Annotated in this window: 33 protein-coding genes and 2 pseudogenes; 15 read left to right on the forward strand and 20 right to left on the reverse strand. The window is 67.8% G+C overall.

Going from position 1 to position 41,326, the window contains the following annotated elements; all coding sequences use genetic code 11:
* Positions 1–810: pseudogene (locus tag QMX79_RS06910) on the forward strand (transmembrane BlaR protein); the annotation flags it as partial.
* 40 nt (positions 811–850) lie between these two features.
* Here the strand turns inward: QMX79_RS06910 and QMX79_RS06915 are convergent.
* The 3 genes from QMX79_RS06915 to QMX79_RS06925 form a co-directional block, all read right to left on the reverse strand.
* The gene (locus tag QMX79_RS06915; RefSeq protein ID WP_282245688.1) at positions 851–1,171 is read right to left on the reverse strand and encodes an I78 family peptidase inhibitor; all 321 of its coding nucleotides are present in this window, start codon (positions 1,169–1,171) and stop codon (positions 851–853) included.
* 77 nt (positions 1,172–1,248) lie between these two features.
* Positions 1,249–2,292, reverse strand: a complete 1,044-nt coding sequence (locus QMX79_RS06920) for a ribonuclease H-like domain-containing protein (RefSeq protein WP_282245690.1) — start codon at positions 2,290–2,292, stop codon at positions 1,249–1,251.
* The gene (locus tag QMX79_RS06925; protein WP_336618854.1) at positions 2,289–4,769 is read right to left on the reverse strand and encodes a DEAD/DEAH box helicase; all 2,481 of its coding nucleotides are present in this window, start codon (positions 4,767–4,769) and stop codon (positions 2,289–2,291) included. The genes QMX79_RS06920 and QMX79_RS06925 overlap by 4 nt, the downstream gene beginning before the upstream one ends.
* A 207-nt stretch (positions 4,770–4,976) precedes the next feature.
* On the opposite strand from QMX79_RS06925, the gene QMX79_RS06930 reads away from it, so the two are divergent.
* A complete protein-coding gene (locus QMX79_RS06930) occupies positions 4,977–5,402 on the forward strand; it encodes a hypothetical protein (protein WP_282245693.1) in 426 nt (141 codons plus the stop codon).
* A 40-nt stretch (positions 5,403–5,442) separates the two neighbouring features.
* Positions 5,443–6,105 (forward strand): hypothetical protein, encoded by a 663-nt coding sequence (locus QMX79_RS06935; protein ID WP_282245695.1) that lies wholly within the window; start codon positions 5,443–5,445, stop codon positions 6,103–6,105.
* A 12-nt stretch (positions 6,106–6,117) separates the two neighbouring features.
* Here the strand turns inward: QMX79_RS06935 and QMX79_RS06940 are convergent, their stop codons facing one another.
* The 11 genes from QMX79_RS06940 to QMX79_RS06990 form a co-directional block, all read right to left on the reverse strand.
* On the reverse strand, positions 6,118–7,137 hold the full coding sequence (locus QMX79_RS06940; RefSeq protein ID WP_282245697.1) for a nucleotidyl transferase AbiEii/AbiGii toxin family protein: 1,020 nt from the start codon (positions 7,135–7,137) through the stop codon (positions 6,118–6,120).
* On the reverse strand, positions 7,130–7,729 hold the full coding sequence (locus QMX79_RS06945) for an AbiEi antitoxin N-terminal domain-containing protein (protein WP_282245699.1): 600 nt from the start codon (positions 7,727–7,729) through the stop codon (positions 7,130–7,132). The genes QMX79_RS06940 and QMX79_RS06945 overlap by 8 nt, the downstream gene beginning before the upstream one ends.
* Positions 7,730–7,822: 93 nt before the next feature.
* Positions 7,823–9,664 carry a hypothetical protein gene (locus QMX79_RS06950; RefSeq protein ID WP_282245701.1) on the reverse strand — a complete coding sequence of 614 codons (1,842 nt, stop codon included), beginning with the start codon at positions 9,662–9,664 and terminating at the stop codon, positions 7,823–7,825.
* Positions 9,661–11,817, reverse strand: a complete 2,157-nt coding sequence (locus QMX79_RS06955) for a hypothetical protein (protein WP_282245703.1) — start codon at positions 11,815–11,817, stop codon at positions 9,661–9,663. The genes QMX79_RS06950 and QMX79_RS06955 overlap by 4 nt, the downstream gene beginning before the upstream one ends.
* Complete coding sequence (locus tag QMX79_RS06960) at positions 11,814–12,935, reverse strand: BatA domain-containing protein (RefSeq protein WP_336618855.1); 1,122 nt, start codon at positions 12,933–12,935, stop codon at positions 11,814–11,816. Before QMX79_RS06960 ends, QMX79_RS06955 begins: the two co-directional genes overlap by 4 nt.
* Positions 12,932–13,822, reverse strand: coding sequence for a DUF58 domain-containing protein (locus tag QMX79_RS06965; RefSeq protein WP_282245705.1), 891 nt, complete (start codon positions 13,820–13,822; stop codon positions 12,932–12,934). The genes QMX79_RS06960 and QMX79_RS06965 overlap by 4 nt, the downstream gene beginning before the upstream one ends.
* A 7-nt stretch (positions 13,823–13,829) precedes the next feature.
* Complete coding sequence (locus tag QMX79_RS06970) at positions 13,830–14,816, reverse strand: MoxR family ATPase (RefSeq protein ID WP_282245707.1); 987 nt, start codon at positions 14,814–14,816, stop codon at positions 13,830–13,832.
* A gap of 62 nt (positions 14,817–14,878) precedes the next feature.
* Positions 14,879–15,580 (reverse strand): DUF4159 domain-containing protein, encoded by a 702-nt coding sequence (locus QMX79_RS06975; RefSeq protein WP_282245709.1) that lies wholly within the window; start codon positions 15,578–15,580, stop codon positions 14,879–14,881.
* Between the two features lie 16 nt (positions 15,581–15,596).
* Positions 15,597–16,931: a TldD/PmbA family protein gene (locus QMX79_RS06980; RefSeq protein WP_282245711.1), complete on the reverse strand. Its 1,335-nt coding sequence runs from the start codon at positions 16,929–16,931 to the stop codon at positions 15,597–15,599.
* Positions 16,932–16,952: 21 nt separating this feature from the next.
* Positions 16,953–18,587, reverse strand: a complete 1,635-nt coding sequence (locus tag QMX79_RS06985) for a TldD/PmbA family protein (RefSeq protein ID WP_282245713.1) — start codon at positions 18,585–18,587, stop codon at positions 16,953–16,955.
* A 124-nt stretch (positions 18,588–18,711) separates the two neighbouring features.
* Complete coding sequence (locus tag QMX79_RS06990) at positions 18,712–20,340, reverse strand: TldD/PmbA family protein (protein WP_282245715.1); 1,629 nt, start codon at positions 20,338–20,340, stop codon at positions 18,712–18,714.
* Positions 20,341–20,430: 90 nt separating this feature from the next.
* Here QMX79_RS06990 and QMX79_RS06995 point away from each other — a divergent pair, with 90 nt between their 5' ends.
* Positions 20,431–21,072, forward strand: coding sequence for a DUF938 domain-containing protein (locus QMX79_RS06995; protein ID WP_282245753.1), 642 nt, complete (start codon positions 20,431–20,433; stop codon positions 21,070–21,072).
* A gap of 12 nt (positions 21,073–21,084) precedes the next feature.
* Here QMX79_RS06995 and QMX79_RS07000 read toward each other — a convergent pair whose 3' ends face one another.
* The 5 genes from QMX79_RS07000 to QMX79_RS07020 all read right to left on the reverse strand — a co-directional run bounded on the left by QMX79_RS07000 (position 21,085) and on the right by QMX79_RS07020 (position 29,436).
* A complete protein-coding gene (locus tag QMX79_RS07000) occupies positions 21,085–22,716 on the reverse strand; it encodes a DUF2235 domain-containing protein (protein WP_282245717.1) in 1,632 nt (543 codons plus the stop codon).
* A gap of 17 nt (positions 22,717–22,733) precedes the next feature.
* Positions 22,734–23,651 (reverse strand): hypothetical protein, encoded by a 918-nt coding sequence (locus tag QMX79_RS07005; protein ID WP_282245719.1) that lies wholly within the window; start codon positions 23,649–23,651, stop codon positions 22,734–22,736.
* Between the two features lie 114 nt (positions 23,652–23,765).
* On the reverse strand, positions 23,766–25,043 hold the full coding sequence (locus QMX79_RS07010; protein WP_282245721.1) for a type II toxin-antitoxin system HipA family toxin: 1,278 nt from the start codon (positions 25,041–25,043) through the stop codon (positions 23,766–23,768).
* Complete coding sequence (locus QMX79_RS07015) at positions 25,040–25,483, reverse strand: helix-turn-helix transcriptional regulator (RefSeq protein WP_282245723.1); 444 nt, start codon at positions 25,481–25,483, stop codon at positions 25,040–25,042. The genes QMX79_RS07010 and QMX79_RS07015 overlap by 4 nt, the downstream gene beginning before the upstream one ends.
* Positions 25,484–25,737: 254 nt before the next feature.
* Positions 25,738–29,436, reverse strand: a complete 3,699-nt coding sequence (locus tag QMX79_RS07020) for an indolepyruvate ferredoxin oxidoreductase family protein (protein WP_282245725.1) — start codon at positions 29,434–29,436, stop codon at positions 25,738–25,740.
* Between the two features lie 160 nt (positions 29,437–29,596).
* On the opposite strand from QMX79_RS07020, the gene QMX79_RS07025 reads away from it, so the two are divergent.
* Together QMX79_RS07025 and QMX79_RS07030 are read left to right on the forward strand one after the other, a co-directional pair.
* Positions 29,597–30,235 carry a tetratricopeptide repeat protein gene (locus QMX79_RS07025; RefSeq protein ID WP_282245727.1) on the forward strand — a complete coding sequence of 213 codons (639 nt, stop codon included), beginning with the start codon at positions 29,597–29,599 and terminating at the stop codon, positions 30,233–30,235.
* Positions 30,236–30,306: 71 nt separating this feature from the next.
* The gene (locus QMX79_RS07030) at positions 30,307–31,215 is read left to right on the forward strand and encodes an AEC family transporter (protein WP_282245729.1); all 909 of its coding nucleotides are present in this window, start codon (positions 30,307–30,309) and stop codon (positions 31,213–31,215) included.
* Here QMX79_RS07030 and QMX79_RS07035 read toward each other — a convergent pair whose 3' ends face one another.
* Positions 31,216–32,700, reverse strand: coding sequence for an AAA family ATPase (locus QMX79_RS07035; protein WP_282245731.1), 1,485 nt, complete (start codon positions 32,698–32,700; stop codon positions 31,216–31,218). It lies immediately after the preceding gene.
* 131 nt (positions 32,701–32,831) lie between these two features.
* Here QMX79_RS07035 and QMX79_RS07040 point away from each other — a divergent pair, with 131 nt between their 5' ends.
* The 9 genes and pseudogenes from QMX79_RS07040 to QMX79_RS07080 all read left to right on the forward strand — a co-directional run.
* On the forward strand, positions 32,832–33,461 hold the full coding sequence (locus tag QMX79_RS07040) for a ParA family protein (RefSeq protein ID WP_217538716.1): 630 nt from the start codon (positions 32,832–32,834) through the stop codon (positions 33,459–33,461).
* Between the two features lie 16 nt (positions 33,462–33,477).
* Positions 33,478–33,954: a histidine phosphatase family protein gene (locus QMX79_RS07045; protein ID WP_282245739.1), complete on the forward strand. Its 477-nt coding sequence runs from the start codon at positions 33,478–33,480 to the stop codon at positions 33,952–33,954.
* A 117-nt stretch (positions 33,955–34,071) separates the two neighbouring features.
* Positions 34,072–34,569: a YceI family protein gene (locus QMX79_RS07050; protein WP_282245754.1), complete on the forward strand. Its 498-nt coding sequence runs from the start codon at positions 34,072–34,074 to the stop codon at positions 34,567–34,569.
* Entirely contained in the window at positions 34,566–36,665 is a 2,100-nt protein-coding gene (locus tag QMX79_RS07055) for a phospholipase D family protein (protein ID WP_282245741.1), read from the forward strand. The genes QMX79_RS07050 and QMX79_RS07055 overlap by 4 nt, the downstream gene beginning before the upstream one ends.
* A 27-nt stretch (positions 36,666–36,692) precedes the next feature.
* Positions 36,693–37,130: a hotdog fold thioesterase gene (locus QMX79_RS07060; RefSeq protein WP_068848225.1), complete on the forward strand. Its 438-nt coding sequence runs from the start codon at positions 36,693–36,695 to the stop codon at positions 37,128–37,130.
* Between the two features lie 73 nt (positions 37,131–37,203).
* Positions 37,204–37,995: a lysophospholipid acyltransferase family protein gene (locus tag QMX79_RS07065; RefSeq protein ID WP_282245744.1), complete on the forward strand. Its 792-nt coding sequence runs from the start codon at positions 37,204–37,206 to the stop codon at positions 37,993–37,995.
* A 4-nt stretch (positions 37,996–37,999) separates the two neighbouring features.
* Positions 38,000–38,992: an alpha/beta fold hydrolase gene (locus tag QMX79_RS07070; RefSeq protein ID WP_282245748.1), complete on the forward strand. Its 993-nt coding sequence runs from the start codon at positions 38,000–38,002 to the stop codon at positions 38,990–38,992.
* A gap of 64 nt (positions 38,993–39,056) precedes the next feature.
* A complete protein-coding gene (locus tag QMX79_RS07075) occupies positions 39,057–41,126 on the forward strand; it encodes a tetratricopeptide repeat protein (RefSeq protein ID WP_282245750.1) in 2,070 nt (689 codons plus the stop codon).
* A 13-nt stretch (positions 41,127–41,139) separates the two neighbouring features.
* Positions 41,140–41,326 (forward strand): annotated as a pseudogene (locus tag QMX79_RS07080) (YbhB/YbcL family Raf kinase inhibitor-like protein); the annotation flags it as partial.

Raw genomic sequence — 41,326 nt, forward strand, 5'->3', positions numbered from 1 at the left:
GCCCCCGCCGTTCCGGCCGCACCGGCTGCCCCGCCGGCCGTCGCGGCCCCGGCAGCGCCTGCGGTGCCGAAGCCTGCGCCGGCACCGCGCCCGGTCACCGCACCGCTTCCCCCGGCGGCCCCGGCCGCGCCCACACCGCCGCCGCACCCGGACAGTGTGAGCAGCAGCACCAGCACCAGTACCACCACCATCACCCACGGTCGTCTGGACCTCTCGCACCAGCCGCGCCAGGCGTTCGTGCTGATGGGCGGCGGCGACAACTTCGTCGACGCTTCGATGGCCGACCTCAAGCAGGCTCAGCGTGACGTGCAGGGTCGGGACCCGGCGTTGTGGGTGCGCGTCGGCAACGAGCGGTACCTGGTGCGTGACCCGGCGCTGCTGCAGTCGCTGTCCAAGGCCCAGCAGCAGGTGGCCAAACTGGGCGAGCAGCAGGGCGCGCTGGGCGAACGCATGGGCGCACTGGGCGAGCAGCAGGGTGAGCTGGGCGAGCGCATTGCCGAGGTGGCGATGCGCGCCAGCCGCGATGCGATGGAGTCGATGGACGCAGCGGAAATGGCCAACAATGCCGCGCGCACCACGAAGGGCGATGCAGCGCTGGCCGAACGCGCCGCGCAGCGCGCCAAGGCGGACGCGGCGGCGGCAGTGGACCACCGCCGTATTGCCGAGATTGCCCGCCAGCAGGCCGAGCTGGCCCGCCAGCAGTCAGGCCTGGCGCAGCAGCAGAGCATCGCCTCGGCCCAGATTGCCCGCGACGTGCGCAAGGCGTTCGACAAGGCACTGGCCGATGGCACCGTGCAGCGCCTGAGGTAACGGTAATGCCCGGGCGTATGCCCGGGCACCCCGTCGCGGGTCAGTTACAGCCGATGCGTTCGATCTTGTTGTCTGCATCCACGTTGATCGTCAACCGATCTTCGCGGAAGTCCATGGTGACGGCCATGCCCGGCTTCACCACGCGCGCGTTCTTCGCGCCGCTCTTGGCCACCGCCTGTTTGACCGTCGCTTCGTTCGCGACTTTTCCATTGAACTGTTCGAGAACGTCGGGATTGCACTTCATGGTGCCTCCATCAGCGACATGCGGCACCGGATCGACCACGGCCGGATCGGTGCTGCTCTTGGGCGGGGTGCTGCACGCGGTCAGCGGCAGGGCACAAGCAAGCAACAGCAGGGACATACGCATGGCCAGTCTCCGGGAGCGGGTAAGTGCGGCCAGCTTGCACCGCCCCGGCTGCACGGGGTGTCAACGCCCGCTCAGCCGCGGACGGGGCCGCCTTCCAGTGCCAGTGTTTCGCGTTCGCGGCGTTCTTCGGCCACCAGCCGCAGCATCAGCAGCGACAGGGTGACCACGTCCTGGTGGTTGTGTTCGGCCACCCGGCGCAGGTTCACCGCGCTGCCACCGCGCAGGTAGTTCAGCCACGCCGCCGGCGCTTCGGAGCCGGGCAGGTCGTCTTCGCGCACGATCTGCAGCAGCTGGCGCTCGATCGTGGCCAGCCGGCAGTTCTCCCAGGTGCCGCGGTAGCGACGGCGGGTGGGGAACAGCAGGTCCACATGGTCCAGCGGGGTGATCGGGCAGCGCTGGCGGGCCAGCCGGTAGCGGGTCTTCAACAGCGGCGCGTCGTAGCAGCGGCCGTTGTAGCTGGAAAACACCGTGCTGGGCTGCAGCCAGCGCGCGAACTCGGCCAGCATCGCGGTTTCAGCCGCCATGGTGGTCATCAGCAGCTGGCGGATGCGCAGGCCGTCGCCGCGCGCGGCATCGCGGTGCCAGTCGGCCGCGCCGATCATGAAGGCACGGGTGCCGGTGCCGCCGGCCAGGCCGGTGGTTTCGGTGTCGAAGAACATCAGGTCCTGCGGCTGCACCTGCTCGCCGTCGCGCTTGGCGAAGGCCAGCGACAGCGGCTGGGTCGGAATGGGCTGGGCCAGGAACGATTCGATCAGGAACAACCCGGGTGCGATTTCCTCGCCGGGCACATGGCGGTCCTGCGCATTCGCGCGCGGGCGCGCCGCGGCCGTACCGCGATCACGCAGCCCCAGCAGCCGGTGCAGGCCACCCACGTCCGGCCTGCGCAGCGGTGCCGGTGCCGGCACGGGGACGCTCGCGCCGCTCGGCTTGTGGCGGATCTCCTGTTCCACCCAGGCGAACACCGAATCCGGCGCAGGTCGGCGCGCCTGCGCATCGTTGGCGGCGACCGGCACCACGGGCGGGGGCGCAGCAGCGGGTTCGGCCGCCACCGTGCGCGGCGTCGCATCACCGGCCTGGCGCCGCAGCAGGCGCAGCTTGTCCAGGCTCAGGCTCAAAACGGCACCACATCAACGTCGTGCTGCGCGTGCGCATTGGCATTCGACAGCGCCGGTTCGTCGAACAACGCCAGCACCTTCAAGGCCAGCGCCTTGGGCGTGGTGGCATCGTCTTCCTGGCCGGCCAGCACCGGGCCCACGCAGGCCGGGCAACCGGCCTTGCAGTCGCAGCGCTGCACCAGTTCCTGCGCGCGCTGCAGCAGCTCGGCCTGGCGCAGCCACAACGGCTCGCTCAGCCCCACGCCGCCGGGGAAGTTGTCGTACAGGTACACCGTGGGCACGAACTGCTGCTGCAGCTCGATGGCGCTGGCATCGAACTCGGCGCCACGCAGCTGGCCACGGCCGCTCTGGTCGGCCACCGCGAACCACGCACCATCGCCATTGCCCACCGCCTTCTGCAGGTCGCGCGCATCGGCCATCACCGCCACCGTGGCGACGATGTGCAGCGCGTAGGCGGCGCCGAGGAAGCCGTCCAGCGCCTCCTGTTTGGACTCGAACGCGGTCAGCAGCAGCCCCTGCGGCAGCTGCCACCACACCGCCGTGGTGTGCAGCTCCTGGTCGGGCAGGTTGACCGGCCCATAGCCGATGTTTTCGTGGGTGTAGTAGCGGATCTTCTTGTACCCGGCCACGCGCCGCACCACGTGCACTTCGCCGTGGTGCGAATCGCCCTGGCCGGCCATGCAGCCGTCGAAACGGTCCAGCACCTTGAGCTTGGTGAAGTCGATGCTGTCGGTGTAGTAGTCCACGTGGGTGCGGGTGACGTAGGCCTTGCGGCCTTCCCAGTCCAGCCGCTCCACCTGGTACGGGGTGGACTGCACCATGTGGATGGCGCCTTCGTACAGGGTCAGCGCGGCGGCGGAGTAATCCACCTCGGCGATGATCTGCTGCTTGCCGTCGCTGCGGTCGACCACCACGAAGTTGCCGTCGGCCACCGAACGCAGGCTCACCGCATTGGCCGGGTAGCTGTCGGCGATCCATTCCCAGCGGTCGCCCTCACGGTGCACCACCTCGGTTTCGGCCAGCGCTTCCAGGAACACCAGCGGGTCGATCGGCCCGAACGGGTCGCCGGCCAGGAACGGCAGCTCGAAGGCGGCGCAGCGGATGTGGTCGAACAGGATCAGCGGCTGGTCCGGAGCGGTACGCGCGTGTTCGGGCGAGGCCTCGGCGAAGAAGTCCGGGTGCCGCACCACGTACTGGTCCAGCGGCTGCGAGCTGGCCACCAGCACGCCCAGCGCGGGCTGCTGGCGGCGGCCGGCGCGGCCGAAGCGCTGCCAGGTGGCGGCCACGCTGCCGGGGTAGCCGTTGAGCACCACTACGTCCAGGCTGCCGATATCCACGCCCAGCTCCAGCGCCGAGGTGCTGACGATGCCGTCGATGTTGCCGGCGCGCATGGCGCGTTCGGTCTCGCGGCGCTCGGTGGGCAGGTAGCCGCCGCGATAGGCGCGGATGCGTGGGGGCTTGCGCGGGTCGTGGTCGAAGATGTCCTTGAGGTACTTGGTGAGCACTTCGACCATCAGCCGGCTCTGCGCGAAGATCAGCGTCTTCAGCCCGGATTTGATCGCGATGCGGGCAATGCGGTTGCTCTGCGAGCGCGCCGAGGCGCGCAGGCCCAGGTCGGCGTTGACCACCGGCGGGTTCCACAGCAGCACTTGCTTGGGCCCGGTCGGCGCGCCGGATTCGGTGATGGCGGTGACCGGTGCCTCGATCAGCGCTTCGGCATGCGCCTGCGGGTTGCCGATGGTGGCCGAGCACAGGATGAACTGCGGGGACACGCCGTAGAAGGCGCAGATCCGCTTGAGCCGACGCAGCACGTTGGTGACATGGCTGCCGAACACGCCGCGGTAGCTGTGCACCTCATCGATCACCACATAGCGCAGGTTTTCGAAGAACTGCGCCCACTTGGTGTGATGCGGCAGGATGGCCTGGTGCAGCATGTCCGGGTTGGACACCACGATGTCGCCATGCAGGCGGATCGCCTGGCGCGCATCGCCGGGGGTGTCGCCGTCGAAGGTGAAGGCCTTCACCCCCAGGTCGCCGGCGCGGTTGAGCTCCAGCAGCTCGGCCACCTGGTCCTGGGCCAACGCCTTGGTCGGGAACAGGTACAGCGCCTTGGCCTTGCCCTGCATGGCGGCGCTGACCACCGGCAGGGTGTAGCACAACGACTTGCCGCTGGCGGTGGGGGTGACGATGGCCACGTGTTCACCCCGCTGGGTGGCCTCCCATGCTTCGGCCTGGTGGCTGTACAGCTGCTCGATGCCCCGCGCCTTCAGCGCGGCGGTCAGCGCGGCCGGCACATCGGCCGGGATCGGCGCGTAGCGGCCTTCGCGGCCGGGAATCGTGAAGCTGCCGGTGATGCGGTCGGCATAGCGCTGCTGCAGCCGGGCGGTGAGCAGCGCACCGTTGCGCGAGGGCAGCCCGTCGGTGGTCGCGAGGCGGCGCTCGGCGTCCTCGGTGCGCTTGGCAAGTTCGTAGGCCATGGGAACAACGGTCTGCAAAGGACGCCATGGAAGCACAAACCCGTCTCAGTGGTTGAGACATCGCCGGCCGGGCGGGTGAATGATTCAGCGCCTGCGCGGCTGTCGCGAACGGGCAACGAAATCTGAAGGTCGTCTCCGTATGCTGCGCGCTGAACGCTGCACACAGGACCAGACGTGGCATTACGCACAGGGATGGCAACAACGACAATGATCGCCGCGCTGCTGCTGGCGAACGGGGTACGGGCCCAGCAGGAGCCCGGCGAACCCGCCGACAGCGCGGACGCCCGCGTCACCACGCTGGGCGAAGTGCGTGCGCTGAAGCCGGAGGACGACGTCCCGGTGGACCTGTACCGCTTCAGATCTCCGGTGCAGCCCGAACCCAACGCCTTCAACCGCAGCTGGCGCGAGCCACCTTCGCTGGAGGAGGTGGGCATGCGCGGCGGCTATTTGATGATGGGCATCAACTACGGCATCGCAAAGACCGCGCAGGGCCTGCATACGCTGACCCGCGCCCCGGACCCGATCCAGTCGGCCATCGCGCGCCCGCCGCCGGGGCTGGATGCGGCCCAGCTGCGCCGCGCGCTGCAGTTCTGTGATCCGCAGCAGGGCTGCACGGCGCCGGCGGGGGAGTGAGCCGCTATCCTCCCAGCATTGCCCCTTCAATGCTGACGCCATGCTGCTGCGCTCCCTGTGCCTCGCCCTGCTGCTTCCGCTGCCAGCACTCGCCAGCGACATGGCCGATGGTGGCAGTTGCCGCAACGGGGCGTTTCCGTCGGATCAGAGCAATTTTGCGCAGGCCAGGGTGATTGGCGCACAGCGCCTCTACCTGCTCGATGATATGAACGGATGTCCTCGCAAGGGCGAAGCCGCCTGCCGCCACGGTACCTACGTCGTGAACGGGGACACCGTTATCAGCGGCCGCGACCTGGGCCGCTACCGCTGCGTCTTCTTCCCCAACAAGGTGGGTGGCAGCGCGGGCTGGGTGGACAAGGCACGGCTGCAGAAGCTTCCCACGCGTACCCCCGTGTTGACGGATTGGGCCGGGCACTGGCGCAGCGGCGACGACAGCCTTGTCATCCGCGTGCAGGGCAATGCGCTGTCGGTGGAAGGCGATGCCTACTGGCCCTCGGCCAACCCCAGCCCGGAACAGCGGCCGGGCGGACCCAACATGGGCCAGGTGGCGGCCCGGGCTGTACCCGAGGGGGAGAAGGTCGTCTTCAGCGAGGACATGTGTGAGGTGCGCGCGCAGTGGCTCGGTGACGCGCTGCTGGTGGCGGACAACACCGAATGCGGCGGCATGAACGTGCGCTTCAACGGGGTGTATCGGTTGAAGTAGCCGTAACCTGCCTCAGGTAGCGGTGAGCGCGGCGTTCACTTTCGCCTCGATACGGCTGCAGTGCTCCATAAGAGCATCGAACGCTAACGGAGAGCCATCGAACAGGCCTTCATCGATCATGGCCTGATAATCGGCGGCCAGATGAATTCTGCCCTCTGAACACGGAACGATCCGCAAACCGCCGCGGATGGCATCGGCGTACTGGATGATGCTGCCGTCCAGAGATCGGCACTCAAAGAACATCTGCTTGTGGGCAGCGACCTGTTCAGCCAACTGCGGTTCGGCGAGGGCGGCGTCGACATAACCGTGCTGGTCCAGCCTGGCCATGTCATGCCAATGCCGCGCAAATCTTTCGGGAGTCTTGTCCTGATGGCAGTAGACATGCGCCGCAGTCGCCTTTTCCCAGAACGTGCGTTCAGCGCGCATGACGCGCGGACACGCCTGGGGAAACTCAAGGCCAAGCAGAGCAGACGCATCGCAGGCGACATCGAAGCGTTCGGCGGGCTCACCGCTTGAGCGGGCGCCAAACTCAAGCAGGACCATGGGACGAACGTACTCACGCGCAGCATTGACCGGCTCGTAATGAAGTTCGACCTTGTCCAATGAAGTGGACACCTTCAACGGAACACTGCCTGCTTCAATGGCGCGCTGCAGGGCAGGCACTACATGCGTCTGTATCCAGATGGGCAACTGTTTGCGCACTGCGCTTGTCCACTTCCTTTCCTGGCTTCGGCTGGCGGGAAGCGGTTCAATGGCATTGGGCTCCGGACCCGCGATCAGTTGCCGTATGTCGTAGGTAAGATCGATATCCTCGGAAAACCGCTGGATCAGATCGCCGTGCGCCTTGGACAGCGATGTTCCGCCCTTGAAGACGAGGTGTTCACCGAATGGCTGGGCGAACAGGACATCGAGCGCCCACACGACCCATACATCTTTTTCCAGCAGGTACGCCGGCCGGCCACTCGCTGTTGCGGCAGCTTCCAGCGCATCCCGACGGTCATCCGCCGACAACGCGAGAAAGCGATCAGCCATGGGCCGACAGGTCCCTGATTGCTTTGCTCATCCAGGCTGGCATGTAGCGGGTGGAAACGCTGGTCAGCTCGGCAAGCTGGGCTTCGGACATTCGCTGACTGAGCAGCGAAGCCACGGCCTGAGCGCGTTCCTTCCCTGCCCAGGCCATTGCCCGAAGCGCGGTACCCGCTTCCCGGTTGGCGAGCGCGAGCTTCCAGCGCGGTGCGTGGCGGATCTCAACAACCTGATTGCCAAGCTGCAACCTGCGCGAGACCCCTGAGCTCAGGTAGACCGGACGCATTGGCACCTGGGTGGTCAGGCCCAATGAGTTTGCGGCCGATGCCTCTCCCACCACCATTGTTTCGCCGGCCTGCGAAGCCAGCGAAGTGACGACCTTGTGGGCATCGGGTGCGCGCTCGCCAAAGCGGGTCTGGATGGGCCGGACGTACAGCCCACGATCCACGCGCATCAGGGCGCCGGTCTTTGCCAGCCGGGAAAGCGCTTGGTCGAGCGCATTGCGTGTACCCAGCGAGAACAGGATGTCGGCCGACAGAACGCTGCCCTCGGGCATCTGAGCAGCCATCGCGAGGATTCTGTGGGGGAGTGACTTCATGCTTGTAGTGTGCACCAGGTGTCAGAACATTGCCGTTAATATCTGACATAAAGTTTCTAAGCATTTGACGTTATTGATATATTTCATCAATCGTCAGATGGCGGCCGGAGGCGTCACTGGGTCGGGTCTGCGCCGCTCGAGCCACCACAGCAGGGCGGCGACGGCGATGAAGGCGAGCAGCCAGGGCCAGCGGGGGCCGGAGACCTTGTCCGGCGTTCCGCTTATGGCCGCGTTCGTTTCAGCCAGGCGGTTGGCGGTGGCAGTACGCAGCTGCTGGCGGTACAGCGGTTGCGCGCTGGCCGGGTCGAGTACGTAGAACGCCTGCACGGTGTCGCCGTGCTGCAGCTGGTGCCAACCGGGCTGCTGCGGCCAGTAGCCGGCGCACTGCTGGCTGCCGCTGGCCGGATCGACCTGCAGGGCGACGGTGTGGCCTTCTGCATCGCGGACACGCGTGCCGCGCGGCACCTCGCACACGGTCATGCGCTCGCCCGACCATGGAGTGGCTGACTGCAGGCGAACGGCAGGCGCCCCCGGCAGCGCACGTGCCACCTTGGCCAGCACGCCCGACCACAGCTCTGCGTAGCGGTCGTCGCGGCCGGAGAGGACCAGCCGGTAGCTGTCGGTTACCGGCAGCAGGGCAATGCGGCCGCGACCGACGCTGCGCCAGCCGCCGACAGCATTGCCCTTGGCGTCGAGCAGCAACGCATCCGCACCGGTCACTCCCGCGTCGAACCGCTCCAGCGCGGGCGGCGCGGCGCCGTGCGATGTGGCGTCGGCTTCGTCTGTCCATGCGGTGCTGTCGGTGGACGGCCGTTGCGGGCCGCGCCGTGCCTGCAGCAGCGCCGCTTCCGGATCGGCCGGCAACTGCAGTGGTATCGCACGGGTGCCTCCGCTCACCGGCATGCCCCAGTTGCGCAATGCCTGGCGGGTGGAATCGTTGAGCGGGCCGCCGCTGCGTACCACCACGCCCAGGCCATCGCGCAGTGCCTGCTGCACCAGCGTGCGTTGCGCCGCGCCCAGTGCCGCCAGGCTGCGTTCGTCCAGCACCAGCACGTCGGTGGCGGCCAGTCGGCCCGCGCTCAGGGCCACCGGCGCATCGCCCAGCATGACGCCGCCACCGGCGCTGGACTGGGCCTGCACGGGCAGGCCGGTATCGGTGGCCCAGCGGCGCAGGTACTTCAGTTCCGGGCCGGGTGCGCCGGCAAGGATCAGCACGCGCGGTGGGGTTGCCGCCACGGTCTGCAGCGGCACCGGGAGGCTGTCCACGGCGTGCTGCTGGGCGTCGAGCAGGCGCAGGGTGAATTCGCTGCGGCCGTCGGCGCGCGCGCTGCCGTGCAGGCGCACATTGCCCTGCGCGTCCAGCGGCGCGCGGTCGACCACCACGCCGGCCGGGTCGAGCAGTTCGGCCCGCCCGCCGTCGACACCGCCGGCACGTGCGGCTACCTCGAACAGTGCGCCGGGTGCGGTGACCGCCGGCGGCTGGAGATCCAACCAACCATGGGGCGCGGCAGGGGATTGCAGCGTTGCACGCAGCGGCAGTTCGGTATCGCGATCACGCGCGGACAGTCCATCACCGACCAGCAGCAACGCGGTGCTGCCCGGATGCTGGCGCAGCGCGGTGGCCAGGTCGGGGGCGCGCATGGCGTCTGCACCGGGCGTCGCTTCCGGCAGCGCGATGACGGTTGCGCCGGCGGGCACGGTGCCTGCGGATGCGGCGTTGGCGGTCAGTACGGTCAGTTGGCCCGCTTCCACGCTGCGCTGTGGGGGTACGAGGGTGAAGTAGAGCAACAGGGCGGACAGGGCCTGCAATGCGAGCAGCGCAGTGCGTCTGGGGGAAGGCAGCCACGCAGGGCGTGGCTCTACGCGGAGGACGCGCACGCTGCCTGCGACGGTGATCAGGGCCAAGGCAATCGCGATCCATGCTGCCATGCTCATCGCGTGCCCTCCAGGGCATCCAGGTAGCGCTGCGCCATCGGGTCCGGTGTGCTGCGGCGTTCCAGCTGCGGCAACGGTCGCTGCAACGCGCGCCACAGCTGTGCGCGCAACGTGGTGCGGCAGGAGGCGCAGTCTGGTGCGAGACGCAGTTCCTCGACCGCCGCGGCGAGGCTCAGCGGATCGGACAGCCGCGATTGGTGGCGGCCCAGCCACTGGCTCAGCGCGTCGAGGTCCGGTGTGCTGCGGGTGTCGGCCAACTGTTGCCAGACCGCCACGATGGCCGGATCAGGTGCGTCCACGGGGGTAATGGTGGAGGCGCGGTTGCCGAGATCGGCGCGGTCGCCGGTCATGCGGCGGTTTTCGTCGATCGGCGGCAGCTCGGGCCCGACCCGGGCGAGATAGATGCGCTCGGCCTGCTGCACCTGTTTGATGAAGCCCAGCGCCTTGTACGCGAACGGCAGCGCGCGCTCGGGGCGGCCCTGGCGCAGCTCGCCTTCCGACGACCACATCTGGTCCAGTGCCGCCTTCAGGATCGCGCGGGTCTGCGGATCCAGCAGCGTGGCTGCTTCGGCGTGGTCGTGGGTGTGGCCGTACTCGGAAAGCACGTCGGTGGCGGCGCCGAATACCGGGGCGCTGTCGGCCTTCGTTGCACCGTGCTCGTGATCATCGTGGCCGCCCCGCGCACTGGCGGTGTCGTGTGCGTGATCCTCATCGTGTTCCGCAGCGGGCGTATCGCTGGTGGGCAGGCTGTCGCTGGTCGGCGGCGGCTTGGCACCGCCTTCGCTTTCCTCGCCCAGGAACTGCCCATAACGCAGGCGCAGGATCCGCTGGTCCACGCCGATCGCGTCGGAACGCTTCACGAACTCGTCGGCCGGCAGCTGGCGGCGCAGTTTGATCAGTGCTTCGGCGTCGATGATGATCTGGCGCTGACTGCGGAAGTACGCCGGCAGGGTTTTCTTGACCATGCCTTCCAGGTCCGTGCCCAGCACCTGTTCTTCGCTCGGCAGGCGCAGGATGAGGCTGGTGCTCTGAGCGGTCTGTGCGGTGGGGGTGCGGTTGTCGCGCACCTGCAGCTGCGCGATCACATCGTTGCCCGGGCCGGCGCCGAGTGCGGCCAAGTCCAGCGTGCGCGTGAAGCGGCGCTGGGTGGCCGGGCCCGTGCCGGCCAGCGCGACGCGCTGCTCGCGGAAGGTGATGTTCTCGCCGCTGCCCTGGGCCAGGGTCAGGTGCAGTTCGGCGTTGGCCGCCACGCCGAAGTCGTCGCTGGCCTCGAACTGCAGGGTCCATTGGCGCTGGCCGGGCGTGGCCAGGACCAGGGTGCGGTCCGGCGCGATCACGCGCACGCTGGGCGGCCGGTCGGGCACCACATCCAGGCGATACAGCCGCGGCGTGGTCAGCGCCGGCTCGGTCACGATGCGGTACAGCGTGGGCTTGGCCGCCTTCCACTGCGCCACCCACGCTTCGCCATCGCGGCGCAGCGCGATGCGGGTGCCGTCGTGCAGCTGCAGTGCGGCCTGCGTGGGCTGTGCGCTGAAGCGCAGCGACCAGTCCAGCGCGCTGCCCTGCACGACCTTGGCATCGAGCGCGGTCTGGGTGCGCAGGGCCTGGCCGGTGTAGGCAGGTGCCTGGATCCGCAGCCGGGAGGACTGCAGGCTGGGCGGTTGCGCCGGGCTGGCGGCAGGCGTGGCACGGCCGGGAAGGGCCGGCAGCGGTGCGCCCGGTGCAGGCCAGCCTACGGCCAGCACGGCCGCCAGCATCCCGCCACACCACGCCACGGCCAGCCAGCGCTTCGGCCAGGCCGCGCGCAGGTCCGGCGGCGCGGCCTGCAGCGCGGCGGTGATGCGCGCGTGCTGGCGTTGCTGCAGGGGATTGAGCGCGGCGGTATCGGCGAACAGCAGGTCGGCGCTGTCCTGCGCGATGGCATGGGTGTCCAGCTGGCGTACCAGCCAGTGCCGGTCCAGCCGTCGCGCGCGCCAGGTGGCGGTACCTGCGACGACCAGCAGGGTGGCCAGCAGCACGATGGAGCCGAGGTTGATCCCCGCCACCCGCGCCGCGATGGCGGTGAGGGCCAGCGCCACGGGCACCAGCAGCAATGCGGTGATCCACCACCGCCGGCGACGCGCGCGCTGCCATGCCTGGTGAACGCGGTTCATGCGCCCGCCCCGCGTCGTGGTGCGGTAGCCATCCAGCGCTCCAGGGCGAACAGCAGCACGATCAGCACCAGCAGCCATGCCGCCAGGTCACGCGGCTGCGTCTGCGGCGGGGTGGCACCGGTCAGCGGCGCCTGCGCGGCCGCAGGCGCCAGTTGCGGCGGCGGCAACGGATGTAGCTGCTCCAGCAGGCGGCGCGGGAAGGACGGTTCACGCAGGATCGGCAGTGCATCGGCTGACAGCGCGGCCGTGAAGCGCAGCACCTGTCCGCGACCGAGGGCATGCCGCATGACCGCCGCCTTGCCGCCGGCGTCCTGCAGCACCGTCGTACCCGTACCGGTGGCGGCCTTGGTCGACACAGCCAACACGCTGCCGCCGGCCTGCACCCAGGCCTGCCAGGCGGCCGGCAGGGGCGCATCGGCCAGCCACACGCCGACCTGACCTTGTTCGGGCAAGGCATCCGTGGCGAGCGCGGCCGACAGCGGCTGCCCGCTCCACGCGCGCTGCAGGGCATCGAGCACGCGCAGCGCCGACGGATCCTGATCCGTGCCACTGACGCGCAGCTGCGGCGCGTTGTCCGGCACCGTCGCGCCCACCGGCATGGCAACCGGACGCCAGGTTACCGCACGCGACAACCGTGGTCGCTCGCCGTCCAGCCCGCGCATCGGATCGGGGATGTACACCATTAATTCCGTCCCCTTGGGCAGGGTTTGATCCAGCTCGCGCAGCAGACTGGAAAGCGGCTGCTGGCCGGCCGGTGCCGCGTCCTGCATCGGCGGGAACCCGGGCGCCAGCCAGTGACCCTCGCTGCCTGCAGGCAGCGTCGGCGGGCTCAGTCCCGGCGCCACCACCACCCACGGCGGTGTCTGTACCGGTGCGCCATGCAGCAGCGGCCGGGCCAACAATACGGCGAGCGCGGCAAGCAGCAGCAGGCGCACCAGCAGCAGCGGCCACTCGTCGAAACGGATCCGCTGGCGCGGGCGGGCCTTCGCGCGCAGCCAGCGCAGCGCGGCGAACTCCAGCGGCGCGTAGTGGTGGCGGCGCGCCAGATGGATCAGCAACGGCACCAGCAGCGAGGCCAGCGCCAGCAGCCCCAGCGGAAACAGCAGCGACAGGCTCATCGCGTGCTCCCGGCCAGCAGCCGCAGCGGCGCATCCAGCGGCTGGTCGATGTGGGTCACCACGTGGGCAACGCCACCGCGCAGAAGCCGCGCTTGCAGCACGCGCTGTGCCTCGGCAAAGCGGGCCAAGTACGCGTCGCGGATCGCACGGCCATCACCCAGCAGTTCTTCACCGGTTTCCGGGTCGCGGAAGCGGTGGCCGTCCTGGAACGGAAAATCGCGCTCCTCGGCGGTCAGGATCTGCAGCTGCACCACATCGCGGCGGGCCGCCGCCAACCGTTCCAGCAGCACGGTGCCAGCCTCGTCGAAGCCATCGCCCAGCGCCACCAGCATGTCGTTGGCCTGTACGCGTTCCCACACCGGGCGCAGCGCGTCCGCAGCGGGCCACGCGCCATGGGCACGCAGGCGGTGCAGCAGCAGGTGGATGCGGTCGCGCTGGCGCGCACCACTGCCGGCCGGCACCAGCTGCACGCCGTCGCCATTGATGGCCACCAGGCCGAAGCGGTCGCCCTGCTGCAGCGCCAGTTCGACGATGCAGGCCGCAGTGGCACAGGCATGGTCCAGCCGCGACACCGCGGGGCGTGCACGGTCGGCCTGCCCGGCCGATGCGGTGGCATCCACGAGGATCCAGATCGTGACCGGATTTTCGCGCTCGGACTCGCGCACGAAGAAGCGGTCCGAGCGGGCGTACAGCTTCCAGTCGATCTGGCGGAGTTCGTCGCCGGGCTCGTAGGCGCGGTACTGCGCGAATTCCAATCCAGCACCGCGGCTGCGGCTGGCATGCTGGCCGATGCCCTGTGCGCCGGCCGCACGCCGCGGCAACAGCCGCAGCGCCTTGAGGCGGCTGCGGACATCGGCGGGAATGGCGATCGGGGCGTGCGGGCTCACGGCAGGCTCAGGCGGGGAAGGGCACGGCCTGCAGCAACGCGGCGATCACATCGTCGGCGCCCTTCTGCTCGGCTTCGGCGGCGAACGAGAGCAGCAGGCGGTGGCGCATCACCGGTGCGATCAGCGCCTGCACGTCATCGCGGGTGGCCGCGAAACGCCCCTGCAGCAACGCGCGGGCCTTGGCCGCCAGCACCAGCGACTGCCCGGCACGCGGGCCGGCGCCCCACTTGATCCAATGGTTGACCGCCTCGGGTGCGCCCGGGCCGGGCCGGCTGGCACGGACCAGACGGGTGATCCAGCTCAGCACATCATCACTGACATGCACCTGGCGCACGGCGGCCTGCAGGGCCAGTACATCCTCGGCGTGCATCACCTTGGGAACGGCGCCACTGCTGCTGCCGGTGGTCTGCACCAGGATGTCGCGCTCTTCCTGCTCGGTGGGGTAATCCACCCGCACGTGCAGCAGGAACCGGTCCAGCTGGGCTTCCGGCAGCGGGTAGGTACCGGCCTGTTCGATCGGGTTCTGCGTGGCCAGCACGAAGAACGGTGCCGGCAGCGCATAGGTGGTGCCGGCGTAGCTGACGGTGCGTTCCTGCATGGCTTCCAGCAGCGCCGCCTGGGTCTTGGGCGGGGTGCGGTTGAGTTCGTCGGCCAGCAGCAGGTGGGTGAAGATCGGCCCCTGCTGGAAGCGGAAATGGCGATGGCCGGTGCCGTGGTCTTCTTCCAGCAGTTCGGTGCCCAGGATGTCGCTGGGCATCAGGTCCGGGGTGAACTGCACGCGCCGGAACTGCAGCTCCAGCGCCTGCCCCAGCGAACGCACCAGCAGGGTCTTGCCCAGCCCCGGCGCGCCTTCCAGCAGCACATGGCCACCGGCAAGCAGGCCGATCAGCAGCTGTTCCACCACATCATGCTGGCCCACCACGGCCTTGCCCAGCGCATCGCGCAGGGGCTGCAGTTTGGCCAGGAGAGAATCGATAGGGCTGTCAGTTTGCATGGGGAAACTCGCAAAAGTCGGTGTAGAGCCACGCCCTGCGTGGCTGAAGAAATCAACGAAGCCTAATTGTTCAACGCGTACATCACGATGTTCACCGCAAACCGGGTGTTGTCCTCGGCCAGGAACCGTTTGTTGCGCCAGTCGTAATCCCACTCGCAGCCGTAATCCTTGTTGCTGTAAAGCACGCCGAGCCGGCCATCGACCTCGATGCCCTTGAGGTAATCGTGCACAACGTCGTCGCCCCAGCCATTGAGCTCGAAGCTGGTGGCCGGCGGCCCGTCCGGGAACTTGAAGAAGCTGCGATACAGCGCATGCGTATTGGGCAGCTTCTTCAGCGCGGCCGGCCCGAACAGCTTGGCCATCTGCGCTTCGAACGACTTGGCGAACAGCCCATCGATATCGTGGTTGCAGTCATCCACGAACACGAACCCGCCGTTGCGCACATAGCGCACGAAGTTCTGCCGCTCGGCCGCATTGAATTCCACCAGCTTGTGCCCGGCCAGGTAGCAGAACGGGGCTTCCAGCATGCGCGGGTCCGACAGCGCGACCACATGTTCGGTCGGGTCCACCCGCAGCGTGGTGTAGTCGATCAGCGAGGTGATCACGTTGGACGGCATGCGCGCGTCCACGTCCCAGTCGCCGGAATCGTACTTGAGGCGGGTAAACCAGAAGTCGTACCGCCCGGCCTGCGCGCGGGCGAACGAGGGCAGGGCCGCCAGGGCGGCCCCGCCAAGCATCAACCGCAGGAACTGCGCGCGGTTCATTGCCGCACGCGCGCCATCAGACCGCGTCGGACAGCGAGGTGAAGGTGAAATCGCGCAGCTTCATCGGCGGGATCATCATCACGAAGCTGGACTCGTCACCGGCCACGCGCACCGGCTTGCCCAGCTCTTCGATGTTGTTGAGCATGATCACCGGCGATTCGTTGAAGCGGAAGTTCTTCACCGGGTACTTGATCTGGCCGTTTTCGATGTAGAAGGTGCCGTCGCGGGTCAGGCCGGTGAGCAGCACGGTCTGCGGATCAACCATGCGGATGTACCAGGTACGGGTGACCAGGATGCCCTTCTGGGTGCCACGGACCAGCTCGGCGGTGCTCTTGTCGCCGCCGCTCATCAGCAGGTTGCCCGGGGTGGCGTTGGCGGTCTTGCCCTGCTTCTGCGCCCAGAAGCGCGAGTAATCCAGGTTGGCGACCTTGCCGTTCTCGATGATGGCCAGCTTGCTGCGCGGCAGGCCCTGCTGGTCCCACGGCAGCACCGGAGCCTCGGGGTGCCACGGGTCGGCGTACATGTTCACGCGCGGGTCGTAGACCTGCTCGCCCAGCTTGTTGCCACCGCCCTTCTTGGACAGGAAGCTGCGGCCTTCATCGGCCGAGCGCGCATCGAAGAAGTTCATCATGAAGCTGATCAGGCCGGCAGCGGCGGCCGGTTCCAGGATCACGGTGTACTTGCCCGGCTCCAGCGCCTTGGCTTCGGACGATTCGGTGGCCTTGCGCATGGCGATGCGCACGTCCTGGTCGGCCTTGAAATCAGCGGCGTCCTTCAGGTTGCGGCCGACCCAGCCCGAACCGCGGCCGTCTTCGGTGCGCACGGTGCAGGTGTAGTCGAAGTTGGTGCTGCGCTGGTAACCGAAGTTGCCGTTGCTGTTGGCGGTGGCGTAGAAGCCCTGGCCGTCTTCCAGGAAGCCGGCGGCGATCAGGCCGTTGCCGCGGCAGGGCGCGATCGAATCGGCGGCGACCTTGGCGCGGAACGCCGGGTCGATGGTGGCGGTGGATTCGCTGAAGGTCGGGCTGGCGGTGTAGGCCTGCTTGCCGATGGCCGGCAGGAACTCCGGGTTTTCCGGGGCCAGGCGGGCCAGGTCTTCGGCGCGGCGGACCACGCGTTCCAGCGCGGCGTCGTCGAACTCGTTGATCGAGGCGGTGCCCACGCGCTTGCCGAAGGCCACGGTCACGGCCAGTTCGGTGTTGTCGACGATGCCGCTGGTGGAAACGTTGTTGAGCGCGAAACGGATGTTGCCGTTGATCGAGCCGGCCAGCACCGCGGTGGTCTCATCGGCCTTGGACAGCGCGATGACCTTGTCGAGGATGGCCTTGGCCTGGGCTTCGGTGAAGATACTCATGGAATAAGGGCTCCTGACCGGTCAGCCGAGGCTGCGCGCGGTGTTGATGACGTTGATGCCGTTGAAGCGCGCGGTGGACGAACCGTGCGAGACCGCCGAGACCTGGCCCGGCTGGCCCTTGCCGTCGAAGAACGAACCGCCCAGGCGGTAGTCGCGTTCGTCGGCCACGGCGCTGCAGGCGTTCCAGAACTCCGGCGTGCGGATCTGGTAGGCCACGTCTTCGAGCATGCGGGTGATCTGGCCATTCTTGATTTCATAGAACAGCTGGCCGCCGAACTGCGCGTTGTAGCGCTGCTGGTCGATGGAGAACGAACCGTCGCCGATGATGTAGATGCCGTTCTCGACGTCCTTGACCAGGTCGCTCACGCTCAGCGGGGTCTTGCCCGGCGCCATCGACACGTTGGCCATGCGCTGGAACTGCACGCTGGACCAGGAATCGGCATAGCAGCAGCCGTCCGATTCGGTCTTGCCCAGGATGTGGGCCTGGTCGCGGATGGTCTGGTAATCTACCAGCTTGCCGTTGCTGATCAGGTCCCAGCGCTTGGTCTTGACGCCTTCATCGTCGTAGGCCACCGCACCGAGGCTGCCCGGCTGGGTCTTGTCGGCGAAGATGTTGACCAGGTCGCTGCCGTACTGGAAGTGCTGTTCGCGCTTGTCCAGGGTGGCGAAGCTGGTGCCGGCGTAGTTGGCCTCGTAGCCCAGCACGCGATCCAGTTCCAGCGGGTGGCCAACCGATTCGTGGATGGTCAGCCAGGTGTGCGAGGGGTCCAGCACCAGGTCGTACTTGCCCGGCTTGACCGACGGCGCCTTCAGCTTTTCCTGCGCCTGCTTGGCCGCCGCGATCGCGTCTTCCTTCATGTCGTAGGAAGAACCGTAGTTGACCACGCCGTTCGGCGTGAGCACCTTGCCGGCCGCGGCACCATCGAGGTATTCGTAGCCCATGCCCATCGGCGCGGACAGGCCTTCGCGGGTGCGGAACTTGCCGCTGGCCTTGTCGATGGCGGTGACCGTCATCGGCGCCCAGATGCGGTGTACGTCCTGGTCGATGTAGGAGCCATCGGTGGAGGCGAAGTACTTCTGCTCGTTGACCAGGAACAGCATCGAATTGACGAAGCTGGCGCCGGCGCCCATCGCGGCGGCGTTGACGTCCAGCAGCAGCTCGACCTTTTCCTTGATCGGCACGTCCATCGCGTTCTTGCGGATCGGCGTCTTCCAGCTCACCTCGCCCACGCCGGGCGTGGCGGCCAGCTGCACCTTGGCGGTCTGCACGCCGGCGTTGGCCTTGGCGATGGCCACTGCCTGCTTCGCGGCACGCGCCACATCGGTCGGGTTGAGCTGGTTGGTGGCGGCAAAGCCCCACGCACCGTTGACGATCACGCGGATGCCCACACCGGTGGATTCGGTGTTCACCACGTTCTGCACCTTGTCTTCGCGGGTGATCACGAACTGGCGCAGGTAGCGGCCGATACGCACGTCGGAATAGGTGGCACCGGCCTGGCGGGCGGCGGCCAGCGCGGCATCGGCCAGGCGCTTCTTCAGCGCCGGGTCCAGGGTGCTGTGCAGCTGCTCGGCGGCGATCACCTTGCCGAAGAACGCCGGCACGATCAGGCCGCCAGCAGTAAGCCCGGTCAGGGCAAGGAAGTCACGTCTTTGCAAGGCAGCTCTCCACGTCGGTGTGGGGGTGGCAGGAACAAGGCGGGATCACGGGTACAGCGGTGTTTCGATTCTTGCGGGCGCGGCGGTCCAACGGTAGTGACGTTTGGCACGGTGGCCGGGCGGCTCAGCCCAGGCTGCGTGCGGTGTTGATGATGTTGATGCCGTCGAAGCGCGTGGTCGCCGAGCCGTGCGATACCGCCGAGACCTGGCCCGGCTGGCCCTTGCCATCGAAGAACGACCCGCCGAAGCGGAAATCGCGCTCGTCGCAGATCGCGCTGCACGCGTTCCAGAACTCCGGCGTGCGGATCTGGTACGCCGCGTCTTCGACCATGCCGGCGATCTGCCCGTTCTTGATCTGGTAGTACAGCTGCCCGCCGAACTGCGCGTTGAAGCGCTGCTGGTCGATGGAATAGGAGCCGCGGCCGTGGATGTAGATGCCGTTCTCCACGTCCTTGATCATGTCGGACACGCTCAGCGGCGTCTTGCCCGGTGCCAGCGACACGTTGGCCATGCGCTGGAACTGCACGCTGGACCAGGAATCGGCGTAGCTGCAGCCGTGCGATTCGGTTTCGCCCAGCAGGTGCACTTCATCGCGGGTGGCCTGGTAGTTGACCAGGATGCCGTCCTTGACCAGGTCCCAGCGCTTGGTCTTGACCCCTTCGTCGTCGTAGCCCACCGCGCCCAGGCTGCCCGGGGCGGTCTTGTCGGCGAAGAAGTTCACCCGCTCGCTGCCCCAGCGGTAGCCGGCGTCGCGCTTGTCCAGCGTGGCGAAGCTGGTGCCGGCGTAGTTGGCCTCGTAGCCCAGTACGCGGTCCAGCTCCAGCGGGTGGCCGACGTTCTCGTGGATGGTCAGGAACAGGTTGGAGGGGTCCAGCACCAGGTCGTACTTGCCCGGCTTGACCGAGGGTGCCTTGAGCTTCTCGCGGGCGTGGCGGGCGGCGGCGATGGCATCTTCGACCGGGTCGTAGGAGTCACGATAGGCGGTGATGCCGCCCGGCAGCTGGATCTTGCCGCTGGCCTGGCCATCGAGGAACTCGTAGCCCATACCCATCGGCGAGGACAGCCCGGCGCGGGTGCGGAACTTGCCGGTGCTCTTGTCGATGGCGGTGGCGGTGAACGGCAGCCAGATCCGGTGCACGTCCTGGTCGATGAAGGAGCCATCGCTGGAGGCGAAGTACTTCTGCTCGTTGACCAGGAACAGGGTGGAGTTGATGAAGTCGGCGCCGGCGTTGATCGCGGCCTCATTCAGGCTGAGCAGCAGCTCGACCTTGTCCTGGATCGGCACCGCCATGGCGTTCTTGCGGATCGGCGTCTTCCAGCTCACATCGCCCACCCCGGTCACCGGGGCCAGTTGGACCGGCCGGGTCTGGATGGTGGCGTTGGCGCGGGCAATGGCAGCGGCCTGCTCCACCGCGGCCAGGATCGCGGCCGGGGTCTGCTGGTGGGTGGCGGCAAAGCCCCACGCGCCGTTGACGATGACCCGGATGCCGATCCCGGAGGATTCGCTGTTGGTGACATTCTGCACCCGCGCTTCGCGGGTGATCACTGCCTGGTTGAGGTAGCGGCCGATGCGCACGTCGCAGTAGCTGGCCCCGGCCCGTTTGGCCGCGGCGAGGGCGGCCTCGGCCAGCGCCTTGTTGCGGACCACGTTGCCGGGCTCAAGCAGCTGCTCGGCGGCAATCAGGCGGGAGTTCGGCAACATCAGGCCGGCGAGGCCCATTCCAGACAGCGTCAGAAACTCACGGCGTTGCACAGCTTGCGATTCCCCGGGGTCGGTCAAGCCTTCGACTTTCGGTGGCCGCCGCCAGTGGCACAAGTGACTCCGGTCATGGTTGGATGTGCGCTGTCATCACTTTTTCGCATGGATATGAGCCAACAACGCTGGTCCGAGGCCTGTGAGCGCAACCGCGACCCGATCCTGGCCGTGCTGCGCCACCATCTGCAGGACCGCCACCGTGTGCTGGAGATCGGCAGCGGCACCGGCCAGCATGCCGAATACTTCGCCGCCCAGCTGCCGCACCTGCAGTGGCAGGCCAGCGATCATCCGGACTACCTGCCGGGCATCGCCGAGCGCCTGGCCGAGGCGGGCCTGCCCAACGCACCGGCGCCGTGGCCGCTGCAGGCGGTGATTGCGCCGGTACCGGGCCTGGCCCCGCTGCCGGAGGCGCCGCTGGGGTTCGACGCCGTGTTCAGCGCCAACACCCTGCACATCATGGGCTGGCCGCACGTGCAGGCATTCTTCGCCGGGCTGCCGGCGGTGATGGCCCACGATGCGCTGCTGTGCGTGTATGGGCCATTCAATTACAACGGCAACTACAGCAGCGACAGCAACCGGCAGTTCGATGGGTGGCTGAAGGCGCGGGATCCGGAATCGGGGATCCGGGATGCAGAGGCGGTGGATGCGCTGGCCGCAGCGCAGGGCTTGCGGCTGGTTGACGATGTGGCGATGCCGGCCAACAACCGGTTGCGTATCTGGCGGCGGTGACGGGCAGGGCGGTTACCGTGCAAACCCACCCAGCGCAGGCTCCTGGGCCTGCTGCGGGGCGGCGTGCTGCAGCTGGAACGCCTGCTGCTGCTCGATCTCAGTGGCGGCGGCCTCCAGCTTCCGGTCCGACACCGCTACCGGCGTCTGCTTGGCCAGTTCGATATCAAACGGCACCCGCTGCTGGTCATGCGGTCCGCTCCCATGCTGGACAAGGAAGGCGTAACCCTTCGATCCAAACACCACCTCATCGACGCGGGAGATCTCGCTCCCCTGCAGCGGGCCGGTATTGCTGCCGGGGTACAGCGCCTGGCGCGTCTCCCGGTTGTCCATCGCGCAGGCCAGCGCCGAGTGGCAGAACTGTTCCCGTTCCAGCCCGTTCGCGAAGCTGACCTGCCCCTTGTCCTCGGCCGCCTGCACGCCTTCCCGGATGCGCGCCAGCGTCGGGTTGTCCACGTGCGCGGGGACGTCCGGTGCCGTCCGCTGATCGCGCTGCGCGGCCAGCTCCACCAAGGCCTGCAGCTGCGCTTGCTCTACCGGATCGGGCTGGATGGAGCGGTGTTCGAACCGCGCCGCCAGCGCCTGGTCAATCGGCTCGGAGTCGTTGCATGGGTCGACGATCTTGCAGTTGGCCAGCGCCTCGCGAAGATTGCGCTGGCCATCGCCGTCGACCTTCAGCCCGTACAACGCAGTTGCGCCGCCGGCCTGGTACAGCGTCATCGTATCCAGTTCCATCGGCACGGCGCGCTTCTCGAACAGCGGCTGGTCGCGCAAGGTGTTGAGATAGTCGATGGCAGCGTTGCCGGTCAGGATCTCCAGGCCTGCATCGCGATTGCCACCGCCGACGTTGGAATGGCCACCGGGCGCGGCCACGTTGATGGCACGCCCATCCGGCGTCATCCCGGCATCGTTGATGGCCTGGTGCGGAAACAGCTCGCGCTGCTCGTGGGCGGCCATGATGGCCACGCGCGAGATCACGCTCGGTGGCAGGCGTGCGTCGAAGTTGGCGGGCATGTTGGTCGCCACTGGATCCAGCAGCAGGGTGGCCTGTGCGGTCTGGCCTGGCGGCACCAGCGGTGGTAATCGGCTGATGACGCTGATGTTGCCGTTCTTGTCATGGCCAAACCCAAGGCCTTCTTCAGGAACGATGCCGTACTCATCAATCAACCGCAGCAGCCCGGCCGTCTGTACCGCGCCGCGACTGTAGCCGATGCCAACAACGCGGATTTCTGCCTCGGGGTTGGCATCCTTCCAGGTACTCACCTGCTCGGCGAGCTCTCGGTAAGAGCGTGTTATTCCATCTTCCCAAGAGCGCGCAAGCATGCCGTCAACGGCACGGCTCACGGCGTTGTGTTGGGTGCCGATGCCCGCAGCATAGTGCGTACCGATCCGACTCTGTGGATCCTTAGAGAGCTCAAATGCCTGGCTATACAACTCGCCTACAGTCGTGCTCGGGCCGAGCTTGGGGTTCCTGGCGTCTTGACCCGTTCCATCCAGAAATGCGAAGAACACATACTCGTTAGCAGTGTCGCCGCGTTGAAGCATCGGCACCGACATTTGTTGTAGCTGGTGGCGCACATCGAGCTCCATCCGCAGGTCATCTGCGCTAACGGGTCGACCGCCCGCGTTGGAACCAATCTTGCCCATGGCAATGCTCCCTTTGCTCAATAGGTATAAGTTTTCACCAGCACAAGATCACGGCGCGAAGTGCTGTAGCGATTTCCAGGATCCTGAAGATGCTTCGTTGGAATCGAGGCCTTCATGTACACGCGAATGGTGCGGTCATTGACCTCCAGCAGGATGGAAGGAACACTTTCGTTCTTTCCATTGGGGAGATCAGCGGCTTCTTCACGCGGGACGAAGTGGTGAACCAGTTCGTCTTTGAAGATGGCCCCGATATCAATCTCGGCTTCGTGCAATGTTCCGTCCTTCGACCTCCAGGTGACCTTTGCTGGCGAAACGAAGTTGGGGACAGCTCCGTAGCTCCCGTTCCATCCCTTGAGGTAATCGTCACCGTAGGACGCAGAAGACTTGGTCGGCTTGTCGCGGCCAAAGGCGAAGCCGTCATAAACAACCTGGCATTCGAGCGTGTCGTAGCAGCGCGGCTCGAAGCTATGCTTCTCAAACCGCAACGGCCAGTCCACCGGCTTGTAGTTCATCTTCGCTGCGATGGCAGGATCACCTTCGGGCACCAACTCACCGCTGGTCAGTACCGGCGTCTCGGGATAGGTATAGCGGACGGAGGACACCGGCACGTTCTCCTGCATCTGTGTGGCCGTGGGCGTGGCCGCCCCGGGCGTGGCGCAGGCGGCCAGCGCCAGGCTGGCGACGGCGGCAACCTGCATGGGTAACTTCGGCATCGCACTTTCCTCATCATCGCGCCCAATGGGCATCGGTGTTTCCGGCAACCGCGGAAGCGGCCTGCGCTTGGGCAGGATCGGTAAACCACCCGGTGGCAGTGCCCCGAGTGCTTCAATTGTCCGTGTGTTGATGATCGCCACGTCGCGCAGCAGCTGGGCGTCGTGGAAGGGGTCCTGAACTTTCAGTACCCGGGGCCCGCGCAGTTTCCTGTCGTCGTCCATCGCCGGCCTCCGATCGTCCCTGTCGTCGCCCGATCATAGACCAGCCTGCTAGCGCCGGTATTCCTGGCTGACGCATTCGACCTCTTGGGCCCCTGCGCGTGACCGCTTGGGCGATCAGCTCTCGCTGGAAAATCTGGAGAGGCAACGCTGGCAGCTGGAGGCGATCTCCTGGACCAGTGTTTCCAGAACGGGGTGTTCGATACCCTCGTCTTCCAACTGCAGGCGCTGCTCCTCGGCCACGCGGGGAAGTTCGAGCGCCATGCTGGCCAGCATCTCCATCGCAACGGCCGGGGCCAGGCGCATGGCCGTGGCGGTAGCCTGCCAATCGCGCAACGTGATGTCCCACCAGCGATAGTGGCTACCGACTTTCATGGCGAGCTTGATCTTGCGCTTCTGCAACTGCGGGTAGGGCAGTGCGCTGGAGATGTCGTAAAGCGGCGCCAGGCGGACCTGCTCGCCGTCCAGAAGCAGCGAGTAGTTCTTGGCGTGTGCATCGGTCCCGCCAATCAGATAGTTGAACGCCAAGGCGCGGAACAGCATCTCCACGTCTTCTTTCGGACGGCTGGCGTGTTGCCACAGGACATCCGCAAGGTCAGCGGCGCCGGGTCCGCCCTGGTTCTGGTACTTGATCTGCGGCATGACGCCCAGCGCCTGGCAGAAGTCCTCCTGGTGGATGCGGATCCATCCGTCGGCGGTACGCTTGCGGTCATAGCGCTCCACGCAGATGGCGGATTCTCCGTCCATCTCGATTTTTTCGGAGAATGCCGCTGGCATGCCCATCGCGCGGGCAAGGCGCAGGCAGAACATCTCGTTCTCGACGAAGCCGTTGTAGTCACTTCCGGGCGGCTTGAGGATGTGCGTTGTGGGAATGCGTCCGCTGGGCACCGCCCAGCCGTCATCCGTCCTCAGCAACGCAATCTTGGCCTGCGCGCCGGCGAGACTGAACTGGCCAATATCCCCAAGCCAGCGCCCACTGCCGACATCGCGCCGGACCTGTGAAAGGCGCGCGGCAACCTGGGCATCGCTCAAGGGCTCGATGCCATCGGCCTGGCCTGCGATGACCGCCTCAACGCGTTCGGATGCAACGAACTGGACGGCGCCCGCACAGTCTTCGCCCACGTGTGCAAGCAGGGCAACCGGATTGCGTGGCGAGACGTGGAAGCGCGCCGCCCAGCCTTGGAGCGTGTTGTCGTTATCAGGCAGTAGCCCCCACGCGGCAGCCGCCACTGCGCCGGGCGCGTGGGTGGCTGCGCTGAGCGGCAGGCACAGCGACAGCGGGAACGCCCCGGCTGCGCCGTGCCATTCCGGGGTGTACGCGAAGTGCGGGTTGCCATGTGCATCCTGACGCAACGTGCCCATGGGTACACCCTGCATCAGCACGTGGAGACTCATTTCGGTTTCCGATGCTGGCCGGTGTACGACGGGGGCGTTTCATGCACGCTCGGCGGTTCCGCGGTGCTCTGGCGGCCGGTGGCAGCGCGTGCGCGTTCCAGGATCTTGGCATATGACAGCGGCAAGCGATTCGGGTCTTCACCTTGTGATGCCGCAGGAACCGCGCGGTGGCGGTCAAGGATGTCGTCCAGCCCCGCTGCAGGGATGGCAATGCGGGCGGCCTCCGTTTGCTGGTCTGCGGCTGTCAGCCGCAGGCCGAGCACGTTCATCACCCGCAATACCAACTGCAGCTCCGCGCGCGGCTTGCCTTTTTCGATATCCACGACCCATTGGCGGCTGACGCCCGATTCGGAGGCCAGGCGCGCTTGATCCCATCCAAGCGCCTTTCGGCGCTGCCGGATGATATTGCCGACATCTTCAGCAGTCTTGAGCGTAGCCATGACAAAAATGTAAGCGAGCGAACACAAGTTAGCAAGTGTATGCGAACGCATACATTCCAATGGAACCAGGCCATTCGATCCACATGGTCTATCGGCATGCGCCCGATCGCTTACATTAGGACGCGAGTCATCGAACGACGACATGGAGCTGAATGTCGTCGTTCGGTGACTTTGCGGTCGAAGCAGCGGCTGCAGAAGGCAACCTATGGATTGCCTTTCGCCGATGCAACTTATGCGTTGCGTTCCGCAGCGGGCTACGCCACCTGCACGATGTGCAGCGCCTTCGGGTTGCGCCACTGCGCCAGCAGCACCGCTTCACGGGCCTTGGCCTTATGCAGGTGCGCTTCCTTTACATGTCCATAGCCGCGGATGTGTTCTGGAATGCTGGCAATCTCGACCGCCAACGCCACGCGGTCATCGCTCAACCCGTCCAGCAGCAACGCCACGGTCTGTTCGTAATCGGCAATCAGCTGGCGCTCGCCACGGCGTTCCTCAGTGCGGCCGAAGATGTCGAACGTGCCACCGCGCAGGAATTTCAGCTTGGCCAGCAGGCCGAAGGCCTTGAGCATCCACGGACCGTATTCCTGCTTGATCAGGCGGCCCTGTTCGTCCTTCTTCGCGAACAGCGGCGGGGCCAGGTGAAAGCGTACCTGGAAATCGCCCTCGAACTGCTGCTGCAGGCGGCGCTGGAATTCGCCGCTGGTGTACAGGCGCGCCACTTCGTACTCGTCCTTGTAGGCCATGAGCTTGAAGTAGTAACGGGCCACGGTCTCGGTCAGCGCGGTGCTGCCGGCCTTGTCCCATTCCGCCGTACGCACGCGGTCGACCAGCGCGCGGTAGCGCGCGGCATAGGCGGCGTCCTGGTACTCGGTGAGGAAGCGAACGCGGCGTTCCACCAGCTCGTCCAGCGAACGCGACAGGCGCTCGTCATCCAGCGGCAGGAATGCCACGTCGCTGCCACCGCCGTGCCCGGGCAGGCCGCGCAGTTCGCGCTCGTCGCCGGTTTCGCGCGGTGCCGCAGTGGCGCCCCATTCGTTGCCTTCCCATTCGCCCGGCGGCAGGTCATGCAGCGGGCCCGGGGTGCGCTCGGCATCGGTATGGCCGTTGCGGACCAGCCCGGCGGCCTGCTGCACCGCCTGCGGATCCACGGCGGCCAGCCGGCCCCATGCGAATGCCTGCTGGTTCATCGCCACCGCCGCGCCATTGAGCTCGACCGCGCGCATCAGCGCCTCGAACGAGATCGGTACCAGCCCCTGCTGCCAGGCGTAGCCCAGGATGAACAGGTTGGAGGCAATCGCATCACCCAGCAGCGCGGTGGCCAGCTGGGTGGCATCCAGCAGCAGCGGCTCGCGGCCGCCCAGTGCCACGCGGATGCCGGCAATGATGTCGGCCGCCGGGAACTGCATGTCCGGGCGGGTGGTGAAGGTGCCCGGCATGGCTTCATAGGTGTTGAGCACCACCTGCGAGCGCTCGGCGCGCACCTTCGACAGTGCCCAGTAATCGTTGACCACCACCATGTCGCAGCCCACCACCAGGTCGGCTTCGCCCGCGGCGATGCGCACGGCATGGATGTCTTCGGGGCGCTTGGCGATGCGGATATGGGTGGTGACCGCGCCGCCCTTCTGGGCCAGGCCGGTCTGGTCGAGCACGCTGGCACCCTTGCCTTCCAGGTGCCCGGCCATGCCCAGCAGCGCGCCGATGGTCACCACGCCGGTGCCACCGACGCCGGTGATCAAAATGTTCCAGGGCTGATCGAGCGTGCTGCGGAAGGTCGGCGCGGGCAGGTTGTCGAGCAGGCTGCTGCGCTCGCTGCGCGAGCCCTTGCGCAGCGTGCCGCCGTGCACGGTGACGAAGCTGGGGCAGAAACCGGTGGTGCAGGAATAGTCCTTGTTGCAGTTGGACTGGTCGATATCGCGCTTGCGCCCGAATTCGGTTTCCTTCGGCAGCACCGACACGCAGAAGCTCTTCTGGCCGCAGTCGCCGCAGCCCTCGCAGACCAGCGAATTGACCACCACGCGCTTGGGCGGGTCGACCAGCTTGCCGCGCTTGCGGCGACGGCGCTTTTCGGTGGCGCAGGTCTGTTCGTAGATCAGGATGCTGGTGCCCTTCACTTCGCGCAGCTGCTTCTGCACCGCATCCAGCTCGGCGCGGTCGTGGAATTCCACGCCCTCGGGGAACAGCTCGCGCTTGTTCCACTTGCCGATCTCATCGCTCACCAGCACGATCGTCTGCACGCCTTCGGCGCGCATCTGGTGGGCGATCTGCGGCACGGTCAGGGTGCCGTCCACCGGCTGGCCGCCGGTCATCGCCACCGCATCGTTGTAGAGGATCTTGTAGGTGATGTTGACCCCGGCGGCGATGGCCTGGCGGATCGCCAGCGAACCGCTGTGGAAATAGGTGCCATCGCCCAGGTTCTGGAACACGTGTTCGGTGTCGGTGAACGCGGCCTGCCCGGCCCAGGTCACGCCTTCGCCGCCCATGTGGGTGAAGGTGTCGGTGCTGCGGTCCATCCAGGTGACCATGTAATGGCAACCGATGCCGCCCAGCGCGCGCGAGCCTTCCGGCACGCGGGTGGAGGTGTTGTGCGGGCAGCCCGAGCAGTAATGCGGCACGCGCGGGAAGCTGGCGCGCGGCAGCGCCAGTTCGGCTTCCTTGGCATCCATCCAGCGCAGGCGCTGTTCGATGGAGTCATTGGTGAAGAAGCGCTGGATGCGGCGGCCGATCACGCCGGCAATGGTGGCCGGGGTCAGTTCATTGGTGGACGGCAGGATCCACGCGCCCTGCTCGTCGTACTTGCCCACGATCGACGGGCGCGGGCCGGCGCTGGCCGGCCAGTTGTAGAACTGTTCCTTCATCTGGCGCTCGATGAAGGCCCGCTTCTCCTCCACCACCACGATGTCTTCCAGCCCCTGGGCGAAGCGCGCGATGCCTTCCGGCTCCAGCGGCCAGGTCATGCCGACCTTGTACACGCGGATGCCGATGTCGGCGCAGGCGCGCTCGTCCAGGCCCAGGTACTCCAGCGCCTGCAGCACGTCCAAGTAGCTCTTGCCGGTGGTGACGATGCCCAGCCGCGCACGCGGCGAATCCATCACCACCCGGTCGATGCCGTTTGCGCGCGCGAACGCCTGGGCGGCCTTGACCGCATAGCGGTGCAGGCGCATCTCCTGGTCCAGCGGCGGGTCCGGCCAGCGGATGTTGAGCCCGCCGGCGGGCATCTCGAAGTCTTCCGGCAGCACGATCCGGCGCGCGAACGGGTCCACCTGCACCGACGCGGACGATTCCACCGTTTCGGCGATGGTCTTGAAGCCGATCCAGCGCCCGGTGTACCGGCTCATGGCCCAGCCAAGCAGGCCCATGTCCAGGATGTCCTGCACGCCGGCCGGGTTGAGCACCGGCATCATCGCGCTGACGAATTCATCTTCGCTGCCGTGCGGCAGGGTGGAGCTGCGGCAGGCGTGGTCGTCGGCGGCCAGCGCCAGCACGCCGCCGTGCACGGAGGTGCCGGCAGCGTTGGCATGCTTGAACACATCGCCGCAGCGGTCCACGCCCGGGCCCTTGCCGTACCACATGCCGTACACGCCCTGGACCCTGGCCCCGGGGAACAGGTTGGTCTGCTGGGTGCCCCAGACCATGGTCGCGCCCAGGTCCTCGTTGAGGCCGGGGGTGAACTTCACCTTCGCCGCCTCCAGGTGCTGGCGGGCGCGCCACAGTTCCAGGTCGAAGCCGCCCAGCGGGCTGCCGCGGTAGCCGCTGATGAAGCCGGCGGTGTCCAGCCCGGCGGCCTGGTCGCGCAGCCGCTGCATCAGCGGCAGGCGTACCAGCGCCTGCACCCCGCTCAGGTAAATGCGGCCATCGGTACGGGTGTACTTGTGGTCCAGCGTGTAGCTGTCGTCCAGCGGCCCGGCAGGCAGGTTGGCGGACGAAGGCGAGGTGAGTTCGGCGGTACTGGTCATGGCTGGCCCGTGCTGACGGCTGGCACGGCCACCGCAAGGGCGGCCGGAAAGGGCGGAATTGTATCAGCCGGGCATTTTCTGGCCTTCGGGACTCGCACCGCGGGCGAGCTGCGGTTAGGATCGGGGAGGGAGGTTGTTGTGACAACCTGGGGGAGTTTGTATGGCAGTGGCAAGAAAGATGCTGACCGGCATGGTGCTGGCGGCGGGGATGACAGTGTTCGGGGCGGCAGCGCAATCGTTGCCGGCATTGCAGGAGTTCTACTTCGACGACGACGTGGCTGCGGTCACGCCCGTGGTCGTGCCGGCCGACAGCAGCGATGTCGTCGACCAGCTGATGAAACAACGCGAACGTGGCCGCAAGGCGCTGGAAGCCACCGTGCAGCTGGCCAGCGTGGCCTATGCGCAGGGCCGCCCGGAGCTGGGCCGCGAGCTGTATGCCGATGCGGAAAAGAATGCACCGGGCACCTCGGTGCCGGGCCGCATGGTGCGCTGGAACCATGGCTGGGACCTGTTCCGCCAAGGTGATGCCGAGGCGGCCCTGGTGCAGTGGCACAGCGCCCAGCAGGGCCTGCGCGGCAACGCATCGTGGGTGCCGCAGACCTACGCGCTGGCGTTGTGGACGCTGGGTCGCAAGGACGAAGCGGTGCAGTGGTATGCCGCCGCCGTGCGCACCGAGCCGCAGCGCTGGACCACCAGCGACGGCTACGCGCAGGCACTGCCGGGCTGGCGCGACACCGAACGTGCCACCTTGGCCCAGGTGCAGCAGGCTTGGGCGGCGCAGCCGCCGGCCTGGCCGTAACGCAGTTAGTCCACGCCGGCTTCGACCATCGTCGGGGCCGGCGCTGCGGCAACTTCCGCTAGGCTGGCCCGATGGCCTTTGATGCGTTTGCCCTGATCCTGACCATGCTCGGCCTGGGCATGCTGTTCGCGCGCCTGCGCGCGTTGCCCGACAACAGCGCCGAAGTGCTCAACCGCGTGGTGCTGCTGGTATGCCTGCCGGCGGCGGTGCTTACCTATGTGCCGCGACTGCAGCTGGATACCAGCCTGGTTGGGCTGATGGCCACGCCGTGGCTGCTGATGCTGGCCACCGTGGCACTGGTCAGCCTGGCCACGCGCCTGTTCGGGTTCGCGCGCGATGTGCATGCCGTGCTGCTGATCTGCGTGGCGCTGGCCAATTCCAGCTTCATCGGCTACCCGATGGTGCGCGCGTTGCTGGGCGACCACGCGTTGCCGTATGCGGTGGTGTACGACCAGTTCGGCACGTTCGTGCTGCTCTCCACGTTCGGGTTGTACGTGATCGCCCGCTACAGCGGCGATGCGCCGCCCACCGCGCGCCAGGTGCTGGGCCGCATCGCCGGGTTCCCGCCGTTGTGGGCGCTGCTGTTCGCGCTGACGCTGATGCCGGTGCAGCCGCTCACCTGGATTGCCACCGGGCTGAAGCAGCTGGCCGATGCGATGTTGCCGCTGGTGATGCTGGCGGTGGGGCTGTCGATCCGCCTGCGGCTCTCGCGCGATGAACTTGCGCCGCTGGGCATCGGGCTGGTGCTGAAGCTGGTGCTGATGCCGGCGCTGGCACTGCCGATCGCGTGGGCGTTCGGCCTGCAGGGCGCGATGCTGCAGGTGAATGTACTGGAATCGGCGATGCCGACCATGATCACCGCCGCCGCGCTGGCCATCTCACACCGGCTGGCGCCGCGGTTGGCCGCGGCGCTGGTGGGGTACGGCATCCTGCTGTCGCTGCTTACCCTGCCGGCATGGGTGTGGGTGTTGAACCGGTGATCATTCGTCCGCGCTGACGGTACGCCCGCGTGCCCAGTCGCGCAGGCCGTTGACCTGTTCGGCCATCAGCACCGACAACGGGCGGCTGCCGCGGATCTCGGTCATCAGCAGCTCGGTGTCCAGCGCACGCTCTTCGGCATGCGCCGCATACAGCCCGGCCACCACGGCCTGCTCGATTTCCGCCCCCGAGAAACCATCGCTGGCCGCCGCCAGCGCCGGCAGCGCGAAGTCGTCGGCGTTGAGCGTGCGCCGGCCCAGGTGCAGGCGCAGCAGCTCCACCCGGGTATTGGCATCGGGCAGGTCGACGAAGAAGATCTCGTCGAAGCGGCCCTTGCGCAGCAGCTCCGGCGGCAGCTCATGCACCTGGTTGGCGGTGGCCACGATGAACACCTGGCTCTTGCGCTCGGCCAGCCAGGTCAGCAGGTGGCCCAGCACGCGGCGGGACACGCCGCCGTCCTCGCCACCACTGGCCAGGCCCTTCTCGATCTCGTCGATCCACAGCACGCACGGCGCCAGCTGCTCGGCCGAGGCCAGCGCCTCGCGCAGGTTCTTCTCGGTCTCGCCGTGGAACTTGTCGTACAGGCTGCCGAAGTCCAGCCGCAGCAGCGGCACCCCGAAGCCGGCGGCGGTGGCCTTGGCCAGCATCGACTTGCCGCAGCCCTGCACGCCCAGCAGCAGCATGCCCTTGGGCGGGTCCAGCCCGGCCGGGCCCTGGCCGCCCAGGAACACCGGGCGGCGCTGGTTGACCCAGCGCTTGAGCCGGTTGGCCCCGGCCACGTCGGCGAAGCGGGTGGTGTCGTATTCGTAATGCAGCTGCCCGGCGCGGTTGAGCAGCTCGAACTTCAGCTTGGCCAGCTGCGGCAGGTCGTCCTGGCTGATCGCGCCGTCGGCGAAGATCAGCTGGCGGGCGATCCGCCGTGCATCCACCAGGCTCAGCCCACGCAGGTTGTGCAGGATCTTCTTGACCGCATCGTTGTCCACTTCAACCCGGCGGCCACCGTTCTCGCGTGCATACGCGGCCACTTCCTCGCGCAGCATCTTGAGCAGCGCGTTGGGGTCGGGCAGGCGCGGGTTGAAGCGGGTGGCCAGCGCCTCCAGCTCGGCCGGCAGCTCCACCTTGGCGCCGATCAGCACCAGCACGTGGGCCTCGCAGTGGCGGCGCTGGATCAGGTCGCGCAGCGCGCGCTGGTGGCTGGCATAGCCCAGGTAGGGATGGAAATCGAGCAGCAGGTAGATGCCGCGCTGGTCGGCCTGGCGGATCATCTGCAGGGCCGAGCTGGCATCGGGCGGGCCAACCGCGTCGTCCTCGCGGTCCATGTCGATCCGGCGCAGCCCTTCGGTGATGGACCAGCGGTGCAGGGCCCGCCAGACATGCATCAGGGTCTGCCGGAACAGCTCCACCACACGACCCTCGTCCTGGGTCTCGATCACGATCAGCGGGGTATTGGCGCGGATCAACGCGCTGAGGTCCTGTAACTCGCTCATGCCGGCTTGCAGTCCATTGGATCGCGCACGATAGCAAAGCAGCGCGGGATGCAGGAGGTTCAGCCGCGCGACTATCTCCATCACGGAGGGCGGTGTACGCTCGGGTCACGTTCCCCGGAAGCGAGGCTGGCATGAAGACGATCCTGGTAGCCGGTTCCAAGGGTGGGGTGGGCAAGTCCACCATTGCCACCCACCTGGCGGCGCAGGCCGCCCTGGCCGGCAAACGGACCGTACTGGCCGACGCCGACCCCCAAGGCTCCAGCACCCGCTGGGCCGAACGCCGTGCCGGGCTGGAAAGCGCGGTGCTGCCCATCGATGCCAGCGGCAAGCACCCGCTCAAGCACGTGCCCGACGATACCGAGGTCCTGGTCATCGACGCCCCCGCCGGGGCCCGCGCCGGTGAGCTGGACGCCTTCCTGGACGTGGCCGACGCCGTGGTGGTGCCGGTGCTGCCCTCGGCGCTGGACATCGAAGCCATCGTCGGCTTCCTGAACACCCTGTCCAAGGTGCCGCGCGTGCACAAGCGCAAGCTGCCGGTGGGGCTGGTGCTCAACCGCACCAAACCATGGACCCAGACCTCCCGCCAGGCCGAGCAGATGCTGGAGGAGTGGCCGTACCCGGTGGTTGCCAAGCTGCGCGATACCCAGGGTTACGTGGTCATGACCGGCCTGGGCCGCAGCCTGTTCGATTACCGCTCCGCGCAGGTGCGCGAGCACCAGAGTGACTGGGAGCCACTGTTGAAGTGGTTGAAGATTGCCTGAGCCAGAAGAGAGCCTTATGCGAGAACTGATCCTGCTGCGCCACGCCCATGCCGAACCTGCGGCCAACGGGCAAGAAGATATCGACCGACCCCTTTCGCCGGTGGGTCTTGCCGAAGCCGAAGCTGCGGGCAAATGGCTGACCGAAAACAACCTGTTGCCTGATTGTGTGGTGTGTTCCCCGTCGCGGCGTACCCGGGAGACCCTGGAAGCGGTGCTCGGGAAAACCGGATTTGTCGAGAAGATGCTGGAAGACCGGATCTACGACGCTACCCCCGGGACGCTCACCGACGTCATCGAAAAGCGCTGGGAGGTAGACCGGCTGCTGGTGGTCGGGCACAACCCAGGCCTGGAGCAGCTGGTGCCGTTCCTGACCGACGGATCCAGCAGCGACTACCGTGGCATGGCGCCGGGCGGTATCGCAGTCCTTACCTTCAAGGGTGATTCCACCATCGAACCCGGCGCGGCGACGTTGACCCAGTTCTGGTGGCCGTAAGCCGTGACAGCAGTAAAAACCCTGTTGTGCTGTCTGCTCGGGCTGGCGGCGGGGGTGGCGCGTGCCGAACCCCCGGTGCCGGCCCTGCCCCCGGCCCAGGCCGCACCCAAGCAGGTGATGGAGCTGGATACGGCGCGCTCGCGCCTGGGCTTCGAGATCCGCACCCGGCTGGGCCAGCGCATCGAAGGGGTGTTCCCGCGCTTTGAAGGCCGTATCGACGTGCTGTCCGATGGCCGCCACCAGGTCCATCTGCGCATGTTCACCGGCTACGTCGAGATCCCCGGCAAGGACCGCTACACCGGCTGGATGCGCGGCGAGGAGTTCTTCGACGCCGGGCGCTACCCGGTGGTGGAGTTCGATTCGGTGCCCTACGACCCACAGCTGGTCGAAAAGGGCGGCGGCATCCATGGCCGGTTGATCCTGCGCGGGGTGTCCCACCCGGAGACCCTTCAGGTTGAACCGGCGTCCTGCCCCCGGGCCGGGTATGATTGCGACGTGGTCAGCCGCGGTACCGTCCAGCGTGGCCGGTATGGAATGGACAGCTGGCAGCTAGCCCTGAGTGATCGAGTGACCTTCGTCCTGCGTGCGCGTCTCAACGAGGCGCTGAAACCGTGAATCCCCTGTTGCGGGTGGTAGTGCTGGCAATTCTGTTGCTGGGCAGCGGCTGTGCGTCGCTGTCCAACGCGCAGCGCGAGCGCGCGGCCGGCATTGCGGCACAGGCACGTTCGCATACTGTTGATTGCGACAAGCCCGACCGCTGCGCGCTCGATTCGCCGCTGCGCGCCCTCGGCGGGCAGGCCTTCAGTGAATCCACCGAAGCGGCCCCGCGCCATTACGCCACCATCCTGGACGAGGGCGAGACCGCGCTGGTGGCGCGCATCAACCTGATCCGCAGCGCCACCCGCAGCATCGACCTGCAGACCTACATCTTCGACAAGGACGACAGCGCCCGGCTGGTGCTGGACGAACTGCTGGCCGCCGCCCGGCGCGGGGTGAAGGTACGGGTGCTGATCGACCAGCTCTCGGCGATCTCCGACCTGGAGATCCTGGCCGCGCTGGCCAGCAGCCACCAGAATTTCGAGATCCGCGTCTACAACCCGACCTTCGGCAAGGCGCGGCTGAACTACGCCGATTACGCCGGCAGCGTGATCTGCTGCTTCCGCCGCTTCAACCAGCGCATGCACAACAAGCTGCTGGTGATCGACGATGCGCTGGGCGTGGTGGGCGGGCGCAACTACCAGGACGACTATTACGACTGGGACAGCGAATACAACTTCCGCGACCGCGACGTGCTGCTGGCCGGGCCCGAAGCGCGCGGCATGGCTGCCAACTTCGATGCGTTCTGGCACGCCCAGCGCAGCGTGCCGGCCGAGCGCCTGAACGACGTGGGCAATACCCTGCTCAAGCAGGGCGCCCCGGCCATGCCGCCGGCCGACTACCGCCGCCCGGCGCGGGTGGAGCAGGTGATCGATGAAGCGGTCGACCCGGCCTACATCCAGCGCATGTTCGTGGATACCGCGCTGCCGGTGCGTTCGGTGCGCTATGTGGCCGACCTGCCGCGCAAGCATCGCCGCGAGCGCGCCAGCCAGCCGGCCAACGGCCAGCACGTCACCGAGCCGCAGCTGGATTCGCTGATCGCCGGCGCGCAGACCGAAGTGCTGCTGCAGACCCCGTACCTGGTGCTGTCCAAGCCGGCGCGCAAGTTGTTCGAGGCACTGCGCAAGCGCGAACAGCCGCCGCGCATCGTGGTCTCCACCAACAGCCTGGCCGCCACCGACAACCCGATCGTCTACGCGCTGTCCTACAAGTACAAGCGTCGCAACCTGCGCGAGCTGGGCTTCAACATCTACGAATTCAAGCCGTTCCCGCTGGATGCCCCGGTCGACTACCGCAACCTGGTGCCGGCCCCGCTGGGCACCGCGCCCAGCACCGACAGCGGACGCAGCAGCCTGTTGGGCGGCAGCGCGGCCGGCAGCAACGCGCGCAGCAGCGGCAGCAACCGGCGCAGCGCGGACACCACGGGCGCCACCGAACAGCCCGTCGCGCAGGAACAGGATGACGCCGGCACCGTGCCTGCCACCGACGACGCCGGCGACCGCCCCCAGCCCACCCCCGGCCCGGCCGCGCGCCGCCGTACCGACGGCAGCGTGGTGGAACGCCGCGTGCTGCGTGCCGAAACCCGGCCCTCGTTCCTGGGCACCAAAGCGGTGAACAAGCCGCTGCCGGTGACCCGCAGCGGCGCGCGCATGGGCCTGCACGCCAAATCGCTGGTGGTGGACCGCCGCATCGGCGTGATCGGCACCCACAACTTCGACCCGCGCAGCGAGAACTACAACACCGAAGGCGCGGTCATCATCGATGACCCGGCCTTCGCCGAAGCGCTGGCGCAGAGCATCCTGCGCGACATCCACCCCAAGAACTCCTGGGTGGTGGCGCCGCGCACCAAGCCGCCGGTGCTGTCGGGCCTGAACTACAGCGTGGGCAAGGCCTCCGAGGCACTGCCCGTGCTCGATTTCTGGCCGTGGCGCTACGCCACCGATTACGAATTCCAGCCCGGCCCGAACTGCCCCGAGCCGCTGCGCCGCCAGGACCCGGACTTCCACAGCTGCTACACCGCCGTGGGCGACTTCCCCGAGGTCAACGTCGGCCCGAAGTGGCTGCTGGTGCGCATGCTCACCGCGTTCGGCGCCGGCCTGGTGCCCATCCTGTAATTCCTTGTCGTTCCACGGAGGCGCTGCATGTCCCAGGTATTCCGCGAGCCGGTCTCGATCGAGGCGCTCAACGCGCTCAGCCGCAACACCCTGATCGAACACCTCGGCATCGTCTTTACCGCCGCCGGTGACGACTGGGTCCAGGCCACCATGCCGGTCGACGCGCGTACCCGCCAGCCCTACGGCATCCTGCACGGCGGCGCCTCGGTGGTGCTGGCCGAAACCCTGGGCAGCAGCGCCGGCAACCTGTGCGTGGATACCCGCGAACAGGTCTGCGTGGGCCTGGAGATCAACGCCAACCACATCCGCGCCCAGCGCGGTGGCACCGTCACCGGTACCGCGCGCGCCGTGCACGTGGGCCGCAGCACCCACGTGTGGGACATCCGCATCGAAGACGAGGCCGGCAAGCTGGTCTGCACCTCGCGGCTGACCCTGGCCGTGGTCCCGGCGGTCCGCCCGGGCTGAGCTGGGCTTGACCTGCTGTGGCGGATGGCCCGCCACGCTGGCAGACCCCGCAGCGCTCGGGTATCGTTCGCGGATGACTTCCCCCCCTTCGGCCTCGCGTGGCGGCGTGGCGCGTGTGTGCCGTTACCTGTACCGCGTTCCCCTGCTGCTGGTCCACCTGCTGCTTTTCCTGCCGCTGCTCCTGATCGGCATGCTGCCGCCGTGGGGCAACCTGCGCGTGGGCGGGCGTACGCTTGAGCACCTGCTGGTCAATGCCTGGTCGGGCGGGCTGATGTGGATCTTCGGCTTCCGCCTGCGCCGCATCGGCACGCCGTTGCCCGGCGCGGTGTTGTTCGTGGCCAACCATGTCAGCTGGGTGGACATCTCCATGCTGCACAGCCAGCGCATGATGGGCTTCGTGGCCAAGCGCGAAATCGCCGGGTGGCCGGTGGTGGGCTGGCTGGCCGCACGCGGGCAGACCATCTTCCACCAGCGCGGCAGCACCGAATCGCTGGGCGGGGTGATGCAGCTGATGGTCGAGCGCCTGCAGCAGGGCAAGGCGGTGGGCGTGTTCCCGGAAGGGCGCACCCGCGGTGGCCATGAAGTGGGCCCGTTCCATGCCCGCATCTTCCAGGCCGCAGTGGAAACCCAGGTACCGGTACAGCCGGTGGCGCTGCGCTACGGCGTGCGCGGCGACGCGCAGACCGTGGTCGCGTTCGGCGAGCGCGAAAGCTTCTTCGCCAACTTCCTGCGCCTGCTGGGGGAACCGGCACGGCGGGCCGAGGTGCATTTCCTCGCGCCCATTGGCACCCATGACCTGGAAGGCCGTCGCCGCATCGCGGAAACCTCGCGTGCGCGCATCGTGGCGGCCATGAACGCCGAATAGCGCGATGCTGACCGCTGCCGACTACTGTCCGCCGCGTTGGCTGCGCAACCCGCACCTGCAGTCGATGCTCAGCTCCAGCCGCATGCGCATGCAGCGCGGCCTGGTGCTGCTGGCCGCCACCGGCGCGGTCACCGAAGAGCTGATCCTGGACGGCGGCGAAGGCGTGCGCCTGCAGGGCTGGCACAGCCGCATCGAAGGCCGTGAACCGGTCGGCATGGCGCTGCTGCTGCACGGCTGGGAAGGCAGTTCCGAATCCAGCTACATGCGCATGACCGCCGCGCGCATGCTCGAGGCCGGCTATGACGTGGTGCGGCTGAACTTCCGCGACCACGGCAACACCCACCACCTCAACCCCGGCATCTTCCACTCCAACCGCATCGACGAAGTGGTGCAGGCCGCCGGCGATATCGCCCGGCGCTGGCCACAGCTGCCGCTGGTGGCCGCCGGCTACTCGCTGGGCGGCAACTTCGTGCTGCGCCTGGCGCTGCGCGCGCCCTCGGCCGGGGTGCCGCTGCGCCGGGTGGCCTCGGTCTGCCCGGTGCTGGACCCGGCGATCACCATGGAAAGCATCGAGAACGGCCCGGCGATGTACGACTGGTACTTCCGCCGCAAGTGGGCCGGTTCGCTGCGCCGCAAGCGCGATCTGTTCCCCGAGCTGAGCGACTGGGACGACCGCGTGCTGAAGCTGGACATCCGCGCGCTGACCGCCTGGCTGGTGGAACACCACACCGAATTCGGCACCCTGCAGGCCTACTTCGACGGCTATTCCATCGCCGGCGACCGCCTGGCCGGGCTGGATGTCCCGGCCGACATCCTGATGGCCCAGGACGACCCGGTCATTCCCTATGCCACCTTCAACGGCTGGCGCCTGCCGGCCCATGCCCGGCTGGAAATCGCCCCGTGGGGCGGCCATTGCGGCTTCCTGGAAAACTGGCGCGGCGATGGCTTCTCCGAACGCTGGGTGGCCCAGCGGCTGAGCCTGGAAGCGCTGCGCTGAGGCCCGGCCCGGCGCGCCGGCGCCGGTGTTCTACAATCGGGGTTTGACCCCAAGCCGGACCGTCATGCAAGACACTATTCTCCAAGCCCTGCGCCGCAACGCAGTGGAAGAAGCCGCGCAGCTGGCGCGCGAATGGATCCAGGCCGAGCCGGAGCAGCCGCAGGCGCACCGCTGGCTGGCCCTGGCGCTGCAGCAGCAGGGCCAGTACGACGGCGCCCTGGACAGCCTGCAGCGCGGGCTGGAACTGGCCCCGGACAACGCCGAACTGCACCTGCAGCATGCCGGCCTGCTGCTGGCGCTGCGCCAGTTCGACGCCGCCAACAGCGCGCTGGACCGCACCGCCGAACTCAACCCCAACGAACTGTCGGCCTACCTGATGCAGGCCCACCTGGCGTTGTCGCGCAACGACGTGGACGAGGCCGAGCGGATCACCCGCACGGCCGCGCGCGTGGAGGAGGACAACGCGGAAGTGGTGGCGCTGCAGGGCATGATCGCGCTGCGCCGCAATGATGCCGACCGCGCGCTGGCGCTGCTCTCGGCCGCCAGCCAGGCGCTGCCCAACGACGCACGCATCCTGTACGCGCTGGGCTTTGCCTACCTGGGCAAGGACCTGCTGGCGTTTGCCGAGCAGGCCTTCCGCCGCGTGCTGGAGATCAACCCGGGCATCACCTCGCTGCACGGCCTGCTGGTGCAGCTGGCCCTGCGCCAGGGCAATACCGAAAACGCCGCCGCCATCGTGGGCCAGGTGCTGGCCCAGCCCGAGACCGACACCCCCGCGATGCGCCGCCTGGCCGGCGAGCTGGCCCTGCAGTCGAGCCAGCCGCTGCAGGCGCTGGAACACCTGCTGCCGGTGCTGGAACAGTGGCCGGCCGACCGCCAGACCCTGCAGCTGCTGTTGATGGCCTGGCAGCGCCTGGGCCGCGAGCAGCAGGCCCGCGACACCCTGGACGCCGCGCTGGAAACGCACCCGCAGGAACACAACCTGTGGATGGCCCGCCTGGCCATTGAAGTGGTCGGCAGTGCCGAGGCCGCCGCCGTGGCCGATCGCTGGATCGCGGCCGTGCCGGGCCACCTGCCGGCGCTGGAAGCGCGCCTGCGCCTGCACGACATGGCCGGCGATGCCGCCGCCGCGGAAGCGGTGGCGCGCCAGATCATCGCCATTGAACCCGGCCGTGCCAGCGGCGAAACCCGCCTGGTGGATGCCCTGCTGGCGCGCGACCCGGCGGCCGCGGTCGCCCACGTGAAGGCGCTGGTCGATGCCCAGCCCGAAGCCGACCGCGGTGCGCTGCGTGCGTGGCTGGGCAGCGTGCAGGACCGCGCCGGCCAGTTTGATGCGGCCTTGTCGACCTGGGCTGACCTGCATGCCTCCGAATCCTCGCAGCGCCTGCCGTTGCCGCCGCAGGCCAAGGCGCCACTGACCTGGCCGGAATCCGGCAGCATTCCCGACACGATCAGCGCGCGCCCGATGTTCGTCTGGGGCGCGCCGGGCTCGGGCGTGGAGCGGGTCATCGCGGCCATCGCCGCCGGCAGCAAGGTGCTGCGCGGCGACCGTTTCGGTCCCAACCCGCCCAACGATGGCTTCCAGAGCTACCACACGCTGCAGGACCTCTCCACCGGCAAGCTGGCGCCGGAACAGCTGGTCGAGCAGTGGCGCGCGCAGCTGCCCGAGCGCGGCCTGGCCGACGCCAACGTCATCGACTGGCTGCTGTGGTGGGACAACGCGCTGCTGTGGTCGCTGCGTCCGCAGCTGCCGGAAGGCCGCCTGCTGCTGGTGCTGCGCGACCCGCGCGACATGCTGCTGCAGTGGCTGGCACATGGCGCGCCGACGCCGTTCGCGGTGAACTCGGTGAACGAAGCGGCCGAATGGCTGACCCGTTCGCTGACCCAGATCGCCACGCTGCACGAGCAGGACCTGTACCCGCACGCCCTCGTGCGCGTCGATGACATCGGCAACAACCCCGAGGCCATGGCCGCGCAGCTGGGCAGCCTGTTCGGCGTGCAGCTGCCGCCGGCGCGGACGCTGGGCCCGGCACGCCTGCCGGCCGGTCACTGGCGCCACTACCGCGAGGCGCTGGGGTCCGCGTTCGCCCAGCTCACCCCCGTCGCGGTGCGGCTTGGCTATCCGGAAGCGTAAGGAGAACGTTGCAATGAAACTGACCAGTTCCGCCCTGCGCAACGGCGCACCGATCCCCGCCACGTTCGCCGCGGGCGATGCCAAGGGCTTTGCCGCCAACCGCAATCCGCCGCTGGCGTGGAGCGACGTGCCCGAGGGCACCCGCTCCTTCGCCCTGCTGTGCATCGACCCGGACGTGCCGACCGTGCCCGACACGGTCG

The sequence above is a fragment of the Stenotrophomonas sp. PS02300 genome (assembly GCF_029959395.1).
GTDB lineage: Bacteria > Pseudomonadota > Gammaproteobacteria > Xanthomonadales > Xanthomonadaceae > Stenotrophomonas > Stenotrophomonas maltophilia_AD.

Bases quoted from the DNA above. Each gene is read 5' to 3' on its own strand.
- QMX79_RS06950 (WP_282245701.1), bottom strand. From the start codon at position 9,664: ATGAGCATGGCAGCATGGATCGCGATTGCCTTGGCCCTGATCACCGTC.
- QMX79_RS07035 (WP_282245731.1), bottom strand. From the start codon at position 32,700: ATGAGCGAGTTACAGGACCTCAGCGCGTTGATCCGCGCCAATACCCCG.
- QMX79_RS06955 (WP_282245703.1), bottom strand. From the start codon at position 11,817: ATGAACCGCGTTCACCAGGCATGGCAGCGCGCGCGTCGCCGGCGGTGG.
- QMX79_RS06930 (WP_282245693.1), top strand. From the start codon at position 4,977: ATGATCGCCGCGCTGCTGCTGGCGAACGGGGTACGGGCCCAGCAGGAG.
- QMX79_RS07030 (WP_282245729.1), top strand. From the start codon at position 30,307: ATGGCCTTTGATGCGTTTGCCCTGATCCTGACCATGCTCGGCCTGGGC.
- QMX79_RS07040 (WP_217538716.1), top strand. From the start codon at position 32,832: ATGAAGACGATCCTGGTAGCCGGTTCCAAGGGTGGGGTGGGCAAGTCC.
- QMX79_RS06975 (WP_282245709.1), bottom strand. From the start codon at position 15,580: ATGAACCGCGCGCAGTTCCTGCGGTTGATGCTTGGCGGGGCCGCCCTG.
- QMX79_RS07075 (WP_282245750.1), top strand. From the start codon at position 39,057: ATGCAAGACACTATTCTCCAAGCCCTGCGCCGCAACGCAGTGGAAGAA.
- QMX79_RS06915 (WP_282245688.1), bottom strand. From the start codon at position 1,171: ATGTCCCTGCTGTTGCTTGCTTGTGCCCTGCCGCTGACCGCGTGCAGC.
- QMX79_RS07010 (WP_282245721.1), bottom strand. From the start codon at position 25,043: ATGAGTCTCCACGTGCTGATGCAGGGTGTACCCATGGGCACGTTGCGT.
- QMX79_RS07065 (WP_282245744.1), top strand. From the start codon at position 37,204: ATGACTTCCCCCCCTTCGGCCTCGCGTGGCGGCGTGGCGCGTGTGTGC.
- QMX79_RS07045 (WP_282245739.1), top strand. From the start codon at position 33,478: ATGCGAGAACTGATCCTGCTGCGCCACGCCCATGCCGAACCTGCGGCC.
- QMX79_RS07020 (WP_282245725.1), bottom strand. From the start codon at position 29,436: ATGACCAGTACCGCCGAACTCACCTCGCCTTCGTCCGCCAACCTGCCT.
- QMX79_RS06970 (WP_282245707.1), bottom strand. From the start codon at position 14,816: ATGCAAACTGACAGCCCTATCGATTCTCTCCTGGCCAAACTGCAGCCC.
- QMX79_RS07070 (WP_282245748.1), top strand. From the start codon at position 38,000: ATGCTGACCGCTGCCGACTACTGTCCGCCGCGTTGGCTGCGCAACCCG.
- QMX79_RS06980 (WP_282245711.1), bottom strand. From the start codon at position 16,931: ATGAGTATCTTCACCGAAGCCCAGGCCAAGGCCATCCTCGACAAGGTC.
- QMX79_RS07050 (WP_282245754.1), top strand. From the start codon at position 34,072: ATGGAGCTGGATACGGCGCGCTCGCGCCTGGGCTTCGAGATCCGCACC.
- QMX79_RS07015 (WP_282245723.1), bottom strand. From the start codon at position 25,483: ATGGCTACGCTCAAGACTGCTGAAGATGTCGGCAATATCATCCGGCAG.
- QMX79_RS06935 (WP_282245695.1), top strand. From the start codon at position 5,443: ATGCTGCTGCGCTCCCTGTGCCTCGCCCTGCTGCTTCCGCTGCCAGCA.
- QMX79_RS06960 (WP_336618855.1), bottom strand. From the start codon at position 12,935: ATGAGCCTGTCGCTGCTGTTTCCGCTGGGGCTGCTGGCGCTGGCCTCG.
- QMX79_RS07060 (WP_068848225.1), top strand. From the start codon at position 36,693: ATGTCCCAGGTATTCCGCGAGCCGGTCTCGATCGAGGCGCTCAACGCG.
- QMX79_RS07000 (WP_282245717.1), bottom strand. From the start codon at position 22,716: ATGGGCAAGATTGGTTCCAACGCGGGCGGTCGACCCGTTAGCGCAGAT.
- QMX79_RS06940 (WP_282245697.1), bottom strand. From the start codon at position 7,137: ATGGCTGATCGCTTTCTCGCGTTGTCGGCGGATGACCGTCGGGATGCG.
- QMX79_RS07025 (WP_282245727.1), top strand. From the start codon at position 29,597: ATGGCAGTGGCAAGAAAGATGCTGACCGGCATGGTGCTGGCGGCGGGG.
- QMX79_RS06925 (WP_336618854.1), bottom strand. From the start codon at position 4,769: ATGGCCTACGAACTTGCCAAGCGCACCGAGGACGCCGAGCGCCGCCTC.
- QMX79_RS07005 (WP_282245719.1), bottom strand. From the start codon at position 23,651: ATGGACGACGACAGGAAACTGCGCGGGCCCCGGGTACTGAAAGTTCAG.
- QMX79_RS06945 (WP_282245699.1), bottom strand. From the start codon at position 7,729: ATGAAGTCACTCCCCCACAGAATCCTCGCGATGGCTGCTCAGATGCCC.